This window comes from Mycobacterium lehmannii (assembly GCF_001499925.1).
In the GTDB taxonomy this organism is placed as follows: Bacteria; Actinomycetota; Actinomycetes; order Mycobacteriales; family Mycobacteriaceae; genus Mycobacterium; species Mycobacterium lehmannii.
On sequence record NZ_LQIR01000005.1, the window covers coordinates 56,037 to 110,543 of the forward strand.

53 protein-coding genes, 3 tRNA genes and 1 pseudogene (1 of these 57 cut by a window edge) are annotated in these 54,507 nt (G+C 67.1%); 29 read left to right on the forward strand and 28 right to left on the reverse strand.

Going from position 1 to position 54,507, the window contains the following annotated elements; all coding sequences use genetic code 11:
* A protein-coding gene (locus tag AU192_RS04845; protein ID WP_064394662.1) for a helix-turn-helix domain-containing protein crosses the window boundary here: on the reverse strand, nt 1-266 show its start. 460 nt of this gene lie to the left of the window's left edge; the window shows 266 of its 726 coding nt (coding positions 1-266); it begins with the start codon at nt 264-266; its stop codon lies beyond the left edge, outside the window.
* 308 nt (nt 267-574) lie between these two features.
* On the opposite strand from AU192_RS04845, the gene AU192_RS04850 reads away from it, so the two are divergent.
* Complete coding sequence (locus AU192_RS04850) at nt 575-865, forward strand: WhiB family transcriptional regulator (protein ID WP_064394663.1); 291 nt, start codon at nt 575-577, stop codon at nt 863-865.
* 181 nt (nt 866-1,046) lie between these two features.
* Here AU192_RS04850 and AU192_RS04855 read toward each other — a convergent pair whose 3' ends face one another.
* Nucleotides 1,047-2,615: an acyl-CoA carboxylase subunit beta gene (locus tag AU192_RS04855; protein ID WP_064394664.1), complete on the reverse strand. Its 1,569-nt coding sequence runs from the start codon at nt 2,613-2,615 to the stop codon at nt 1,047-1,049.
* Between the two features lie 96 nt (nt 2,616-2,711).
* On the opposite strand from AU192_RS04855, the gene AU192_RS04860 reads away from it, so the two are divergent.
* From AU192_RS04860 to AU192_RS04875, 4 genes are read left to right on the forward strand one after another with little or no spacing between them, the layout of a single operon-like run.
* Nucleotides 2,712-3,128: an EVE domain-containing protein gene (locus tag AU192_RS04860; RefSeq protein WP_064394665.1), complete on the forward strand. Its 417-nt coding sequence runs from the start codon at nt 2,712-2,714 to the stop codon at nt 3,126-3,128.
* Nucleotides 3,129-3,143: 15 nt separating this feature from the next.
* On the forward strand, nt 3,144-4,109 hold the full coding sequence (locus tag AU192_RS04865; RefSeq protein WP_064394666.1) for a pirin family protein: 966 nt from the start codon (nt 3,144-3,146) through the stop codon (nt 4,107-4,109).
* Between the two features lie 7 nt (nt 4,110-4,116).
* The gene (locus AU192_RS04870; RefSeq protein ID WP_064394667.1) at nt 4,117-4,449 is read left to right on the forward strand and encodes a GNAT family N-acetyltransferase; all 333 of its coding nucleotides are present in this window, start codon (nt 4,117-4,119) and stop codon (nt 4,447-4,449) included.
* A 27-nt stretch (nt 4,450-4,476) separates the two neighbouring features.
* Nucleotides 4,477-5,280, forward strand: a complete 804-nt coding sequence (locus tag AU192_RS04875; RefSeq protein WP_064394668.1) for an acyl-CoA thioesterase domain-containing protein — start codon at nt 4,477-4,479, stop codon at nt 5,278-5,280.
* A gap of 168 nt (nt 5,281-5,448) precedes the next feature.
* Here AU192_RS04875 and AU192_RS04880 read toward each other — a convergent pair whose 3' ends face one another.
* The 4 genes from AU192_RS04880 to AU192_RS04895 form a co-directional block, all read right to left on the reverse strand.
* On the reverse strand, nt 5,449-6,405 hold the full coding sequence (locus AU192_RS04880) for a coiled-coil domain-containing protein (RefSeq protein ID WP_064394669.1): 957 nt from the start codon (nt 6,403-6,405) through the stop codon (nt 5,449-5,451).
* A 128-nt stretch (nt 6,406-6,533) separates the two neighbouring features.
* Entirely contained in the window at nt 6,534-7,013 is a 480-nt protein-coding gene (locus AU192_RS04885) for a nitroreductase family deazaflavin-dependent oxidoreductase (RefSeq protein ID WP_064394670.1), read from the reverse strand.
* A 4-nt stretch (nt 7,014-7,017) separates the two neighbouring features.
* Nucleotides 7,018-7,518 carry a pyridoxamine 5'-phosphate oxidase family protein gene (locus AU192_RS04890; protein ID WP_064394671.1) on the reverse strand — a complete coding sequence of 167 codons (501 nt, stop codon included), beginning with the start codon at nt 7,516-7,518 and terminating at the stop codon, nt 7,018-7,020.
* Nucleotides 7,519-7,611: 93 nt separating this feature from the next.
* Entirely contained in the window at nt 7,612-8,790 is a 1,179-nt protein-coding gene (locus AU192_RS04895) for a DUF7373 family lipoprotein (protein ID WP_064394672.1), read from the reverse strand.
* Nucleotides 8,791-9,014: 224 nt separating this feature from the next.
* Between AU192_RS04895 and AU192_RS04900 the strand changes: the two genes are divergently transcribed.
* From AU192_RS04900 to istB, 5 genes and pseudogenes are all read left to right on the forward strand, one after another.
* A complete protein-coding gene (locus AU192_RS04900; protein WP_064424890.1) occupies nt 9,015-9,344 on the forward strand; it encodes a hypothetical protein in 330 nt (109 codons plus the stop codon).
* A gap of 12 nt (nt 9,345-9,356) precedes the next feature.
* Complete coding sequence (locus AU192_RS04905; protein ID WP_064394674.1) at nt 9,357-11,015, forward strand: alpha/beta hydrolase; 1,659 nt, start codon at nt 9,357-9,359, stop codon at nt 11,013-11,015.
* 2 nt (nt 11,016-11,017) lie between these two features.
* Nucleotides 11,018-11,584: an LppA family lipoprotein gene (locus AU192_RS04910; protein WP_082694158.1), complete on the forward strand. Its 567-nt coding sequence runs from the start codon at nt 11,018-11,020 to the stop codon at nt 11,582-11,584.
* Between the two features lie 90 nt (nt 11,585-11,674).
* Nucleotides 11,675-11,827: a hypothetical protein gene (locus AU192_RS25350; protein ID WP_423202669.1), complete on the forward strand. Its 153-nt coding sequence runs from the start codon at nt 11,675-11,677 to the stop codon at nt 11,825-11,827.
* Nucleotides 11,827-12,645, forward strand: a pseudogene (istB, locus tag AU192_RS04915) (IS21-like element helper ATPase IstB). Before AU192_RS25350 ends, istB begins: the two are co-directional and overlap by 1 nt.
* A gap of 155 nt (nt 12,646-12,800) precedes the next feature.
* Here the strand turns inward: istB and AU192_RS04920 are convergent.
* Complete coding sequence (locus tag AU192_RS04920) at nt 12,801-13,736, reverse strand: abortive infection family protein (RefSeq protein ID WP_064394675.1); 936 nt, start codon at nt 13,734-13,736, stop codon at nt 12,801-12,803.
* Nucleotides 13,737-13,936: 200 nt separating this feature from the next.
* Nucleotides 13,937-14,019: transfer RNA gene (locus AU192_RS04925), tRNA-Leu, on the reverse strand.
* A 249-nt stretch (nt 14,020-14,268) separates the two neighbouring features.
* Between AU192_RS04925 and AU192_RS04930 the strand changes: the two genes are divergently transcribed.
* The 7 genes from AU192_RS04930 to pknB all read left to right on the forward strand — a co-directional run bounded on the left by AU192_RS04930 (nt 14,269) and on the right by pknB (nt 24,055).
* Nucleotides 14,269-15,738 (forward strand): FhaA domain-containing protein, encoded by a 1,470-nt coding sequence (locus AU192_RS04930; RefSeq protein ID WP_064394709.1) that lies wholly within the window; start codon nt 14,269-14,271, stop codon nt 15,736-15,738.
* 127 nt (nt 15,739-15,865) lie between these two features.
* A complete protein-coding gene (locus AU192_RS04935; protein ID WP_064394676.1) occupies nt 15,866-16,333 on the forward strand; it encodes an FHA domain-containing protein FhaB/FipA in 468 nt (155 codons plus the stop codon).
* Entirely contained in the window at nt 16,330-17,910 is a 1,581-nt protein-coding gene (locus AU192_RS04940) for a PP2C family protein-serine/threonine phosphatase (RefSeq protein ID WP_064394677.1), read from the forward strand. Before AU192_RS04935 ends, AU192_RS04940 begins: the two co-directional genes overlap by 4 nt.
* Nucleotides 17,907-19,319, forward strand: a complete 1,413-nt coding sequence (locus AU192_RS04945; RefSeq protein WP_064394678.1) for an FtsW/RodA/SpoVE family cell cycle protein — start codon at nt 17,907-17,909, stop codon at nt 19,317-19,319. The genes AU192_RS04940 and AU192_RS04945 overlap by 4 nt, the downstream gene beginning before the upstream one ends.
* Nucleotides 19,316-20,791, forward strand: coding sequence for a D,D-transpeptidase PbpA (pbpA, locus tag AU192_RS04950; RefSeq protein ID WP_064394679.1), 1,476 nt, complete (start codon nt 19,316-19,318; stop codon nt 20,789-20,791). The genes AU192_RS04945 and pbpA overlap by 4 nt, the downstream gene beginning before the upstream one ends.
* A gap of 46 nt (nt 20,792-20,837) precedes the next feature.
* Nucleotides 20,838-22,181, forward strand: coding sequence for a protein kinase domain-containing protein (locus tag AU192_RS04955; RefSeq protein ID WP_064394680.1), 1,344 nt, complete (start codon nt 20,838-20,840; stop codon nt 22,179-22,181).
* Nucleotides 22,178-24,055, forward strand: coding sequence for a Stk1 family PASTA domain-containing Ser/Thr kinase (gene pknB / locus AU192_RS04960; protein ID WP_064394681.1), 1,878 nt, complete (start codon nt 22,178-22,180; stop codon nt 24,053-24,055). Before AU192_RS04955 ends, pknB begins: the two co-directional genes overlap by 4 nt.
* On the opposite strand, the gene AU192_RS04965 is transcribed toward pknB, so the two are convergent.
* Together AU192_RS04965 and AU192_RS04970 are read right to left on the reverse strand one after the other, a co-directional pair.
* Nucleotides 24,033-24,719, reverse strand: coding sequence for an aminodeoxychorismate/anthranilate synthase component II (locus tag AU192_RS04965; RefSeq protein ID WP_064394710.1), 687 nt, complete (start codon nt 24,717-24,719; stop codon nt 24,033-24,035). The two genes, pknB and AU192_RS04965, sit on opposite strands and share 23 nt — an antisense overlap.
* 76 nt (nt 24,720-24,795) lie before the next feature.
* Nucleotides 24,796-25,581 (reverse strand): DUF881 domain-containing protein, encoded by a 786-nt coding sequence (locus tag AU192_RS04970; RefSeq protein WP_082693595.1) that lies wholly within the window; start codon nt 25,579-25,581, stop codon nt 24,796-24,798.
* Between the two features lie 94 nt (nt 25,582-25,675).
* Here AU192_RS04970 and crgA point away from each other — a divergent pair, with 94 nt between their 5' ends.
* Together crgA and AU192_RS04980 are read left to right on the forward strand one after the other, a co-directional pair.
* Nucleotides 25,676-25,939, forward strand: a complete 264-nt coding sequence (gene crgA / locus AU192_RS04975) for a cell division protein CrgA (protein ID WP_064394683.1) — start codon at nt 25,676-25,678, stop codon at nt 25,937-25,939.
* Nucleotides 25,940-26,093: 154 nt separating this feature from the next.
* Entirely contained in the window at nt 26,094-26,519 is a 426-nt protein-coding gene (locus AU192_RS04980) for a PH domain-containing protein (protein ID WP_064394684.1), read from the forward strand.
* A gap of 96 nt (nt 26,520-26,615) precedes the next feature.
* On the opposite strand, the gene AU192_RS04985 is transcribed toward AU192_RS04980, so the two are convergent.
* A complete protein-coding gene (locus tag AU192_RS04985) occupies nt 26,616-27,143 on the reverse strand; it encodes a peptidylprolyl isomerase (RefSeq protein WP_064346142.1) in 528 nt (175 codons plus the stop codon).
* A gap of 106 nt (nt 27,144-27,249) precedes the next feature.
* On the opposite strand from AU192_RS04985, the gene cwsA reads away from it, so the two are divergent.
* On the forward strand, nt 27,250-27,690 hold the full coding sequence (gene cwsA / locus AU192_RS04990; protein ID WP_064394685.1) for a cell wall synthesis protein CwsA: 441 nt from the start codon (nt 27,250-27,252) through the stop codon (nt 27,688-27,690).
* A 28-nt stretch (nt 27,691-27,718) separates the two neighbouring features.
* Here cwsA and AU192_RS04995 read toward each other — a convergent pair.
* The 11 genes from AU192_RS04995 to dnaA form a co-directional block, all read right to left on the reverse strand.
* A tRNA-Ala gene (locus AU192_RS04995) sits at nt 27,719-27,791 on the reverse strand.
* On the reverse strand, nt 27,782-27,910 hold the full coding sequence (locus tag AU192_RS26095) for a hypothetical protein (protein WP_109395601.1): 129 nt from the start codon (nt 27,908-27,910) through the stop codon (nt 27,782-27,784). Before AU192_RS26095 ends, AU192_RS04995 begins: the two co-directional genes overlap by 10 nt.
* Nucleotides 27,911-27,926: 16 nt before the next feature.
* Nucleotides 27,927-28,000 (reverse strand) — tRNA-Ile (locus AU192_RS05000).
* Between the two features lie 117 nt (nt 28,001-28,117).
* Nucleotides 28,118-29,023, reverse strand: a complete 906-nt coding sequence (locus tag AU192_RS25635) for a DUF3566 domain-containing protein (protein WP_064394686.1) — start codon at nt 29,021-29,023, stop codon at nt 28,118-28,120.
* A 30-nt stretch (nt 29,024-29,053) separates the two neighbouring features.
* Nucleotides 29,054-31,561, reverse strand: a complete 2,508-nt coding sequence (gene gyrA, locus AU192_RS05010) for a DNA gyrase subunit A (protein WP_064394687.1) — start codon at nt 31,559-31,561, stop codon at nt 29,054-29,056.
* A gap of 45 nt (nt 31,562-31,606) precedes the next feature.
* The gene (gene gyrB / locus AU192_RS05015; RefSeq protein ID WP_064394688.1) at nt 31,607-33,643 is read right to left on the reverse strand and encodes a DNA topoisomerase (ATP-hydrolyzing) subunit B; all 2,037 of its coding nucleotides are present in this window, start codon (nt 33,641-33,643) and stop codon (nt 31,607-31,609) included.
* A gap of 233 nt (nt 33,644-33,876) precedes the next feature.
* A complete protein-coding gene (locus AU192_RS05020) occupies nt 33,877-34,431 on the reverse strand; it encodes a DUF721 family protein (protein WP_064394689.1) in 555 nt (184 codons plus the stop codon).
* Nucleotides 34,428-35,588 (reverse strand): DNA replication/repair protein RecF, encoded by a 1,161-nt coding sequence (recF, locus tag AU192_RS05025; RefSeq protein WP_064394690.1) that lies wholly within the window; start codon nt 35,586-35,588, stop codon nt 34,428-34,430. The genes AU192_RS05020 and recF overlap by 4 nt, the downstream gene beginning before the upstream one ends.
* A gap of 11 nt (nt 35,589-35,599) precedes the next feature.
* The gene (gnd, locus tag AU192_RS05030) at nt 35,600-36,529 is read right to left on the reverse strand and encodes a phosphogluconate dehydrogenase (NAD(+)-dependent, decarboxylating) (RefSeq protein WP_278183950.1); all 930 of its coding nucleotides are present in this window, start codon (nt 36,527-36,529) and stop codon (nt 35,600-35,602) included.
* A 5-nt stretch (nt 36,530-36,534) separates the two neighbouring features.
* Nucleotides 36,535-37,734: a DNA polymerase III subunit beta gene (gene dnaN / locus AU192_RS05035; RefSeq protein ID WP_064394692.1), complete on the reverse strand. Its 1,200-nt coding sequence runs from the start codon at nt 37,732-37,734 to the stop codon at nt 36,535-36,537.
* Nucleotides 37,735-38,285: 551 nt separating this feature from the next.
* A complete protein-coding gene (gene dnaA / locus AU192_RS05040; RefSeq protein WP_064394693.1) occupies nt 38,286-39,770 on the reverse strand; it encodes a chromosomal replication initiator protein DnaA in 1,485 nt (494 codons plus the stop codon).
* Between the two features lie 553 nt (nt 39,771-40,323).
* On the opposite strand from dnaA, the gene rpmH reads away from it, so the two are divergent.
* From rpmH to AU192_RS05080, 9 genes are all read left to right on the forward strand, one after another.
* Nucleotides 40,324-40,467 (forward strand): 50S ribosomal protein L34, encoded by a 144-nt coding sequence (gene rpmH / locus AU192_RS05045; RefSeq protein ID WP_064346175.1) that lies wholly within the window; start codon nt 40,324-40,326, stop codon nt 40,465-40,467.
* Nucleotides 40,468-40,500: 33 nt separating this feature from the next.
* On the forward strand, nt 40,501-40,860 hold the full coding sequence (gene rnpA / locus AU192_RS05050; RefSeq protein ID WP_064394711.1) for a ribonuclease P protein component: 360 nt from the start codon (nt 40,501-40,503) through the stop codon (nt 40,858-40,860).
* The gene (gene yidD, locus AU192_RS24970; RefSeq protein WP_082693593.1) at nt 40,857-41,219 is read left to right on the forward strand and encodes a membrane protein insertion efficiency factor YidD; all 363 of its coding nucleotides are present in this window, start codon (nt 40,857-40,859) and stop codon (nt 41,217-41,219) included. The genes rnpA and yidD overlap by 4 nt, the downstream gene beginning before the upstream one ends.
* A 43-nt stretch (nt 41,220-41,262) precedes the next feature.
* Nucleotides 41,263-42,318 carry a membrane protein insertase YidC gene (gene yidC, locus AU192_RS05055; protein ID WP_423202670.1) on the forward strand — a complete coding sequence of 352 codons (1,056 nt, stop codon included), beginning with the start codon at nt 41,263-41,265 and terminating at the stop codon, nt 42,316-42,318.
* Between the two features lie 34 nt (nt 42,319-42,352).
* Complete coding sequence (locus AU192_RS05060; RefSeq protein ID WP_064394695.1) at nt 42,353-42,898, forward strand: Jag family protein; 546 nt, start codon at nt 42,353-42,355, stop codon at nt 42,896-42,898.
* Between the two features lie 59 nt (nt 42,899-42,957).
* The gene (rsmG, locus tag AU192_RS05065) at nt 42,958-43,647 is read left to right on the forward strand and encodes a 16S rRNA (guanine(527)-N(7))-methyltransferase RsmG (protein WP_064394696.1); all 690 of its coding nucleotides are present in this window, start codon (nt 42,958-42,960) and stop codon (nt 43,645-43,647) included.
* Nucleotides 43,644-44,720, forward strand: a complete 1,077-nt coding sequence (locus AU192_RS05070) for a ParA family protein (RefSeq protein ID WP_242656903.1) — start codon at nt 43,644-43,646, stop codon at nt 44,718-44,720. Before rsmG ends, AU192_RS05070 begins: the two co-directional genes overlap by 4 nt.
* Nucleotides 44,721-44,778: 58 nt before the next feature.
* Nucleotides 44,779-45,762, forward strand: coding sequence for a ParB/RepB/Spo0J family partition protein (locus tag AU192_RS05075; RefSeq protein ID WP_064394697.1), 984 nt, complete (start codon nt 44,779-44,781; stop codon nt 45,760-45,762).
* A 207-nt stretch (nt 45,763-45,969) separates the two neighbouring features.
* Nucleotides 45,970-46,869: a hypothetical protein gene (locus tag AU192_RS05080; RefSeq protein ID WP_064394698.1), complete on the forward strand. Its 900-nt coding sequence runs from the start codon at nt 45,970-45,972 to the stop codon at nt 46,867-46,869.
* On the opposite strand, the gene AU192_RS05085 is transcribed toward AU192_RS05080, so the two are convergent.
* The 6 genes from AU192_RS05085 to murJ all read right to left on the reverse strand — a co-directional run bounded on the left by AU192_RS05085 (nt 46,764) and on the right by murJ (nt 54,370).
* Nucleotides 46,764-47,960: an N-acetylmuramoyl-L-alanine amidase gene (locus tag AU192_RS05085; RefSeq protein ID WP_064394699.1), complete on the reverse strand. Its 1,197-nt coding sequence runs from the start codon at nt 47,958-47,960 to the stop codon at nt 46,764-46,766. The genes AU192_RS05080 and AU192_RS05085 overlap by 106 nt on opposite strands.
* Nucleotides 47,961-48,114: 154 nt before the next feature.
* Nucleotides 48,115-48,450, reverse strand: a complete 336-nt coding sequence (trxA, locus tag AU192_RS05090) for a thioredoxin (protein WP_064394700.1) — start codon at nt 48,448-48,450, stop codon at nt 48,115-48,117.
* Between the two features lie 13 nt (nt 48,451-48,463).
* A complete protein-coding gene (trxB, locus tag AU192_RS05095) occupies nt 48,464-49,435 on the reverse strand; it encodes a thioredoxin-disulfide reductase (RefSeq protein WP_064394701.1) in 972 nt (323 codons plus the stop codon).
* 90 nt (nt 49,436-49,525) lie between these two features.
* Nucleotides 49,526-50,143, reverse strand: a complete 618-nt coding sequence (locus tag AU192_RS05100) for a hypothetical protein (RefSeq protein WP_064394702.1) — start codon at nt 50,141-50,143, stop codon at nt 49,526-49,528.
* A 57-nt stretch (nt 50,144-50,200) separates the two neighbouring features.
* A complete protein-coding gene (gene sigM, locus AU192_RS05105) occupies nt 50,201-50,773 on the reverse strand; it encodes an RNA polymerase sigma factor SigM (RefSeq protein WP_064394703.1) in 573 nt (190 codons plus the stop codon).
* Between the two features lie 87 nt (nt 50,774-50,860).
* Complete coding sequence (gene murJ / locus AU192_RS05110; protein WP_064394704.1) at nt 50,861-54,370, reverse strand: murein biosynthesis integral membrane protein MurJ; 3,510 nt, start codon at nt 54,368-54,370, stop codon at nt 50,861-50,863.
* Between the last annotated feature and the right edge of the window lie 137 nt (nt 54,371-54,507).

The following is a 54,507-nucleotide window of genomic DNA, read 5'->3' on the forward strand; positions in this document are numbered from 1 at the left end:
CCGGCCGGCTCTCCCCGCCGGAGCCCGGCGATCGTGCCGGGTGGCCACTGCAGCACCTCTTCCAGCTTTGCTCGGGTCCGCTCCCGCGGCCAGCTTCTCCCCTTCTCGAACGCGATCAGGGCGCCGGCGTTGATGATGCCCTCCGCTGCGAGGCTGCGCTGACTGATGTTGAGCTCACGACGTCGAGCCGCGGCGGCCGCACCCGCTCGCACCATCCCCGCATCGAGCGCCTCGGTCGATCCGTCGGTCGACTCCGGATTGGTCATGGCGCGGCGGGTCCTCGAGGGCGGGGGTGAGAAGTCGCCGTAATCGTATCCGTCGTTATGTTGCGCGCTACGGCTTGAGGGGGCGTGGCGGCCACCAAATGTGTCGACGCTCCAGTTCAGTCAGATCTGTATCGGCCGGTGCTACGGCTTTTGGCGGCCCTGAAGCCGGTAGATCTACTCTTCAAGGCGTATTTCGACGCGTCCGCCATACGGGCGTCCGTAGTAAACCGTTGCATCGCTACGGTTTATGCGCTACGTTTTCGCCATCGCGACCGACGGGCCGCACACAGTGCAGAGGAGCATCACGAATGAACACGACTGAATGGGATGAGACGCCCGTCGGTGCTTGCACCCGGGACCCGGAGCGGTGGACGACATCGGCTGACGAGCAGGCGAAGGCCATCTGTCGCGCGTGCCCTCGCCGTTGGCTCTGCGCACGGGAGGCCTGCGAGCTTCCGCGGGCCGAGGGTCTGTGGGCGGGTATCTTCGTGCCCGAGGCCGGGCGTGGGCGCACGTTTGCTCTGCGGCAGCTGCGATCGCTGGCGGAACAGCACGGCCACCCCGTGCGCGACCGTCGGCTCTACGCGGAATCGGCCTGATCACCGGTCGGCTCGCCGCCGATCGGGGGGTCGGCGGCGGGCCTCGACCATCGCCCGGAATATCTCTGTGGACCGGCTGGTTGATGGATGCGACGGTGCCGGGCATGCCCCGGGCCCCAACAGAATCGTCGCTTCGAGCGACCAATCGCCGAGAGGCGCAGGCGGCACCGTCCTTTTTCTTCTACCAGGTGTCGACGAAGCGTCGGCCCTGACGACGCGGCGCGTGCGCCGTGGCCGCAGTCAACGCGTTGATCACCACGTCACGGGTTTCCGCCGGGTCGATCACGTCGTCGATCTCGAAGAGCGCAGCGGCGTTGAGCGCCTTGGCGTTTTCCTGTGCGGCCGCCGTCGCCTGTCTGACTCGTTCCTCGCGCTCGTCCTCGTCGGCGATCGCTTCCAGTTCCTTGCGCATACCCAGCCGGACCGCGCCCTCCAGGCCCATCGGTCCCAGGTGCGCCCCCGGCCACGCCACCGTCAACGCCGGCTCGTGCAGGCTGCCGCCGGTCATCGCCTGCGCGCCCAGTCCGTACCCGCGCCGCAGAATCACCGCGAGCAGCGGCACCTCGAGTGCCGCACCGGCCACCAGCATCCGCGACGCGCGGCGCACCAGCGCCTCCGACTCGGCCGCCGGGCCCACCATGTAGCCCGGGCAGTCGACCAGTGAGAGCACGGGCAGCCCGAACGCGTCACACAGCTGCAGGAAGCGGGCCGCCTTGTCGGCGGCGGCGGCCGTGATCGCACCCGCCATCACCATCGTGTTGTTCGCGATGATCCCGACCGCGCGGCCGTCGATGCGGGCCAGCGCCGTCACCATCTCCGGCGCGAACTTCGTCCGCAGGAACGTCACCGTGCCCTCGTCGGCAAGTGTCTCGACGATCGGCGCGACCTGATAGGCGCGGCGGGCCCGCTCGGGAACGATTGTGCGCAAACGTGTCTGGTCGGCGACCGGTCCGGGCTCGGTCGGTCCTTGAAAGTAGCCGAGCAGCCGCTTCGTCACCGCGACCGCCTCCGCTTCGTCGGCCACGACGACGTCGACCACACCGTTGGGTGACTGCACGCTGATCGGGCCCACCTCATCGGGTGGCACGTCACCGAGCCCGCCGCCGGCGATCATCGCGGGTCCGCCCATGCCGATCGACGTGTTCTCCGTTGCCACGATCAGATCCGCGCACCCGGCGATGACGGCGTTGCCCGCGAAGCAGCGGCCATGGACGACGGCGATGCGCGGCACCACACCCGACAACGCCGCCCACAGTTTGAACGCGCGCGCATCGAGCGACGACACCGCCGGATAGTCGGTGTCGCCCGGCCGCCCGCCGCCGCCCTCGGCGAAGAACACCGTCGGCAGCCGCAGCCGCTCGATCAGCTCGAACAGCCGGTCCTTCTTGCGGTGGCCCAGCGCGCCCTGCGTACCGGCCAGCACCGTGTAGTCGTAGGACAGCACCGCACACGCGCTGCGCTCGGCGCCGAACAGGTCGGCGTTGATCCGTGCCGTCCCGGCGACCAGACCGTCGGCGGGGGTGCGTGCGATCAGGTCGTCGAGGTCGCGGCGGTGGCGCTGCGCCGCGATCGCGAACCGGCCGTACTCGACGAACGAGCCCGCGTCGACGAGGTCGGCGATGTTCTCCCGAGCGGTCCTGGCGTTCGCCTCGTGTCGCCTGGTCACGGCATCGGGGCGGGCCGCGTCCTCGGTGAGTTCGCGGCGTCGCAATAGTTCGGCGTGGTCGTCGCGCACCGACTCGTCACTCACGGCGTCCGATGCTAATCACGCGACGTCGACTCGAGTTATCCACAGGCACTTCGCGCAACGCCGAGAACTGTCGGCCGACGCGCTTAGCGTGCGGATATGACGAACTGGATCAACACAGTGAGCCGTGACCACGTCGAACTCGGCGTACGCGGCCGCTTCACGCAAGCGAATCACGGCAAGCCGACGATGCTGCGCAGGATGGCCCGCGGCGATTGGATCGTCTTCTACTCCCCGCGCACCGTCTACCCCGACGGCCCACCGCTGCAGGCGTTCACCGCGATCGGACAGATCGTCGACGACGAGCCCTACCTCGACGCGTCAACCGACACCGAGCGGTGGCGACGCAACGTCGATTTCCTCGACTGCGCGGAAACGCCCATCCGCCCGCTGATCGAGCACTTGGACTTCATCGAGGACAAGTCGCGGTGGGGATACAAGTTCCGCTTCGGGGTGTTCAAGATCGGTGACGCTGACTTCGAGGTGATCCGTTCGGCGATGACGGGTGCGGGTTAGACCTACTGTGGGTTGATGAGCAACACCGACCCGGCACCGCCCGAAGTCACCTGTGCGGCAGTCCCGTTCGCGGGTGTGCTGCATCCGCGGGAGGTCCCGCTGGGTGGTCCGCGGGCGATCCGGGTGCGGCGCACGCTGCCGCAGCGGGAGCGATCGCTGATCGGTGCGTGGTGCTTTGCCGACCACTACGGCCCGCACGACGTGCGTGGCGGTGCCGGTATGGATGTGCCGCCCCATCCGCACACCGGGCTGCAGACCGTCAGTTGGTTGTTTCGCGGCGAGGTCGAGCACCGCGACAGCGGCGGCGTTCACGCGCTGGTGCGCCCCGGCGAGCTCAACCTGATGACGGCCGGAGCGGGCATCTGCCACTCGGAGGTGTCGACGAGTGCCACCTCGGTCCTGCACGGCGTGCAGTTGTGGGTGGCTCTTCCCGACGAGGCGCGCGACACCGCGCGCGGCTTCGAACACTTCGTCCCCGTGCCGCGCGCAGTCGGGGACGCGACGCTGCGGGTGTTCATCGGCGAACTCGAAGGCCTGCGCTCCCCCGTCGACACGTTCACCCCTCTGCTCGGCGCGCAGGTCGACCTCGACCCCGGGGCGGAGGTGACGCTGGAGGTCGATTCGGCTTTCGAGCACGGGGTGCTGCTCGACCAAGGCGACGTAGTGGTCAACGGCACTGCGCTCGAGGTCGCCGACCTGGCGTTCCAGGCGGCCGGTGCCGAGAGGTTGCACCTGGCCAACCGCGGCGGCGAGCCCGCCCGATTGGTGCTGCTCGGCGGGCCGCCCTTTCCCGAAGAACTGGTCATGTGGTGGAACTTCGTCGGCCGCAGCCATGACGACATCGCGACCTATCGCGAACAGTGGGAGGACGGCGACGACCGGTTCGGCGCGGTGCAGGGTTACCGCGGCGGGGTATCCCGGTTGCCCGCTCCCCCGCTGCCCAACGTCACCTTGCGTCCGCGACCCAACCCGGGGGTATAGAGAGACCATGACGACCGACAAAACCGGCGCACCCACCGAGGTCACCGCCGAAGCCGACCGCTACACCATCTCCGTCGACGGAAAGGGCGTCGGAATCGCCGAGTTCGCCGACCGCGGCGGTCAGCGAGTCTTCACCCATACCGAGGTGGACAGCGATTTCGAGGGTCGCGGCCTGGCGACCATCCTGATCGGCGAGGCGCTGCAGAAGACCCGCGATGAGGGGCTGCGCATCGTGCCGGTCTGCAAGATGGTGGCGTCCTACGTCGAGAAGCACGATGAGTTCGCCGACGCCGTCGATCCGGTGTCCGACGACGTCGAGCAGTGGCTGGAGAATCGTTAGTTCGACTAAACCGCTATCGTCTTCGCGATGGTGGCCGCGTTCTTCACCCCCGACGGTGACGCCTTCGTGCCCGCGCCGATGGCGCGGGGTCCGTGGGGACAGACGATCAGCGGCAACTACGCCGGCGGTCTGCTCGGTCACGTGCTCGAACGCGACGCCGGCGACCCGGACTTCCAGCCGGCCCGGCTGACCGTCGACCTGTTCCGCCCAGCCGCGCTGGCGGCGGTTCGGGTCGAGACCTCCGTCGTCCGCCGAGGCCGCCGCCTGAAACTGGTCGACGCGCTGATGACGCAGGGCGACACGACCGTCGCGCGCGCGACCGCGCTGTTCCTCCGCCGCGGAGAACAACCCGCCGACGAGATCTGGACGTCGCCGGTCACCATGCCTGCGCCGCCTCCGACGCCCGATCCCATTCCCCGCGAACTGTCGACGTTGGTGTGGACCTACGGCAGGGACGAGCGCGAACCCGGACCCGGCGAGGGCTTGGCGAACTGGCAGCACTCGGGTCCGAAACACCTGTGGGTCCGCGACTTTCGGCCGCTGGTCGCGGGCGTGGACCTGACGCCGTTCACCCGCGCCGCAATGGCCGGCGACATGGTCAGCTCGTTGACACACTTCGGGCCGAGCGGCCTGCAGTGGATCAACGCCGATTACACACTGACGCTGTCGCGGCTGCCGAAGGGGCCCTATCTCGGGCTGGCCGCACTGACCCACTTCAGCGACGCCGGAGTGGCGACCGGCACCGCGACCCTCGTCGACGAGTACGGGCCCATCGGTAGCGGCGTGGCCAATGCGCTGGCGAACCCCGGCTTCACGCCGCCCCGTATGTAGCGCGGCGATCCGCGCCTCGCACTAATTTCCGCGTCGACTTCTGCGGCAGGGTCGCGATCGTCGACAATTCACAGCCCGGTCGCAGAATTCGGCAACACCACCGAAAACCCTTGCGACAAGAAACACCCCGCGGTTTCCCGCGGGGTGTTTCCGGTGCCATCCAAAAGGTCAGCTGATGCCGACAACCTCCTGCGCGATATCGGCCAGGCGCGTCTGCGCTGCCGACACCAGCCGCTGGCGGTTCTTGTGCATCTCCTCGTAGGCGATGATCGTGCGGATGTCGGACGGATCGTCGAGATCCTTCACCGCGGCCACCGCGTCGCTGAGGTTGAGATCCTCGTACCCGGCGATCGGCAGCTCGTCGGCGTCGACGACACCGCTCTCGGCGCGCGCCTTGTGCAGCGCATCGGCCGCGTCGTCGGCACCCTCACGGCGGACGACCTTCTCCGCGCTGCGCAGGGCACCGTCACGCGACGCCCCGAGCGCCTTGAGGGTGATCTCGCTGGCGCGCTGGGCACGCTCGCGCAGATCATCGACGGCCGGTCCGGCCGAACGCAGCAGCTCCGCGAGCCGCTCAACCGACTGTGCCGACCACTGCCCCGGCAGGTTCACCAGTTTCACCGCGGTACCCGCAGCAGCCTGCAGCGGGGTGCGCTGCAGCGCGGCCGGGCCACCGAGGGCATCCTCGGCCAGCACCGTGGTCAGCCAGTTCACCGTCGCCGAGTGCGCGGTGATCAGGCGGTCGGCGAGATCCTGCACGGCCGGCTCCTTGGCTGCGACCGCGAGCGCCTTGACGTAGCGGGCACGGTCGAGCAGCTGATCCTCGAGCGCCAGGTCGCCGAGCAGCGCCTCATCGAACGGCTGTGCCTGCTCAGTGAGCGCCTTCACCGCGGCGGCGGCGCGGCCCAGGAACGGGCCGATGGTGTCAGGGAAGCCACCCAGATCGCGAATCGCCTTCTCGATCGCCTCGGCACGGATGCGGCCGTTCTCGGCGTTTTGAGTCAGCTCGCGGCGGACAGCCTCGGTACGGGCCTGCGCGATCCGGGTCTCGGCGACCTGGATCTCGGTGTGCGTCAGGTCAAGAATCGTGCGCAACTGCGCGATCAGTGTGTTCTTGGTAGTCATAGATTTTTCGCCCCTTAAGCGTTGACGGTTTCGGTCGGCGCTGGGGTGCACCTGTCCTGTTGGCTACCCGGCGTGTGGGGGGAGTCGAACGCTGCAGGGGTGTGAGATGGGTCGCAGTCGGCGTGTCGTCAGCGCGGCTGCAGGATGACCACCGGAATTTCGCGGTCGGCCCACGATTGATAGGTATCGAAGTCCGCGTAGGCCTCGACCAGCTTCGGCCACAACCGCGCCTTTTGATCGGGCGTGGCCGTGACGGCGCGCACCGCCCGGCGGTCCGAGCCGATCTCGATGTGGGCCTCGGGGTTGGCCACCAGGTTGCGGTACCACTGCGGATCGGTGTCGCGGCCGCCCTGGGACGCCACGACGATCACGTCCTCGCCGTCGTTGATGTACACCAGCGGGGACACCAGCCGTCTGCCCGATTTACGCCCGATGTGCTCGAGCAGCAGCGTCGGTACCGGCTTCTTGAAACCCGCGCCCACCCGCCACGTCGCGCCGATCTTGCCGCCCGAGCGGCGATACACCCATACGTGGGCCTTGCCCGCGTACTTCATGATCTTCGTGACGACAGGCGAGTTCAGCTGCTTGGGCTTGTTGTTCGGGTCCATGGAATCAACCTAGGTACTGCGCCGTGCTGCCACCCAGCGGCATCTCGGGCATACCGAGCTTGCGGTGGTCCCAGCTGCGGGTGCGCAGCGGCACCACCCGCACGCAGATGCGGTTCTTCATCATCTGGTCGACGAACGGGCGCATGTCGTCGGAATAGGGTCCCGTGTAGCGCTCCCACACGCTGATACCCACGCGCAGAATGGTTTCCGGGTCGTCGACGATCTCGGCCCTGCCGTCGATGGACACGCCGCGCAGCGTGTCGTAGGTGTGGCCGTCCTCGACCATCACGGTGACCGTCGGGTTGCGTCGCAGGTTGACGGCCTTCTGCGACTTGGCCTTCGTCTCGAACCAGATCTCACCGTCGAGCACGGCGTACCACATCGCGACCAGGTGCGGCCGCCCGTCAGGAAGCACGGTCGCCATCGTGGCGGTGCGGCTGCGTTCGATGAATTCGGCGACCTCGTCGTCGGACATGACGATCTTCGCGCGTTCGTTCTTGCCCACGGCCCGATCTTGTCAGGTCGCGGCGGCGACGACCGTCACCGGGATGGAGTTCAGCCGACGAACTCGCGGCGCTGGTGCTTGGCGGTGTACCGGCTAGCTCATCAGCATGATGTACTGCGCGGCCGTCATCTGTTGTGCCGCAAGCAGAGTCGGGGCACTGGTCTCGATGGTGTACTCGTCGGCGGTGGCCAGACAGTAGAAACTGCCCTCGTTCGTGCGCAGGCAGCGGCTGCCGGGCATGTCCGGCACCGGGTTGGCCGGCTTGGCCGTCGCCGACACCTCCTCAGCGAACTCCTCGACCACGTCTGCGGCGCCCGCGACGTCCTCGGCCTCGTAGACGGTCGTGCCCGCCATCGCGACCAGATTCACGCCGGTGTCGGAGAAGAGCTTGGCCGACCGCACGGGATCGGACTGGAAGTGCAGCGCACCCCGCCGTTCGTAGGTCCCGCCCTTGGTGAACGTCGGGTCGCGGCCGTCGAGCGGAAGCGCGCGGGCCAACAGGCCGGTGGGATCGATCGCGATGTCGACCAACTCGCTCGGGTCGGTGGCGCGGAACTTGTCGATCTCCGGCCCCTGCAGGTCCAGGGTCTCGGTCACCAGCCGGGTGGCGGCGTCGATGCCGGCGGTCGCCTGGGCAAGCTGCATCAACACATAGGACCCGTGCGCGGTGAACGACCGCACCGCACCGAATTTCCCGATGTTGCGGTCGGTCCCGGTGTGACTGCTGGCGCGCGCCTCGGGGTGGCCGGGAATCTCGAGCTTCGGCGTCGGCCCGTCGGTGCCCTGCGGCTGCGATACCGCGTCGGCCATGTCGTCGGCCGCGGCCTGGGCAGCGCGATCGTCGCCGAAGCGCAGCACCGCGTTGAGCAGTATCTGCTTGTTCTTCTCGGTCCGCGTCGTGGCGAAGCCGGTGACGAAGTCGTGCCGGGCGGCCGCTGCGGCGACGTTCATCGGGCCGATCATGGCCAGCGCCTCGGCGCGGGGCAGCACCATTGCGCCCAAGCCGAACCATTCCGTCAGCGCCTCGTCGACCTCCCACGGCCCGACGACGTTGTTGGCCAGTCGCTGGCCCTCGAGCACCACGCCGAGCATCGGATCGCCTGCGACGCCGAGCGGATCCCGCGGTGCCGTTGGGTACCGGCCCGGGTCCAACCGGTCGAAATCCAACACGGGCCCACCGGTCGCCCTCACCGCGGATCCCTCGACGGTCGATGTGCACGCCGTGGCGAGCAGCGCGACGACAGAGATGAGCGCAAGGATCGCGTTCCGCATGCCTGGAAAAGTTACCTGCGCCGGGTCGGCCAGAGATTCAGGCGTGCCGATGCCGAGGCGGGACGTCATACAAATGAGACGAGCCAAAGAAATCCTCATCGGCCATCAACCCCCTTCCGGTCGACGTCGTGCGCCATGGATCTGCACCGATTTGCTCGCACATAGCGCGCTCGCGGGCGCGGTAATCTGAGTTAGCTGGTTCGTTCGACGCGTGAGGAGTGTCTGTGTCGAATACGGTCCGGGTCGCTCCCGAAGATCTGATGGTGTCCGCGTCCACGGTGGATGCTCACGCTGATGGCATGTGGCTGACGCACGGCACTGCAACGAGTCGTATCGAGGGCGCGCAGAAGGGCGTGCCCCCTGCGGCGAATGTGGCGCTCAGTGCAGCCGTCGCCAAGTGGCAGGCGGATTCGACCGCCCTTTTTGGCCGCCTCGTCGACCACGGTCATGCGTTACGTGCCGGCGCGGCGGTCTACGAACAGACAGATGGGCAGAACGCGGAGAACCTCAAGGCGGCAGGCGATCAGATGACCGCCCTTGACCTCGGGCTCTGACGGTCAGCTGTCGTGACGGTTTCGATCGCCGACGTTGATCGCTGGGACGCGGGAGATGTCCGCGAGGTGTTCAACGCTGCGCGCAGTCGGGCCGAGGCCACCTTCGAGGCGCGTGATGGCATCGCCACGCTGCCCGCCTTCGGGACGTGGGGCGGTGACGCCGCCGAAGCGGCGAAGAACGCAAACGAAGAACTGCGCAAGGATCTCGATATCCACGGCAACGAAGCGTTAGCGGTCGCGCGGGCGGCCGACCAAGCCGCAGGTGGCATCGAGTCGGTGAAGCACCGGTTGGTCAACCTGCGCGCTGAAGCCTCGCGGCTCGGCATGGAGATCGATCCCCTGACGAACACAGTCGTGCCGGGGCCGAACGCCGGCGATAACCCGATGGAGGTCTTGCTCAAGACCGAGCAACTCCAAGCGGAGCTCACGGCGATCCTGGCCGATGCCCGTCAAGTCGACGACGAACTGGCCCGTGCGATCAGTATGGCCACCGGCGCCGAGCCGATTCCCCACGAGGCCGGGCCACCGGTGGGGCCGGCCGGCCTCACACCGACCCAAGTCACCAGTGACGCCAACGAGCGGCGCCTCAACGCTGAACGAGTGAGCGCCCGAGCCCACGTCGGTCAATTGCAGAGCCGCTACGACCAGTTGGCTGCTCAGGCCTACACGACCGGTGACCACAGCCCGGCCACCATGAGCGAGCTGGAAAATCTCGGCAAGGAGCTGACCGACGCCAAGAGGTACCTCGGTGACCTGGACGCCGTGCATGACGCGCTCGGCAAGGCGCCCGAAACCTATCTGACGATGTTTGACCCGCGAACGGGCACGGGCAAGCCGGTGCTGGCCGCCGTCGCGGTCGGTAATCCGGACACGGCCAAGAACGTGTCGGTGTCGGTGCCCGGCGTCGGCACCACAACCGGCAGCCTGCCCGACATGGTCACCGAGGCAGGCAATCTGCGCGACACAGCCCAGCGCCAGCTCGACCGAGTGGGGACGTCTGGTTCGGTCACGGCAATCGCATGGCTGGGGTACGACGCACCGCCCAACCCCCTCAACACCAAGAGCCCGGCCGACCTCTGGACCACAATGACGGACAACCAAGCCCATGCGGGTGCGGCCGGATTGTCCTCGTATCTGCAAGAGGTCCGGGCCAACAATCCGGATGCACACGTGACGCTGCTCAGCCACTCATACGGCTCGCTGACATCGTCTCTGGCCCTGCAGGACCTACACGCGCAAGGATTGCACCCCGTGGACGATGTCGTCTTTTACGGCTCGCCCGGGCTGGGACTTACCAATCCCGATCAACTAGGCCTCGGCGCCGACAACGCCTATGTGATGCGAGCGCCAGATGATCCGATCACCACGTTTGTCGCTCCGACGGCTCCGCTCCATGGGTGGGGTGCCGACCCCTACGCCGGCATCTTCCCTGAGCTGTCGTCACAGGCGGGCTTCGATGCCAGCGGCGTCTTCCGTGAAGGGGTGCAGAGCCACGCCGACTATCCCCGGGCGGACGATGACGGCGACCTGCGGATGTCCGGCTACAACCTCGCGGCGGTTGTGGCCGGACTACCGGACAGCCAGCTAGTGTTCGCGCCACTACCGCCCGCGGTCCCTCTGATTCCACCGGGCGGCCAGGTACCGCTGCCGCGAGCGACACCGGGAGGCTGAACGTGGCGACACGCGTCGTGCGAATCATCGCGCTGACCCTTATCGGATTACTCATCACGGTGGGCTGCGTCGAGCAGTCGAAGGCCGGCCAGGAGGACGGTGGTATGAGCACGTCACCCACGAGCGATCCAGAAGCCGCGCTTCGTTCCAAGCCACCGTTTGAAGCGGCCCAAGAGCAGTACCGAAGGGCGATGCACGACATGGCCGACCGTGTCGCCGCGCTCGTGCCCGGCCTGACGTGGCAAATCAAGGAAGACAGCTGGCGTGGCTGCGGTGGCGCCTACGCCAGCACGTCCGCCGTTCAGGTGTATGTCTACATCGTGTTCGCCGGGCCGGTGCCGGATGACAAGTGGGCGCCCGCGCTGGCGATCATCAAGGATGGGGCCGCGCGCCTCGGCGCATCCGACATGACCACCCTCGTTGACAATCCGGGCGATCGCGACGTCATGTTCGGGAGCACCGACGGCATTGAGATCGAGTTCGGCACCAAGGCCAACACGATCCTGTCCGCGAAATCAGACTGCCGGCTTCGCCAAGCCGACCTTGCGGCCCCGACGCCCGTCGCGTGATCTGCCCTCGAATCGCCGAACCAATTTCGGTGAGGTCGGCAGGCTTACACCCAAGTCGGTGGGTCGCCGCTTTGCATCACACCGTTGGGGTTGGTCTCTGATCCGGCGCATGTGGCGGCTGCGGCGGTGTTGCGTGAGCAGTACCGCACCCGGCCCACGGCCGGCCGCCACCTCGAGGTCGATGTTGAGGTGGACGACCTGAGCGCCTATGACACGGTCTTCGGGACCGGGGAGGTGGCCTGATGCCCACCACCAAACGCACGGCGCCGGCTCCTGGTGAGGCGGACAAGCTGATCGCCCACCAGGCCCGGCTGTTGAAGGCGCCGCGGATCGCGGCGCACTACCAGCGGCTCGCCGAGCAGGGCCGGGCCGCGAACTGGTCGTTGGAGGACTACCTCGGGGCGGTGTTGGCCGTGGAGTCCAATGCCCGCGCTGAATCTGGTGCCCGCCAACGCGTCCGATATGCAGGATTCCCGGCAATCAAGACGATCACCGATTTCGACTTCACCGCTCAACCAGCAGTCGACCGCGCTCAGATCGCGGGCTTAGAGGCCGGGGGCTGGCTGGCTGAAGCCCGCAACATCGTGCTGCTCGGGCCTCCAGGCACCGGCAAGACCCATCTGGCGACCGCGCTGGCGATCGCTGCCGCCCACGCCGGGCACCGGGTCGCATTGCCCGGCCACTGGCTGGATCACCCGGCTGGCAGAAGCGCATCGCACCAACCGCCTCGATGCCGAACTGCGCAAGATATCCCGCTACGGGCTGATCGTCATCGACGAAGTCGGATACATCCCGTTCGACACCGAAGCGGCCAACCTGTTCTTCCAACTGGTCTCCACCCGCTACGAGAAATCCTCGATCGTCCTGACCTCTAACCTGCCGTTCTCCAGGTGGGGGCAGGTTTTCGGAGAAGCCACGAATCGCCTCAGCCATGATCGACCGGATCGTGCACCACGCCGACGTCATCGCTCTCAAAGGCGCCAGCTACCGCATCAAACACACCGCGAATCGACACACTGCCCTCCGTCGAAGCCGACCGTGAGGCAGACTCAACCCCGTAAACCTGCTCACTTTTCAACCGCAGCAGGCTGCTCAGGATTCAACCGGAGCTGACATTTGCCTGCGGTCAAACTCCCGGCTTCCTGGTTGCTCGCCTATCAGAAGAATGTGCGGGGGTGTGGTTCTCCAGCCCGCTCGCCCTCATCGATCCGCCCTATCACCTTGGCGTTAGTCTTCCCGAGGCGACTCGCGCTTGCCACGTGTCCAGTACAAACTCTGCGACAGTCACTGTTGCGTTCAGCGCCAATCGCGCGTGCCTCGTCAGCGCCACGCTGCGTTTCGACTGCCCGTGGCCTATTCCTAGCTCGTTGCGCAACTCGGCCAACGACTGAATTGTAGTGACCAAAGTCCGCAAGATCTGCTGCGCAGACTCGCTACCCTTCGCGCTCTCAGGAACCGAATCCGCTTTCAGCTCAAGCAGATCGGCAACGTGCCGGTAGAGCTGAGGGATGTCTTCCCGCTGCCCGTACGCCACGCCTGAGCGATCAAGAATGATCCTGAAGAGGCTCTCTACCAAATTCTTCGACGACGAAATCGCCGCGGCCGGATCCGAGGCCAGGCTGTCACGAATGCGGACAAGATGCTCTTCGAGCACCTCCGGATCGGTCAGAAGCTCACGTTCACGGAGCCGAAGTTCAGGGGTTGTGCCATGAAACGACTCCCGGCGACGCCATCCGTAGACGGCATGGCCACTGATCCAGTCAGCCGGGTAGAGCTCGTAGCCGTCCCGCGCCAGTGCTTCGTTGAATGACTTGAGGAGTTCGGCAGCTTCCTCTTCATCAGGTCTGACGACCGGGTGCAGCGTCTCCGCGAGGAATCGCAGGACGAGTTCATCATCGCCGTATTGCAACCCGAAGCGGCTGTCGGTGAATATCCAGTCGTCCGGCCAGTCTTGAGGGTTGTTGACGCGATGCTGCCAAATGTCACCGGCGGCGGACTTATATCTCGAATCCGTGCTTGGCATCGAATCCAAGTCATAGATTCGCGCCAAGAAGTCCGGTTCTTCCAACCTTCCCTCCCACAACACCTTCGACAGGCTGATGGTGTCGAAGACCTTGCGGCGCGTGACATGGGTGATGAGCTTCTTCGCCACGCCCCTACAACCCCTTTGAAGCCTCGGCCCGACCCTGGTCGATCAGGCGCGCTTCACCGATTATGGGGATCTGCGCGACAACACCCCGGATTTGATAGGAAGTCGCACCCCGGCCGCGCACACCCACCAAACGCAAAGGTCACGAACCATTTCTGGTTCGTGACCTCATGCGTCGCAGTTCGTAGAACCGCTCTTGCTTGTGGGCGAAGGGGGACTTGAACCCCCACGTCCCGAAGGACACTGGCACCTGAAGCCAGCGCGTCTGCCATTCCGCCACTCGCCCCAACGACCGGGGGAGCCTATCACGCACAACACCCGGCTCCCCAACCGTACCGGCTGGCCCCCTGGTACGTTCGGTCGATCGTGATCGAGGGCGCTGAACTGCGGTGATTCGATTCTCAGAGTTCTGTTGGTCCCGCTGTCCAGCGCTCGGCCGATACCATGCACATGAACAATGTGGCCAGGCGACACGCTGGCTCCCGTCGCGGTGAGCAGGGCCGACGGACGACAACCGAGTGAGGCGGGCGGTGACATGGGTCTAGTCGACCGCTTCGAGCGCAAGCTCGAGTCAACGGTCGGCGATGCCTTCGCCCGGGTGTTCGGCGGTTCGATCGTCCCGCAGGAGGTCGAGGCGATGCTTCGGCGGGAGGCCGACACCGGCGGACGCGAAGTGCTCGGCGGTCAGGTTTTGGCACCAAACGACTACGTCATTACCCTCAGTGTGCCTGACTATCAGAAGGTGAGCGCCGACCCAGACCTCACGTCAGCGACTTTTGCCAAGCACTTGGAGGGATACATCCGTGAGCAGGGGTGGCAAACGTATGGTGATGTGGTCGTCAGGTTCGAACAATCACCCACCCTGCACACCGGACAGTTTCGCGCGCGTGGAGCGGTCAATCCCGACACGACCACTGGCGAACCCGCACCACCACACCATGTACGTGCGTCCAGCGCAGAATCAGGAGTACCACCGATGAGCGACAACCCGACCTACCGCGGCGGCCAGGGGCCGGGGAGGCCCGCCGACGAGTACTACGACCGTCCGCAAGACCGTCCGCAAGACCGTCCCCAAGACGATCGCTACGGCCGCCCGGACGACCGTGGCCCCTATCCCCCGCCCGAGCAGGGCGGCTACCCGCCGCAGGGCGATCCCTACGCCCCGCGCCAGGGCGGCTACCCCGACCAGGGCGGCTACCCCGACCAGGGCGGCTACCCGGACCAAGGTGGCTACCCCGACCAGGGCGGCTACCCCGACCAGGGCTACCCGCCGCCGTCATACGAGCAGCGCCCGCCCGCCGGTTACGGCCCGCCGCCGCAGGGCGGCTACCCGGACCAGGGTTACCGCCAGGCCCCGGGTGGCTACGGTCCCCCGCAGGGCGGCCAGCCCGGCTACGGCGCACCCGGGCCCGACTACGACTACGGGCGTCCCCCGGCTCCCGGCCGCCACGAGGAGGGCGGCTACGGCCGTCCCGCCTATCCGGATCAGGGCGGCTACCCGGACCAGGGTGGCTATCCCGACCACGGCGGCTACGGCGGACAGCCGTACGGGCGGCAGGACCAGGGCTACGGCGCTCCGCCGGACTACGGCCGCTACGGCGACGCCCCCGCAGGCGGCTACGCCGAACCGGGCTACTCCGAGCCCGCAGGCGGCGGCTACGACTACGGTCAGCCGGCCGGCTACGGCGGCTACGGCCAGGCCGACTACGGCACGGGTGCCGCGACCGTCACGCTGCAGCTCGACGACGGCAGTGGTCGCACCTATCAGCTGCGCGAGGGCACCAACGTGATCGGCCGTGGCCAGGACGCACAGTTCCGGCTGCCCGACACCGGAGTGTCCCGGCGGCATCTGGAGATCCGTTGGGACGGTCAGGTCGCGCTGTTGTCCGACCTGAACTCCACCAACGGGACCACCGTCAACAACGCGCCCGTCCAGGAGTGGCAGCTCGCGGACGGCGACGTGATCCGGCTGGGCCACTCCGAGATCATCGTCCGCGTGCACTGAGCGCCCGCCGGGGCGGAGAAGCTGTCGCTTCCCCCTCATGTCGGTAACCGTCCAAGTATCGTGACGGTGCCGAGGCTGGCTGCGGTGCCGAGGCGGCTGAACGGGATGGAGACGGAGAGGACGTCAGATGCAGGGGTTGGTACTGCAACTGACGCGCGTCGGATTCCTGTTGCTGCTATGGCTGTTCATCTGGTCGGTGCTGCGAATCCTGCGGACGGATCTCTACGCCCCCACCGGCGCCGTCATGGTGCGGCGCGGGCTGCCGCTGCGCGCCTCGCTGCTACCCAACCGTGCCCGCCGTAACGTGGCCCGTCATCTGGTTGTCATCGAGGGTGCGCTGGCCGGCACCCGCATCACTCTCGGCAGTCAGCCGGTCCTGATCGGGCGGGCCGACGACTCGACGTTGGTCCTGACCGACGACTACGCCTCGACGCGCCACGCGAGGCTGTCGCCTCGAGGTTCGGAATGGTACGTCGAGGACCTAGGATCGACCAACGGCACATACCTCGACAGGGCGAAGGTGACGACGGCGGTACGCGTTCCGATAGGCACGCCGGTTCGGATCGGCAAGACGGTAATCGAGCTGCGCCCGTGACCCTGGTGCTTCGATATGCCGCGCGCAGCGACCGCGGCCTGGTTCGGGCGAACAACGAGGATTCGGTGTACGCCGGCGCCCGCCTGCTGGCGCTGGCCGACGGTATGGGTGGGCACGCCGCCGGCGAAGTGGCCTCTCAGCTGGTGATCGCCGCCCTGGCCCACCTCGACGATGACGAACCCGGCGGCGACCTGCTGAGCAAGCTCGACGCCGCGGTGCGCGAGGGCAACTCCGCGATCGCCGCGCACGTGGAGGCCGACCCCGAACTCGAGGGCATGGGCACCACGTTGACCGCAATCCTGTTCGCGGGCAACCGGCTTGGCTTGGTGCACATCGGTGACTCGCGCGGCTACATGCTGCGCGACGGGGAGCTCACCCAGATCACCAAAGACGACACGTTCGTCCAGACGCTCGTCGACGAGGGCCGCATCACCGCCGAGGAGGCGCACAGCCATCCGCAGCGGTCGTTGATCATGCGCGCGCTGACCGGCCACGAGGTCGAGCCCACGCTCATCATGCGGGAGGCGCGCGCAGGCGACCGCTATCTGCTGTGCTCCGACGGCCTGTCTGACCCGGTCAGCCACGAGACCATCCTCGAAGCACTGCAGATCTCCGATGTCGCCGAAAGTGCCGACCGGCTCATCGAATTGGCGCTGCGCGGCGGCGGTCCCGACAACGTCACCGTCGTGGTGGCCGATGTCATCGACAACAACGCCTACGACTACGGGCAGACCCAGCCGATCATCGCCGGTGCGGTATCGGGTGATGATGACCAACCACCACCCAACACCGCGGCCGGTCGCGCGTCGGCGTTCAACCCGCGACGCAACGAAGCCAAGCGCGCGCTACCGGAACCGGAGGAACCGCCGCGACCGCCCAAGTCGCGGCGGCGAATGTTCATCGCCGCCGCCCTCGTGGTACTGGTCGTTCTGGCCGGACTGGCCGTCGGTCGCGAGATCATCCGCAGCAACTTCTACGTCACCGCCCATGACGACGTCGTCTCGATCATGCGAGGTGTGCCCGGATCGATCCTCGGCTATCCGCTGCAGGAGCCGTACCGAAAGGGCTGCCTGACCGAACGCAACGGGCTGACCCTCATCAGTCCCGGCCAGGAACCGCGCGACTGTCAGCCATTTCGGGTCAGCGACCTCAAACCGTCCGAACAGCGGCAGGTCATCTCCGGTCTGCCGACCGGGTCGGAGGATCAGGCGATCACCCAGATCAACCAGTTGGCGCGCGATTCTCTGCTGCCGATCTGCACGCCGCCGCCACCACCGGCGCCGCGCACGACTGCGCCGCACAGTCCGGGGCCGCCGAATTCACCTGGCCTGCCGAACAATCCGCCCCCTCGTGGTGAGGATGGCACGCCGGCACCCGAGACCCCCCGAACGGTGACGCCGCCGCCTCCGACACCGAAACCGCCGCCTGCGCCGGAGTCTCCGCGGGCCGAACCGGGCACACCGCCGCCGCCCGAATCTCCGGAGTCGCCGACTCCCAAACCGCCGCCACCCCCGACCGTCACCGCGCTGCCGCCTCCGCCACCCGAGCCGGGAGTCAACTGCCGGGAAGTCTCATGACGACCCAACCGCAGTCCGCCGTCTCCGTCGCGCCTCCACTTCCCAACCGGCGCAACGCCGAACTGCTCCTGCTGGGTTTCGCCACCGTCATCACCACCCTTGCGCTCCTGCTCGTCGAGGCGAACCAGGAACAGGGACTGCATTGGGATCTCGCGCGCTACACCGTCGCGTACATGGCGCTCTTCAGCGGTGCACACCTTGCGATACGACGCTTCGCCCCGTACGCCGATCCGCTCTTGCTGCCGGTCGTCGCGCTGCTGAACGGCTTGGGGCTGGTGATGATTCACCGCCTCGACCTTGCCGCGGGCGAACTGTACCAGGACGGCCTCGGCGGCACGGCGAACCAGCAGATGCTGTGGACCCTGCTCGGCGTCGTCGGGTTCTCGCTCATCGTGATCTTTCTTCGTGACCACCGCCTGCTGGCCCGCTACGGCTACGTGTGCGGGCTCAGCGGCCTGGTCCTGCTGGCCATCCCCGCCGTGCTGCCGCGCGCGTTGTCCGAACAGAACGGCGCCAAGATCTGGATCAGGTTGCCGGGCTTCTCGATTCAGCCCGCCGAGTTCTCCAAGATTCTGTTGCTGATCTTCTTCGCCGCGGTCCTGGTTTCCAAGCGCAGTGTGTTCACCAGCGCCGGAAAACACGTCCTCGGCATGGATCTGCCCCGGCCCCGTGACCTCGCGCCACTGCTGGCCGCGTGGATCGCCTCGGTCGGCGTGATGATTTTCGAGAAGGACCTCGGCACTTCGCTGCTGCTGTACGCGTCGTTTCTGGTGCTGGTCTACGCGGCGACCGACCGGCTCAGCTGGGTCGTCATCGGGCTGGCCTTGTTCGCCGCGGGAAGCGTTGTGGCATATCACCTTTTCGACCACGTGCAGGTGCGGGTGCAGACGTGGCTCGACCCGTTCGCCGATCCCGACGGCGCGGGCTACCAGATGGTGCAGTCGTTGTTCAGCTTCGCCACCGGGGGCATCTTCGGCACCGGCCTCGGCAACGGTCAGCCCGGCACGGTTCCCGCCGCGTCGACCGACTTCATCATCGCCGCGGTCGGTGAGGAACTCGGTCTGGTCGGGCTGGCCGCGGTGCTCATGCTCTACACCATCGTGATCATCCGCGGTCTGCGCACCGCGATCGCCGTGCGGGACAGCTTCGGAAAGCTTCTCGCCGCGGGCCTGGCCTCGACGCTCGCGCTGCAGCTGTTCATCGTCGTCGGCGGTGTCACCAAACTCATTCCGCTGACCGGCCTGACCACGCCGTGGCTGTCCTACGGCGGCTCGTCGCTGCTGGCCAACTACGTGCTGCTGGCAATCCTGGTGCGCATCTCGCACGCCGCGCGGCGCCCGATCATCGCCGGACCACAGACACCCACCCCGATCGCGGCGGCCAGCACCGAGGTGATCGAAAAAGTATGAACACCTCGCTGCGCCGCATCGCCGTCACGGTCATGGCCTTGATCGTGCTGTTGTTGGGCAATGCCACGCTGACGCAGGTCTTGACGGCCGACGGGTTGCGCTCGGATCCGCGCAACCAGCGGGTGCTGCTCGACGAGTACTCCCGGCAGCGCGGGCAGATCTCCGCGGGCGGCCAGCTGCTGGCGTATTCGGTGTCCACCAACGGCCGGTTCCGCTTCCTGCGGGTGTATCCCAATCCGCTGGCCTACGCCCCGGTCACCGGCTTCTACTCGCTGCAGTACTCGAGCAGCGGGCTGGAACGCGCCGAGGACTCCATCCTCAACGGCTCTGACGAGCGCCTGTTCGGCCGCAGACTCGCCGACTTCTTCACCGGCCGCGATCCGCGCGGCGGAAACGTCGACACCACGATCAAGCCGCAGGTGCAGCAGGCGGCCTGGGACGCGATGGAAGAGGGCTGCGACGGTCCGTGCAAGGGTTCGGTGGTGGCCATCGAGCCGTCGACCGGCAAGATCCTGGCGATGGTGTCGTCGCCGTCCTACGACCCGAATCTGCTGGCCACCCACGACATGGCCGCCCAGACCGAGGCGTGGCAGCGCCTGCGTGACGACGCCGAATCGCCGCTGCTGAACCGGGCGATCTCCGAGACCTACCCGCCGGGGTCGACGTTCAAGGTGATCACCACCGCGGCGGCGCTGCAGCGCGGTGCGACGGTGAACACGCAGCTCACCGCGGAACCGCGAATTCCGTTGCCGGACAGCACCGCAACGCTGGAGAACTTCGGCGGCTCGGCCTGCGGCGGCGGGCCCACCACGTCGCTGCGGGAGGCGTTCGCCCGGTCCTGCAACACCGCGTTCGTCGAACTGGGGATCGACACCGGCGCTGACGCGCTGCGTTCGACGGCGCGCGGGTTCGGGCTCGACGCACCGGCGCCGACGATCCCGCTGCAGGTGGTCGAGTCCCGCGTCGGTCCCATCCCCGACGCCGCCGCCCTGGGCATGTCGAGCATCGGGCAGAAGGACGTCGCGCTCACACCCCTGCAGAACGCCCAGATCGCCGCGGCCGTCGCCAACAAAGGAGTGGCGATGAAGCCGTACCTGGTCGATAACCTGAAGGGACCGGACCTCGCGAACATCGCCACGACGGCGCCGCAGGAGCAGCGCCGGGCGGTGTCGGAGCAGGTCGCCGATACACTTACGGACTTGATGGTCGCCGCCGAGCAGGTGACTCAGCAGAAGGGAGCCATCGCCGGCGTGCAGATCGCATCCAAGACCGGCACAGCGGAGCACGGTACCGATCCACGCAACACCCCTCCGCATGCCTGGTACATCGCCTTCGCCCCGGCCCAGGCCCCCAAGGTGGCGGTCGCGGTTCTGGTCGAGAACGGCGGTAACCGGCTGTCGGCGACCGGCGGCGCGCTGGCCGCTCCGATCGGCCGGGCCACGATCGCCGCGGCCCTGCGGGAGGGCTCATGACAGCCCGGCAGCAGGCCGTCTGCGCGGCATGTGACCAGGGGGCCGTATGACGGCTCGCGTAGGAGTGACACTGTCGGGGCGCTACCGGTTGAAGCGGTTGATTGCCACCGGCGGCATGGGACAGGTCTGGGAGGCCGTGGACTCGCGGCTGGGCCGCAGCGTCGCGGTGAAGGTGCTCAAGGCCGAGTACTCCACCGACCCCGAGTTCGTCGAACGGTTCCGCGCCGAGGCCCGCACCGTCGCCATGCTCAACCATCCCGGCATCGCCAGCGTGTACGACTACGGCGAGACCGATATGGACGGCGAGGGGCGCACCGCCTACCTGGTGATGGAGCTCGTCAACGGTGAACCGCTGAACTCGGTGCTCAAACGGACCGGCAGGTTGTCGCTGCGCCATGCGCTCGACATGCTCGAGCAGACGGGCCGGGCCCTGCAGGTCGCCCACACCGCGGGTTTGGTGCACCGCGACGTGAAGCCGGGCAACATCTTGATCACGCCGACGGGCCAGGTCAAGCTCACCGACTTCGGCATCGCCAAGGCCGTCGACGCCGCACCCGTCACGCAGACCGGCATGGTGATGGGCACCGCCCAGTACATCGCCCCCGAGCAGGCGCTGGGCCACGATGCCACCGCGGCCAGCGATGTCTACGCGCTGGGAGTCGTTGGCTACGAATCGGTTTCGGGTAAGCGGCCGTTCACCGGTGACGGTGCGCTGACGGTGGCGATGAAGCACATCAAGGAGACGCCGCCCCCGCTTCCCGCCGACCTGCCGCCCAACGTGCGTGAGCTGATCGAGATCACGCTCGTCAAGAACCCCGGCATGCGCTACCGCTCCGGTGGTGCGTTCGCCGACGCGGTGGCGGCGGTGCGCTCCGGACGGCGCCCACCGCGGCCGAACGCCGCGCCCTCCATCGGACGGGCCGCGCCCACCGCCGTGCCGTCGGCCACGCAGGCCCGCGCCGCCGCCGATATGACCGGGCGCGCCCCGGCCACCGCCGCCCGCCAGCGCTCGGCGACGGGCAGCCATCGGCCTCCCCCGCCGCGGCGGACGTTCTCCTCCGGCCAGCGCGCGCTGTTGTGGGCCGCGGGCGTGTTGGGAGCGTTGGCGATCATCATCGCGATCCTGATCGTGCTCAACGCCCAGGACCGCCAGGACCGGCAAACCCCGCCGCCGACGATCACCAACACGATCACCGAGACCACCCCCTTCGCGGCACCGGAGGCGCTTCCGGACCGGACCGTCCGCGAAAGCGATGGCGGTGGTGATGGACAATCAGGGGTAACCACACCGCAGGCGATGGCGTCACCGGCAATGCCGCTGGTATCGCCGTCAGCCCCGGCACAGGAGCCCTACCAGCGGTATTCGGCTCCAGAACAGACATTGCAATGACGACCCCGCAACACCTGTCCGACCGCTATGAGCTCGGCGAGATCCTCGGCTTCGGCGGCATGTCCGAGGTCCACCTCGCGCGCGACGTACGGCTGCACCGCGACGTCGCGATCAAGGTGCTGCGCGCCGACCTCGCCCGCGACCCGAGCTTCTATCTGAGGTTCCGTCGCGAGGCCCAGAACGCCGCGGCGCTCAACCACCCGGCCATCGTCGCGGTCTACGACACCGGCGAGGCCGAGACCCCTCAAGGCCCGCTGCCCTACATCGTCATGGAGTACGTCGACGGCGTGACGCTGCGCGACATCGTCCACAACGACGGCCCGATGGAGGCGCGGCGAGCGATCGAGGTGATCGCCGACGCCTGCCAGGCGCTGAACTTCAGCCATCAGCACGGCATCATCCACCGCGACGTCAAACCGGCCAACATCATGATCAGCAAGACCGGTGCGGTGAAGGTGATGGACTTCGGCATCGCCCGGGCACTGGCCGACGCCAACAGCGTCACCCAGACCGCAGCGGTGATCGGCACCGCGCAGTACCTCTCGCCCGAACAGGCCCGCGGCGAAAAGGTCGACGCCCGCTCCGACGTCTACTCGCTGGGCTGCGTGCTCTACGAAATCCTCACCGGGGAGCCACCTTTCATCGGTGACTCGCCCGTGGCGGTGGCCTACCAGCACGTCCGTGAGGATCCGGTACCGCCGTCGCAGCGCAATCCCGCGATCGGCCCCGAACTGGACGCGGTGGTGCTCAAGTCGTTGGCCAAAAACCCCGACAACCGGTATCAGACCGCGGCCGAGATGCGTGCCGATCTGGTCCGGGTGCATAGCGGCGAACAACCGGAAGCGCCCAAGGTGTTCACCGACGCCGAACGCAGCTCGCTGCTGTCGGCGCCGACGGGCCACGAGCGCACCGAGCCGATCGACCCGATGCCACCGGTGCCGGCCCCCGACGACTCCGACCGCGACCGTCGCGGCTCGGTCGCCCGGTGGCTGGCAGCGGTCGCGGTGCTGGCCGTCCTCACGGTCGTGGTCACCGTCGCGATCAACATGTTCGGCGGAACCACCCGCAGCGTCGAAGTGCCCGACGTCAGCGGTCAGCCGTCGGCGGACGCGATCGCCGAGCTGCAGAACCGCGGCTTCAAGACCAGGACCCAACAACGCCCGGACTCCACGGTGCCTCCCGACCACGTGATCGGCACCGACCCCAGCGCCGACTCGTCGGTCGAAGCGGGCGAGGAGATCACCATCAACGTCTCCACCGGCCCGGAGCAGCGCGAGGTCCCCGACGTCAAGAATCTGTCCTACACCCAGGCGACGGAGCGGCTGAAAGAGGCCGGCTTCGAGAAGTTCAAGTCGTCATCGTCGCCGTCGACACCCGAGCTGAAGGACAAGGTGCTGGGCACCAATCCCCCGGCCAACCAGACGTCCGCGATCACCAACGAGATCACGATCATCGTCGGTTCCGGTCCGCAGAGCCGTCCCGTGCCGAACGTCGAAAACCAGCCAGAGGCGCCGGCGCGCCAGATCCTGACCGCCGCCGGGTTCACCAACGTGGTGTCCGTCCAGGTCGACAGCCCCGAACCGTGCGGACAGGTCATCGGCACCCTGCCTGCGGCCGGCCAAGACACGGCGGTCGACGCGCCCATCCAGCTGCAGCTCTCGGCGTGCAACCAGTTCCTGATGCCCGACCTGCGGGGCATGTTCTGGACGGACGCGGAGCCACGGCTACGAGCGCTGGGCTGGACGGGCTTCCTGGACAAGGGCGCCGACGTGCAAAACAGCGGTCAGCGCACCAACGCGGTGGTGACTCAGAATCCGGCGCCGGGCAGCGGCGTCAACTTCGGGGACACGATCACGCTGAGCTTCGCGTCGTAGCCGCTTCGCGGCCGGCGGCGATGGCGCTGGTGACTTCGTCTTCCAGCTGCCGAACCAGGGACTCGGCAGGCGCGGCGCCGCAGTAGCCCAGCCAGTTCGCCAACATCCGGTGACCGCCCTCGGTCAGGATCGACTCGGGGTGGAATTGCACGCCGTGGATCGGAAGCCCGGCATGGCGCACAGCCATGATGACGCCGCCTTCCGTGCGTGCGATGACCTCGAGTTCGTCGGGCACCGTGTCGGGCAGAATCGTCAGTGAGTGGTACCTGGTGGCGGTGAACGGATTCGGAAGCCCTTGCATCACACCGGAATTCGTGTGGTGGACGACGCTGGTTTTACCGTGCAGCAGTTCGGGTGCACGGTCCACGGTGCCGCCGAACGCGACGCCGATCGCCTGATGCCCGAGGCAGACGCCCAGCAGCGGGGTACCGGCCGTGGCGCACGCCTTGACGAGCGGGATCGAGGCGCCCGCCCGCTCAGGCGTGCCTGGGCCGGGGGACAGCAGCACTCCGTCGAAATCAGCGGCGGCCTTGGCGATATCGGCATCGGTGGCCAGTCGGTCGTCGTCGTTGCGCCACACCTGAGCCTGCACTCCGAGCTGACCGAGGTATTGCACCAGGTTGAACACGAAGCTGTCGTAGTTGTCGACGACCAAGACCTGCATCAGCACAGGTTACTGGTTACGCGTTCGGCCTATCGGATCGCGCAGGTGCGACGTGCCACACCGGCGCAGGCTCCGCTCAATATCCGATCGGGCCCGCGGGCTTGGCGAACTGCATCCGCAGCGGTTCCTTGTGGCCGACCAGTTCGACCGACGCCCGCGGATCTTCCGAGTAACCCAGGCCGAACCGCACCACGTACTGGCGGTAGAGCGTGACCAGGGGAGCAGCGGCCAACGCCGCCTGCATCGCGGGCGCGTCGCCGATCGCGGTGATGACGTAGGGCGGACTGTACGTGCGCCCGTTGAGCAGCAGGGTGTTGCCGACGCATCTGGGCGCCGACGTGCCGATGATGCGCTGGTCCTGCATCTGAATGCCCTCGGCCCCCGCACTCCACAACGCGTTCAGCACAGCGTCGATGTCCTGCTGGTGCACCACGAGGTCGTCGGGGGTGGCGTCGCGGGGGAAGCGGCCCTCGGCGTCGCGTTGCGCGTCGTTGAGCGTGACGACCAGGCCTGGGCCACGCAGCGGTTCCAGGCCCGCCTCGGCGGCCAACCGCGCCGAGCGTGCGGTGATCGCGGTCAGTGCCGCATCCGCCCCCGGGCTGCCCCCATGGTGGCTGTCGACGGTCGACACCAGCGCATCGCGTTCTGCGCTGAGCCGGTCCACGGACTGCTGGGTCTCGCGGACCAGGTCGACCAGACGCGGAGCGTCGCTGCGGCGGATCTCGTCGCCGCCGGAGACACCGTGGGTGGCGGCGAGCAGCAGGCCGGCGAGCAGACACACCACCGGCACCCCGTACCGCCACGACGTCGACCGCCGACCGACCGCCTTCGGTGTCGGCTTCCGACGATGCGACCGCTGCAACTGGCTTCCCTGACTCTGGTGTGCCGGACCTACGTTAGGCTCGTAGGTACATCGTCGCACTCAAGTAGTTCGCAAGTAGTCCCGAAGGTCACCCATGCCCAAGTCCAAGGTCCGCAAGAAGAACGACTTCGCCGCCAACCCGGTGAGCCGTACGCCCGTCAAGGTCAAAGCCGGGCCGTCGAGCACCTGGTTCGTCGTGCTGTTCGTCAGCCTGATGCTGATCGGTTTGGTCTGGCTGCTGGTCTTCCAGCTGGCATCGTCGGCCATCCCGTTCCTCGCCGAGCTGGGCCCGTGGAACTACGCGATCGCCTTTGCCTTCATGATTACCGGGCTGTTGCTCACCATGCGGTGGCGCTGAGATTCTTCCCCCTCGAATGAATTCAACCTCGTCGCCTGGCGTTACCCTGCCAGCAACCGTCCGGTAATCGGATCACACTGATGTGATTCATCCCCATTGGGGATAGCACTTGTGGATAACCGCATACATCCCGGTGGAAGGGTGTGGAGAACGCGTGCAGCAAACTCAGTGGAGCCCACCCGTCGGTGGCATCGCCGCATGCGCCGTAGGCGGAATTATCTTGGCTACCGTCGCTGTGAGCCTGATCACAGACCCGCCGGGGCGTCTTCTCGGGGGCGTTGCCGGGGTGGGTTTGCTCGTGTTTGCAATCTTCTCGTGGCGCGCGCGACCCAAGCTGGCAATCAAAAATGACGTCCTCGTCAGCCGCGGGTGGTTCGGCACCAAGGTTTTGCCACACGCCGAGATCAAACTGATCCGGATCACCGAGTTCCGCCGGTTGGCCCGCAAAGTCCGGCTACTCGAGATCGACACCCACAGCGGGGACCTGATCGTGTTCACCCGTTGGGATCTGGGCACGGACCCGCTGCACGTGCTCGACGCGCTGACCCAGGCCGGCTACGCCGCCCCCGCTCCTGACTAGCAGACGTACAGGCGCGCGAGACTACGGTTTCTGACACGTACGGCGCGAAATCCGTCAGAAACCGTCGTCTCGGCGACGCGTAGGCCGGTGTTTAGATCAGGCGATCGTGATCGAATCGACGACCACCGGGTCGGTCGGACGGTCGCTGCGGTCGGTCGCGGTGGTCGCGATGGCGTCGACGACCTTCTGCGATTCCGGGTCGACGACCTCGCCGAAGATCGTGTGCTTGCGATTGAGGTGCGGGGTCTTGGTCACCGTGATGAAGAACTGCGAGCCGTTGGTGCCGGGTCCTGCGTTGGCCATGGCCAGCAGGTAGGGCCGGTCGAACTGCAACTCGGGGTGGAACTCGTCTTCGAACTTGTAGCCCGGCCCGCCGCGACCCGTACCGGTGGGGTCGCCGCCCTGGATCATGAAGCCGTCGATGATGCGATGGAAGACCACGCCGTCGTAGAAGGGTCCGGACGTGCCGCCCGATGCGTTCTCACCGCTGTAGTCCTTGGTTCCCTGCGCAAGGCCGACGAAGTTGGCCACGGTCTTGGGCGCATGGTTACCGAAGAGTGCGATCTTGATGTCGCCGCGGTTGGTGTGCAGTGTCGCGGTCGCTGTCTGAATGGGGCTCGTCACGGGATGTCAGTGTGCCACGCCGCCTTCGGCGCCCTTCCGGCACCGTTGGGTTCCGGTAAATGGCAGGCTGTTGTGGTCGCACCCCGGCCGCGAGAAAGGCACGCCCATGAGCACCAGGACCGAGATCCGGTTGACCCCCGGCCAGCGGTTGAGCCGCGGCCTGAAGTACACGGCGGTCGGGCCGGTCGATGTCACACGCGGGGCTCTGGGTCTCGGGGTCAACGGTGCACAGTCCTCGGCGGCGTGGGTGGGGGACCGGTATCGCCGGGGCCGCATCAAGGCTCAGCTGAGCGAGGACCTGGCCGCCGCGCAGCAGGCGATCGCGCAGGAGCTCGTCGCGGCGCAGGAAGCCGTTTCCCAGGTGTTGCAAGGAGCGGCCCCGGCGCGTGCGGCGAAGACCAGGCAGCGCAGGCGCCGGCTGGTGTTGGCGGCCGCCGGCGTCATCGCGGTCGCCGGGGGAGCGGTGGCGTTCTCGATCGTGCGCCGGTCGACGCAGCCGGAGCCCTCGCCGCTGCCGCCGAGTGTGGAAGTGACGCCGAAACCCTGAAGCGATCAGGGCCGGGCGGGAATCGAAGTGGAGCCTAGGAGAATCGAACTCCTGACATCTACCTTGCAAAGGTAGCGCTCTACCAACTGAGCTAAGGCCCCTGGTCTGCTGGCGGCGCATCGGGCGCCGCGTGCCACACCTCGATGCCGTGGCGCGAGCGCCAGACCGCGACGGAGACTGCCGCGACGATCGCCGTGGCGATCAGCAGCACCCGCCTCATGGTGTGAACCTTTCCGTGGGGCTAGGAGGACTCGAACCTCCGACCTCTTCGTTATCAGCGAAGCGCTCTAACCGCCTGAGCTATAGCCCCGTACCGCCTGCATGGCCGAGCGACGAGATTACCGCAATCGTGGGCTCGCGCCCAAACCGCGGTGTGCGCCTCAGTCCCGTCGGCGGGCCGACAATCAGTCCCGTCGGCGGGCCGACATCAATCCCGGTCGGCGAGCGTGACTTCCACGCCGCCGACCAGGTCCGTGGTCAGGTTGTAGATGAACGCGCCGATGGTCGCCATCGCGGTCAGCAGCACGATGTTGACCAACCCGATCAGCGTGGCACCGCCGAAGATGGTTCCGCTGGACACCAGCTCACCGCCGGAACCACCGCCCGCGCTGGTGAGCAGGTCGCCGACGTTGGTGTTCAGCTTGCTCCACACGCCCATCCCGCCGAGCACGAGGTAGAGGAACGCGACAGCGATCATCCACACGAAGAACAGCGCGACCGACAGCACCGCCGACACCTTCAGCGTGCTCCACGGGTCGATCCGGCGGATCTGCATGCTGGCCCGCACCGGGCCCTTGTGCCGCGCGCCGACCTGGACGCGGGCGGCGGACGGGGGCCGGCCTCCCGGTTCCTGGTGCGGGCGGTCGGCGGGTTTACGCTGCTGCGCCGGGCGCGGCATCGGCCCGGACAGGTCCGGTAGCTCGCTCGCGTATGCCTCAGGCCGTGGTGACGGTGACTCGGGCCGCTCGCTGCGCGCCGGCACCTCTTCAGTCGGTGTCGAACCGCCCACCATGAAGCGGCTCGGTCGGCCACCGACATTGGGGGAGTGGTTCGGATTGCCGCGCTGGTCCTCGGCTGTCCGCTCGGGTGGATGCCCGTCGTCGCCCTGGCCGCCCTCGCGCGGGCCCGGCCCAGGAGCCCGCCGCGGTGGCTCCGGAGGCCGCTGACCCGGCTGCGCGGTCCGCGCCGCGGGGCCGCGCTGCCATGGCGGCACCTCGGCGCGGTCGGGAACCTCGGACCGCGTGCCGAGGGCGTCCTGGTTGGTCGCGGAGCCGTTGGCGCCGCCTGGACTGTCGCCCCCGCGGGGGCGTCCCGGCTCGTTCGGTGAACTCACCTACGGCTCCTCACTGGTCCCGTCCCCGGATCAGGCACCGGGGTCGGTGTTGACCTCGTCGGTGCTGTCGCCTTCCTCCGCGTTGCGCGCGATGGCTATCAGTGTCGTGCCCTCACCCAGGTTCATCAACCGAACGCCCTTGGTTTGCCGCCCGGCCTTGCGAACCTGGCGAGCCGCCGTCCGGATGACGCCCCCACCGGAGGTGATGGCGTACAACTCTGTGTCGTCATCGACGATCAACGCACCCACAAGATTGCCACGGCGCTTGTCGAATTGGATCGTCAGTACCCCTTTACCGCCCCGGCCCTGCACCGGGTACTCCTCGATCGCGGTGCGCTTGGCGTACCCGCCGGAGGTGGCGACCAGCAGATATGTATCGGGCCGCACCACGTTCAGCGACAGCAGCTCGTCGTCGGTGTTGAACCGCATGCCCTGCACACCGGAGGTCGCCCGACCCATCGGCCGCAGCGCCTCGTCGGTTGCCGAGAACCGGATGGACTGACCCTTGGCCGACACCAGCAGCAGGTCGTCGTCGGCCGAGCACAGCACCGCACCCACCAGTTCGTCGCCGTCGCGCAGGTTGATCGCGACGATGCCGCCGGAGCGGTTGGAGTCGAAGTCCACCAGCCGCGACTTCTTCACCAGACCGTTGCGGGTGGCCAACACCAGGTACGGCGCATCCTCGTAGGTCTTGAGCTGGATGACCTGCGCAATCCGCTCTTCGGGCTGGAACGCCAGCAGGTTCGCCACATGCTGGCCCCGAGCGGTGCGCGACGCCTCGGGCAGTTCGTATGCCTTGGCGCGATAGACCCGGCCCTGAGTGGTGAAGAACAGGATCCAGTCGTGCGTCGAGCAGACAAAGAAGTGGTTGACGATGTCATCCTGCTTGAGCCCGGCGCCCTGCACGCCCTTGCCGCCGCGCTTCTGGCTGCGGTACAGGTCGGTCTTGGTGCGCTTGGCGTAGCCGGTCTCGGTGATCGTGACGACGACGTCCTCGCGGGCGATCAGATCCTCGTCGGCGACCTCACCGTCGGCGGCCACGATCCTGGTGCGCCGGTCGTCGCCGTACTTGTCGACGATCTCTTTGAGCTCGTCGCGCACGATCGCGCGCTGCCGCTCGGGCTTGGCCAGGATGTCCTCGAGGTCGGCGATCTCGGCCTCGATCTTGGCCAGGTCGTCGACGATGCGCTGCCGTTCCAGTGCGGCCAGGCGACGCAGCTGCATGTCCAGGATCGCCTGGGCCTGGATGTCGTCGATGTCGAGCAGCTCGATCAGGCCTTGGCGCGCCACGTCGACGGTCTCCGACGCCCGGATCAACGCGATCACCTCATCGAGCGCGTCGAGCGCCTTGACCAGCCCGCGCAGGATGTGGGCCCGCTCATTGGCCTTGCGCAACCGGTAGCGGGTGCGCCGCACGATCACGTCGAGTTGGTGATTCACGTAATGGCGGATCAGCTGGTCGAGGCGCAACGTCCGCGGAACGCCGTCGACGATGGACAGCATGTTGGCCCCGAAGCTGGTCTGCAGCTGGGTGTGCTTGTAGAGGTTGTTGAGCACCACCTTGGCGACCGCATCGCGTTTGATCTCGATGACGATGCGCAGCCCGACGCGGTCGCTGGACTGGTCCTCGATGTTGGAGATCCCGGCAAGCTTGCCGTCGCGGACCTGCTCGGCGACCGAGGTGATGAAGTTGTCGTGATTGACCTGATACGGCAGCTCGGTGATGACGATGCCGGTGCGGCCGCGGCTGTCCTCCTCGATCTCGACGACGCCGCGCATGCGCACCGACCCACGGCCGCTGGTGTACATGTCGCTGATGCCCTGGGACCCCACGATCAGGCCCGAGGTGGGGAAGTCCGGGCCTTTGACACGTTCGGTGACGGCGGCCAGCGTGGCTTCCTCGTCGGCGTCGAAGTTCTCCAGACACCAGTACACCGCGTCGGCCAGCTCACGCAGGTTATGCGGCGGAATGTTGGTGGCCATACCGACGGCGATACCGCCCGAGCCGTTGGCCAACAGGTTGGGGAACCGGCTCGGCAGTACCGTGGGCTCCTGCACCCGCCCGTCGTAGTTCGGGATGAAATCGACTGTCTCCTCGTCGATTTCGCGCAGCATCTCCATGGCCAGGGGAGTGAGCCGTGCTTCGGTGTAGCGCATGGCGGCCGGCGGGTCGTTGCCCGGCGAGCCGAAGTTGCCCTGCCCGTCGACCAGCGGGTAACGCAACGACCATGGCTGGGCCATCCGGACCAGCGTGTCGTAGATCGACGCGTCACCGTGCGGGTGGTAGTTACCCATCGTTTCGGCAACGGAGCGTGCGGATTTCGCGTGGCTGCGGTCGGGACGGAAGCCGGAGTCGAACATCGCGTAGAGCACCCGCCGGTGCACGGGCTTGAGACCGTCGCGCACCTCGGGCAGCGCGCGGCCGACGATCACGCTCATCGCGTAGTCGATGTAGCTGCGCTGCATCTCCTGCTGGATGTCGACCGGTTCGATGCGGTCGCCTGCTTCGTCGCCGGGCGGCAACGTCGTGTCAGTCATCAGTCAGCCTTAGTATCGGTTGAATTTGCGCCGGTCACGTCACCGCTAAACATCAAGGAAGCGAACGTCTTTGGCATTTCGGGTGATGAAACTGCGGCGAGCCTCGACGTCCTCGCCCATCAGGATCGAGAACAGCTCGTCGGCGGCCGCGGCGTCGTCGAGCGTCACCTGCCGCAGCACCCGCACCGACGGGTCCATCGTCGTCTCCCACAGCTCCTTGGCGTCCATCTCGCCAAGCCCCTTGTAGCGCTGGATGCCGTCGTCGGGGTTGATCTTCTTGCCCGCCTTGCGGCCCTCCTCGAGCAACCCGTCGCGCTCGCGGTCGGAGTAGGCAAATTCCGGCTCGCTACGCTGCCACTTGAGCTTGTACAGCGGCGGTTGGGCGAGGAACACGTGGCCGTTCTCGATGAGCGGCTTCATGAATCGGAACAACAGCGTCAGCAGCAGCGTCGAGATGTGCTGGCCGTCGACGTCGGCGTCGGCCATCAGAACAATTTTGTGATAGCGCAGTTTCGAGATGTCGAACTCGTCGTGGATGCCGGTGCCCAGCGCGGTGATGATCGCCTGAACCTCGGTGTTTTTGAGCACCCGGTCGATACGGGCCTTCTCGACGTTGATGATCTTGCCGCGCAGCGGCAGGATCGCCTGAAACATCGAGTCGCGGCCGCTCTTGGCCGAGCCGCCCGCCGAATCACCCTCCACCACATACAGTTCGGACTTGCGCGGGTCGGTGGAGCGGCAGTCGGCGAGCTTGCCGGGCAGCCCGCCGATGTCGGTGGCGCTCTTGCGGCGCACCAGCTCCCGTGCCTTACGCGCGGCGATCCGGGCCTGCGCCGACGAAACCGCCTTGTTGACAACGGTCTTGGCCTCGGCGGGGTTGGCGTCGAACCAGTGCGTCAACTCCTCGTTGCAGATCTTCTGCACAAACGACTTGACCTCGGTGTTGCCCAGTTTCGTCTTGGTCTGGCCCTCGAACTGCGGTTCGGCGACCTTCACCGAGATCACCGCGGCCAGCCCCTCACGGATGTCGTCGCCGGTGAGGTTCGGGTCCTTGTCCTTGAGGAGCTTCTTGTCCTTGGCGTACTTGTTGACCACCGACGTCAAAGCGGCCCGAAACCCTTCCTCGTGGGTGCCGCCCTCGTGGGTGTTGATGGTGTTGGCGAAGGTGTGTACCGACTCGGAGTAGCCCGCGTTCCACTGCATCGCGATCTCGACCTCGTGGCCGGGACCCTTCCCGTCGAAGTCGATGATGCTCTGCTGGATCGGGGTCTTGGTCCGGTTGATGTGCTTGACGAAGTCCACCAGGCCGCCGGGGTAGTGGAAGACACGGTGCTTGACCTTGTGCGGTTTCGAGTTCTCGGCGGCCTTCTCGTCGGCGGTCTTGGGCGCTTCGGCGGTGTCGCTGACCACCTCGTCGACGACCTCTTCGGCAGTCACCCGCTCGTCGGTCAACTCGATGGTGAGGCCCTTGTTGAGGAACGCCTGCTCCTGCAGCCGGCGAGCGACGGTTTCGAAGTCGTATTCGGTGGTCTCGAAGATGTCGGGGTCGGCCCAGAACCGCACCGTCGTTCCGGTCTCTTTGGTCTTGCCGCCCTGCTTGAGTTCGCCGGGCACGGAGCGGTCGTAGTACTGGAACCACTCGGAGCCGTCGCGCAGGATCGTGACCTCGACCCGACTGGACAGCGCGTTGACCACCGAGACGCCGACGCCGTGCAGACCGCCAGACACCGCATAACCGCTGTTCTCGCCGCCGAACTTGCCTCCGGCGTGCAGTTGGGTCATGACCACGTCGACTGTCGGGATACCCGCCTGCTTGTGCTTCTCGACGGGGATGCCGCGCCCGTCATCGGTCACGCTGACGCTGCCGTCGGCGAGGATCTTCACGTCCACCCTGGTGGCGTAGCCGGCCATCGCCTCGTCGATGGCGTTGTCGACGACCTCCCAGATCAGGTGATGCAGACCCCGCTCGCCGGTGGACCCGATGTACATGCCCGGACGTTTGCGGACGGCTTCGAGACCCTCGAGAATGGTGATTGCATCGGCGCCGTACTCCTTGGGAGCACTCTTCTTCTGGGCAGCCACGTTGGACGGGTCTCCTTGGTCTCTTGCCGGGGAAGGCTGGCGAGGCGGTCGACCACCGCCTGCGGATCTGCTTCCATCCTACCGGCAGAGCTTGACAGCACCGACTCTGAGGCGGCGTTTCTGCACACCTATTTGGGCCGCCTGTGGAATTTCTCGATCTCGGGTGCCTGAAGACGCTTGAGAACTAGGATTGCGGCGTTCTCGCGCCATTCAGGCAACGGCGGTTCCCGCCGCTATCCATAGGTGTCGCGCGGTCCTCTGCCGGCGATGTGATAGCGGCCCTTTCGCCACGACGGCGCGACCGGGCCGACAATTTTGAGTGACTTCACGACGCCGTCGCCCACCGCGTCCGCGATCTTGGCCAGCACCTGCGCCTGCACCATCCGCAGTTGCGTCGCCCACGCGGTGGACTCCGCGGAGATGGTCAGCACACCGTCGTTGAGTGAGGTCGGCGTCGCGTGCGCGGCGATGCCCTCACCGACAACGCCGGGCCAGCGACCGAACACCGCACCCTCGGCGACGCGGCCGGACCATCCGCGGTTGCGGGCCAGGTCACTGGCCGCAGGTCCGAACGGCTGGGGATCGCGTGAGTCCGGGCCGGGACCCGACCACCGCCGACGGCTGTTACCGGCGATCCTTCGAGGTGCCGCACCGCGCCCGCGCCCGACCTCCTTACCTTGGCTGCGCGCCGCACCGCGCGCCTCCTCGAGCGTGCGCCGGACCAGATCCATACCGCGCAGGTTGGCCAGGTGCTCGGGCGGCTTCACTTCATCCTCGGGCGACGTCATGGCTCCACCACCGAGATTCGTCCGGAATCGTCGTCGCGCATCGTGACTCCAATCCTGCGCGCATCCCAGTCGGCCGGGACATCCTCTGAGACCGCCGCGGTGACCAGGACCTGCTCGGCCGAGCCCGCGACGGCGGCCAATGCCTGCCTGCGCGCCTTGTCCAGTTCGGCGAACACATCGTCGAGCAATAACACCGGATCGCTCCCTTCGGCGCGTAGTAGTTCGTAGGCGGCCAGCCTCAGCGACAACGCCATCGACCATGATTCGCCATGGCTGGCAAAGCCTTTGGCGATCTGATCGCCCAACCGCAGTTCGAGATCGTCGCGGTGGGGCCCCACCAGGCATACGCCGCGTTCCAATTCGGCGTCGCGCCGACGCGCCAACGCATCGAGTAGGGCGGCCTCGAACATCTCCGCGTCAGCGGTGCCCGCCGCCGCCTCTGCTTCCACCACGTCCACCCCGCTGCGGTAGCGAATTCCCGCCGGCCGCGACGACGGCGCCAGCAGTTGATATGCCTTCTCCACCTCCGATGCCAGTTGGTTGACCAGATCTACCCGCGCCGCGATGAGCTTTGCGCCCTTCTCGGCGAGGTGGCCGTCCCACACCTCGAGGGTGTCGAAAACGCCTCGGTCGCCGCGGAATCGAGCACCGGATGCCGTCTTCAGCAGCGCGGTCCGCTGGCGCAGCACCTTGTCGTAGTCCGCGCGGATCGCGGCGACCTGCGGGCGCCGGGTGGTGGCGAGTTCGTCGAGATAGCGGCGCCGCTCACCGGGGTCTCCGCGCACCAGCGCCAAGTCCTCCGGTGCGAACAGCACGGCCCGCAGCACGCCGAGAATCTCGCGGGCGGAGCGAACGGCGGAGCGGTTGATACGTGCCTTGTTGGCACGCCCGGCCGTGATCTCCAGGTCCACCGACAGTTCCCGGCCTTCGTTGACGACGATGGTCGACACCACCGCGCGTTCGGCGCCGGTCCGGATCAGGGGGCCGTCGGTGGCGACCCGGTGTGATCCGAGCGTCGACGAATACCACAGCGCCTCAATGATATTCGTCTTCCCGAAGCCGTTAGGGCCGACGAACACAGTTCGGCCTGGTTCGAGATCCAGTTCGAGACGCGGCCACGATCGAAAGTCGGTCAACGCCAGGCGGCGGACGTACACGACGCGACCGCCTACCCCGACTCGCTGACCCGCTTGACCGCGTGCCCACCGAACTGGTTGCGCAGAGCAGAGACCGCCTTCATCGCTGGCGAGTCCTCCTGCCGCGAGGCGAACCGTGCGAACAGCGAAGCCGCGATCACCGGCATCGGCACCCGGTGGCTGATCGCTTCCTCGACGGTCCACCGGCCCTCACCGGAATCCTCGGTGTAGCCGCTGATCTCACCGAATTCCGGGTCTTCCTTCAGCGCCTTGGCCAGCAGCTGCTGCAGCCAGGACCGTACGACGGTGCCGTTGCTCCATGCCTGGATGACGGCCTGGGTGTCGGTGATCAGTTCTTCGGCCGCCAACAGCTCATAACCCTCGGCGTAGGCCATCATCAAGCCGTACTCGATGCCGTTGTGCACCATCTTCGCGTAGTGGCCCGCACCGACCGGCCCAGCGTGCACGAACCCGTCTTCGCGCGGTCCCGGGGGTCGCAGCGTGTCGAAGATCGGCATCGCGCGTTCGACGTCGGCGTCGCTGCCGCCGACCATCAACCCGTAACCTTCCGTCAGACCCCACACGCCGCCGGAAACGCCGGCATCGATGAAGGTTATTCCCTTCTTGCCCAACAGTTTTGCGTGCGGTCCGTCCTCGGTGTAGCGGGAGTTGCCACCGTCGATGACCAGGTCACCTTCACTGAGCTCCTCGGCCAGGGCGGTGATGGTGTCGTGGGTGATCGGTCCCGAGGGCACCATGACCCACACCACCCGCGGGGCGTCGAGGGCCTCGGCCAGGGCCGCGAGCGTGGGCACGTCGGTCACTTCCGGTCTCGGGTCGTAACCGACGACCTCATGGCCTCCTTCGCGCAGGCGCTCGCGCATATTGAAGCCCATTTTGCCGAGACCGACCAGGCCGAGTTGCATGTGTGCGCCCCTTCTCCGGCGTTTTCTGGCGTCCAGCCCGGTCAGCCAGGTAGGCGCACCGGCATCAGCAGGTAGACGTAGTCGGTCTGTTGGGCGGGGAACGGTCCCGTCGCATCGACATCTGCGTCGTCGTCATTGGCCGGACGCAACACCGCGGGACGGCTGGGCGTCGTGAAACCGAAGGTGACCCGCTCGGAATGCAGCGAGCTCAGGCCGTCGGTCAGATACGTGGGGTTGAACGCGATGGTCAGCGGGTCGCCGGAGAAGCTGACCGGAAGATCCTCCTCCGCGCGGCCCACGTCGTCGGCGCCGGCCGACAGGTGCAGCGAGTCCTCGGAGAATTCCATCCGCACCTGGGCGCCGCGGTCAGCCACCAGCGCCACACGCTTGATGGCCTCGGTGAGTTCACCGACACCGATCGTGGCCATCGCGGTGTGCTCGGTGGGCAGCAGCTGCCGGAATTTCGGGAACTCCGCATCGAGCAGACGCGTGGTGCTGCGCTTGCCCCCGCTGCTGATACCGAGCAACCCCTCCTTGCCGACTGCCGATCCGGCGCCCAGCGACAGATGCACGTCGCCGCCGTCGGAGCCGGCTTTGGCCGCTTCCGAAAGTGTCTTGGCGGGCACCAGCACGGCGGCTTCCAGGTCAGGCCCGGCCGTCGACCACGTCAACTCGCGGACCGCCAGCCGGAACCGGTCGGTGGCGGCCAAAACGACCTTCTCCCCAGCGATTTCGACGCGGATGCCGGTCAGCATCGGCAGAGTGTCATCGCGGCCGGCCGCGACGGCTACCTGGCCGATCGCTTCGGAGAACAGTTCGGCGGATACGACGCCGGTCTCGTCGGGCAGGGCGGGCAGCGTGGGGTAGTCCTCAACGGCCATCGTCGGCAGCGAGAAGCGCGAACTACCGCACGTCAGCGCCACCCGTGTCCCGTCGACGCTGACGTCGATCGGTTTGGCGGGTAACGCCCGGGTGATGTCGGACAACAGTCGACCGGAAACCAAAACGCTGCCGGGTGAAGCGATCTCGGCGGGCACCCGCACCTCGGCGGAAACCTCGTAGTCGAATCCGGAGATTGTCAATCCGTCCTCGGAGCCGGTCAGCAGGACGCCGGCGAGCACTGGCACCGTGGGCCTGGTGGGCAGATTGCGGGCCACCCATGCCACGGCTTCGGCGAAGTCTTCACGTACCAGACGGAACTTCAGATCGGTGACACCAACCGTTGTCGTCGCCACGTCCATAGGGTCCCTTCGATCACAATCACGACAAGCCTCGAACAGCGGTTTCCCGGTGTCTCACCACGCGTCTCAACGATGCGTCCCCGACGACGGTAACGGCTGTGCTGAATCACCGTAGAGCTTTCCGCCCCAACTTGAAAGCTAATCGATCGGGGTGACATCGAGGCCCTCCGGCCGGTGGGACCGTCGATGGTTCCGTGCTTCCCCAAGCGCCTTCTTCGAAGGAGATTCTTGAGAGATATACAAGCAACAGTATTAGGGCCTGTGGAGACTGGGGATGAATACATGTCAACGCTGCGTACGGGCGTAGGCGGCTGTGAGGTAACTGTGGATGACCGCGGTGCCGGGCGGGACAGACTGTGGAGACGCTGGAGGGTGTGTAGCAATCGGCTGGTGGTTCGGCGGTTGATCCCAGGTTCTCCACACCGGTGTGCACAACGCCGCGCTGTGACTGGTGATGCCGGCGGTACAGAAGATTTTTGACGAAATTTCTGTCGAAACGGCCGCAGCCGGACGCGAACGAGCGCGACGGGTGGGAGGGGGAGCGATGTGAGTCAGCGCTTGGAGCGTTGACGGATGCGCGTCGTGAGTTCTTTGACGTGATCGAAGACCTCACGCCGCTCGGCCATCTCGCCGCGGATCTTCTTCTCCGCGTACATCACGGTGGTGTGGTCACGGCCGAACGCTTGCCCGATCTTGGGCAGGGACAGGTCGGTCAGCTCGCGGCACAGATACATGGCGATCTGCCGGGATTGCGCGAGCGCGCGGGTCTTACCGGGGCCGCGTAACTCCTCGACGGTTGTCTCGAAGTACTCGGCGGTGGCGGCCATGATCGTCGCGGTGCTGATCTGCATGGTGCTGGCATCCGAGATCAGATCGCGCAGCACGATCTCGGCCAGCGACTTGTCGATCGCGGTCTTGTTCAACGACGCGAATGCGGTGACCCGGATCAGGGCGCCTTCGAGTTCGCGGATGTTGCGCTCGATGCTGCTGGCGATGAGCTCGAGGACGTCATCGGGCACGTCGAGACGGTCCATCTGGGCCTTCTTGCGCAGGATTGCGATGCGCGTCTCCAGCTCCGGGGGTTGGACGTCGGTGATCAGTCCCCACTCGAACCGGGTGCGCAACCGGTCCTCGAGGGTGGCCAACTGCTTGGGGGGCCGGTCCGACGAGATCACGATCTGCTTGTTGGCGTTGTGCAGCGTGTTGAAGGTATGGAAGAACTCCTCCTGGATACCTTCCTTGCCCTCGATGAACTGGATGTCGTCGACCAACAACACGTCGATGTCGCGGTAGCTGCGCTTGAACGAGGCCTTGCGGTCGTCTCGCAGCGAGTTGATGAAGTCGTTGGTGAATTCCTCGGTCGACACGTACTTGACGCGCATCCCCGGAAACAGCCGCTGGGCGTAGTTGCCCGCCGCGTGCAGCAGGTGGGTCTTGCCCAGCCCGGACTCACCCCAGATGAACAACGGGTTGTACGCGCGCGCGGGTGCCTCGGCGATCGCGAGCGTCGCCGCGTGAGCAAACCGATTCGAGGCGCCGATGACGAACGTGTCGAAGGTGTAGCGCCGGTTGAGGTTGACCGCCGTCGGGTCGTCGGTCAGCGTGTTCGGCGGCCGGCTGGTGAAGTAGGTTGGCCAACTTTCCTCGGCGCTCGCCCTGGCTTCGAAATCCTCGTCGACTTCGTCGGGTTCACCGACGGCCGAGAGTCCGCCGAGCGGGCCGTCGGTGTCGTCGGGTCCGGGGTCGGCGATACGCACACCGAGTTCGACGCGCTGTCCGAGCTGACGGCTCAGCGCGGTGATGATCGGCTCCCGCAGATGACGTTCGATCTCGTTCTGCACAAATGGGGTGGGCACCGACAGCAGGGCAAAGCCCTCGGTGATCACAAGGGGTTTGACCAGCTTCAACCAGGCTCTTTGCTGAGGAGTGAGGCCCGGGCCCGCCATGTCGCCACCCGCACCTGCGGGGCTGCCGTTGAGTTCGGCGACCACCGTGTTCCATACGGCCACGAATGGGGGGTCGGGGTCAGCTGTCAACGACGACTACCCCCTTGCGGCCGGCCCAGAGACGACCAAAGGAACGATGACGATCTGTCCACAAAGTTATCCACAGGCTGTGGAGACTGGACAGTCGTCGTCGTTCTGTTTTCTACCGGCGGGGAGGCCGCGGGTCGGGCCACATCACAGATGTGAGGCATCCTGTGGGCTCACGACTGGTCGGGCATCCTCGCTTCGTTGTCCGTCGCCGTTTCGTTATCGAAGCGGCATTGGCAGAAGCTAACAGTTTTCTTCGCGGGTGCCAACCGTTCTGCAACATTGCATGGACGGATATTTTCCGCTGTTGGTCGGCGGTGACGCGTGTTGCAAATGTGGCTGTCCACACTGACATTCGGCCAGGTTTGACCCAGCGAAAACTCCTCAGTACCCTCGAACAGTCGCCCGTACGAGGTGATACGGCTGCGACCCGGGCATCGACCGGGGACCGCGCCGGCTAGCAAGATGGACGAGCTTACCAACGGCAACTGCGTCCAAACCGATTCGTACGTCGTCGGTGGGGGCTGCGGGTGCCAGACGCAACAAGGAGACAGCCGTGGCCAAGGGCAAGCGGACCTTCCAGCCGAACAACCGGCGCCGGGCGCGCGTGCATGGCTTCCGGCTGCGGATGCGCACCCGGGCAGGCCGTGCGATCGTCACGAACCGCCGGAGCAAGGGTCGGCGCAAGCTGACTGCGTGACTCCCACGTGACTTCGAGCGGGAGTTGACGCTGGTGCTTCCGGCGCGGTACCGCATGACGCGGTCAACGGAGTTCGGGAACACGGTCAGCCGAGGGGTGCGCGCTGTGCAGCCCGATCTCGTCGTGCACGCCCTGCGGTCCGATGAGCGCTCAGAGCCCGGACCCCGGATCGGTCTGGTCGTCTCCAAAGCGGTCGGCACGGCGGTGCAACGCCATCGCGTCTCGCGGCGGCTGCGCCACGTCGCGCGATCCCTCGTCGATGAGCTGGACCCCGCCGATCGCGTCGTGATCCGCGCCCTGCCCAGCAGCCGGCATGCGATATCGGCGCGGCTCGAACAAGAACTGCGCACAGCCCTTCGCCGAGTCAGACCCAAGTCCGAGGCCGCCCTGTGAGGTCGGCGCGGACGGCACGCGCCGTCATCTTCGTGATTCAGCTGTACCGGCACACCATCTCGCCGTTGCGGCTGCCGACGTGTCGATTCACCCCGACCTGTAGCCAGTACGCCGTCGACGCATTGACCGAGTACGGGCTGGTGCGCGGCGGTTGGCTCGCGACGGTACGGCTGTTGAAATGCGGGCCGTGGCATAGGGGAGGATGGGACCCGATCCCAGAGCGCCCGGCAGCCGGGGGACACGGCGACCAAGACGTGGCGGGCGCTCCCGCGAACGAGTCTTCAGAGGATCGGAACACCACTGCCGACGTCAGTGGTAGCCATCCAGCATTGCGAGCAGGAAGCGAGACGCGTGTTTAACTGGTTCAGCCTCGACATCATCTACTACCCGGTGTCGGCGATCATGTGGGTCTGGTACAAGCTGTTCGCCTTCCTGCTGGGTCCATCGAACTTTTTCGCGTGGGCGCTTTCGGTGATGTTCCTGGTGTTCACCCTGCGCGCGATTCTCTACAAGCCGTTCGTGAAGCAGATCCGGACGACGCGCCAAATGCAGGAGCTGCAGCCGCAGATCAAGGCGCTGCAGAAGAAGTACGGCAAAGACCGTCAGCGTATGGCGCTGGAAATGCAGAAACTGCAGAAGGAACACGGGTTCAACCCGATCCTCGGCTGTCTGCCGATGCTCGCTCAGATTCCGGTGTTCATCGGGCTGTTCCACGTGCTGCGGTCGTTCAACCGCACCGGCGGCTACGGGATCGGGGCCCAGCACCTGGATCCGGTGACGAACCGGTCGCTGCCCAACTATGTGTTCAGCGCCACCGACGTCGGGCACTTCCTGGACGCCCATCTGTTCGGCGCGCCGATCGGTGGGTGGATGATCCAGACGACCGGCCTGGACGCGTTCAAGGAGTTCAACCGGGCATCGGTGATCGCCGTCGGTGTGCCGATCATGATCCTGGCCGGCGTCGCGACGTACTTCAACAGCCGGGCCTCGGTGGCGCGGCAGAGCCCCGAGGCGGCAGCCAATCCGCAGACCGCATTGATGAACAAGCTGGCGCTGTATGTGTTCCCGTTCGGCGTTGTCGCCGGTGGGCCGTTCCTGCCGCTGGCCATCATCATGTACTGGCTCGCGAACAACATCTGGACCTTCGGTCAGCAGCACTATGTGTTCGGCAAGATCGAGAAGGAAGAAGAGGCGCAGAAGCTCGAGGCGCAGGAACGGCAGGCGAAGAACGCACCACCGCCGGGAGCCAAGCCGAAACGCACCCGTAAGAGTCAGGCGGGGAAGACCCCCGGGGTTTCCGAGCCGGTGTCGAGCGACGAGTCCGAAAGTAGCGAGGCCGCGTCGGAGAACGGCGCGGCGGACAAGAAGCCGACGAGCAGCAGCCCGGGCAAGGCAGCCAGCGGCGCAGCGAACCGTACGCCGCGACCCGGCGCGCGGCCCAAGAAACGTAAACGGTGACCGGACGATCCCGGTGGAATGAGGAGAGAAGGACATGACTGACGCCGAGACGACCGAGCGCGACGAACTCGTCGATGAGGACGGCAATGCCTCCGCGCCGGTAGCCGAGGACGATCTGGAGGAGAAGTTGGTCGCCGAGGGCGAGATCGCGGGCGACTATCTCGAGGAGTTGTTGGACCTGCTCGACTTCGACGGCGACATCGATCTCGACGTCGAGGGGGACCGCGCGGTCGTGAGCATCGACGGCGGCGCCGACCTGAACAAGTTGGTGGGTCGCAAGGGCGAAGTGCTCGACGCGTTGCAGGAACTCACGCGGCTGGCCGTGCACCAGAAGACGGGGGAGCGCAGCCGTCTGATGCTCGACATTGCGCGCTGGCGGCGCCGGCGCCGCGACGAGTTGGCCGCGCTCGGCGACAAGGTGGCGCGCCGCGTGCTCGAGACCGGCGAACGTGAAGAGCTGGCCCCGATGACGCCATTCGAGCGCAAGATTGTGCACGACGCGGTGGCGGCCGTCGACGGCGTCCACAGCGAGAGCGAGGGCGTCGAGCCGTCGCGGCGCGTGGTCGTCCTCGCCGACTGACCCAGAGTTACAACCGTGTAGTTCATTGGCGCCGTCGGTCCGACGCGACGATCCGGAGGATGTTTCACGTGAAACATGGGGAGGTGTCGGCGCCGCCGGACGCGGCCGCCTCCTTGTTCGAGGAGCGCCTCGACCGAATCCAGCGCTACGCCGCGACGCTTGCGGGTGCGGGCGTCGAACGCGGGCTGATCGGTCCGCGCGAAGTCGAGCGAATCTGGGAGCGCCACATCCTCAACAGTGTGGCGCTGTCCGAACTCGTCGAGCCGGATCAGAGAGTCGCCGACATTGGTAGTGGCGCGGGTCTTCCCGGGATACCGTTGGCGTTGGCCCGACCCGACCTACACGTGACCCTCATCGAACCACTCCTGCGCCGCAGCGAGTTTTTGCGCGAGATGGTCGACGAACTCGGAATCGACGTGACCGTCGTTCGCGGACGGGCCGAGGAGCCGGGGGTGAGGAAGCAGTTGGGGGAGACGGATGTAGTGGTGTCCAGGGCGGTGGCCTCCCTGGACAAGCTGACTCGATGGAGCATGCCGCTCCTTCGCGTCGACGGCCACATGCTCGCCCTCAAGGGTGAGCGTGCCGAAGAGGAGATCCGCGACCATCGGCGTGTGATGGCGTCGCTCGGCGCGGCCGATGTAAGGGTGATGAGGTGTGGCGCGAACTACTTGGATCCACCCGCGACCGTCGTCGTGGCACGGCGGGAGAAGGCGGTAACGCACCGGCCAACGGGCAGGAGACGAGGATGATGGCGTCGCGGAACGGGGTGCAAGCACGCGCGGAATCCGTGGGTCAGCCCGCGAATGTTTCACGTGAAACCGATGCCGTCGCAGTCGGCCTGGCGACGGGAACGGCCGATGTTTCACGTGAAACCTCGCCGCGCACCACTGAGACCCAAAAGGAGAAGTGGCCGGAGAAGGCGGAGCAGGACCGATGGGAGGATCCCGTCGGTCTCGACACTCCGATCGGCGCCGAGGCCGAGCGTGCGGTGCGGCTGCTCCACGCCGCGTCGAAGGGCAGCCTTCCGCGGCCCGATCGGCAGCGCGTGTTCACGATCGCCAATCAGAAGGGCGGGGTCGGCAAGACGACCACGGCCGTCAACATCGCGGCGGCGCTCGCCCTGCAGGGACTGCAGACGCTCGTCATCGACCTCGACCCGCAGGGCAACGCGAGCACGGCACTGGGCATCGAGCACCGGCCGGGCACGCCGTCGTCGTACGAAGTGTTGATTGGAGAGATCCCGCTGCGCGACGCCCTGCAGCGCAGCCCCCACAACGAGCGGCTCTACTGTGTGCCCGCGACCATCGACCTGGCCGGCGCCGAGATCGAGTTGGTGAGCATGGTGGCCCGCGAGGGCCGCCTGCGCACGGCGCTGGCGTCGCTCACGGAGTTCAACTTCGACTACGTGTTCATCGACTGTCCGCCGTCGCTCGGCCTGCTGACCATCAACGCGTTCGTCGCGGCGCCCGAGGTGCTGATCCCGATCCAGTGCGAGTACTACGCACTGGAAGGTGTCGGCCAGCTGATGCGGACCATCGAAATGGTCAAGGCACACCTCAATCCGCAACTCGACGTGACCACGGTGATCCTGACGATGTACGACGGCCGAACCAAGCTCGCCGACCAGGTGGCCTCCGATGTGCGGGCCCACTTCGGCGACAAGGTTCTACGCACCGTCATCCCGCGCAGCGTCAAAGTGTCCGAGGCGCCCGGTTACGGGATGACGATCCTCGGCTACGACCCGGGCTCGCGCGGAGCGATGAGTTATCTGGACGCGAGCCGGGAGATCGCCGATCGCGGTCAGAATCGAAACAACCGATGAGCGTTTGCGGAGGAAGGCAGAACGTACCGATGAGCGCTTACGCGAAGAGGAGCAGACGATGAGCCAACCCACACGCAAGCGCAGCGGTCTCGGCCGCGGCCTGGCTTCGCTCATCCCCACCGGCCCAGCCGACGGCGACCAGTCCGGGCTCGGCCCGCGGATGGGTGACGCGGCCGCCGATGTCGTGATCGGCGGGCCGTCCAACGGCGTGGTGAACGAGGTCGGCGCGGTGTACCGCGAGATCGATCCCGCATCGATCGAGCCGAACCCGCGGCAGCCGCGCCAGGTCTTTGACGAGGAGGCGCTGGCCGAGCTCGTCCACTCGATCCGCGAGTTCGGTCTCATGCAGCCGATCGTCGTGCGCGCGCTTCCGCAGCCCGAACCGGGAGGCGCCCGCTTCCAACTCGTGATGGGGGAGCGGCGCTGGCGCGCCGCCCAAGAGGCCGGCCTCGGGACCATCCCGGCGATCGTCCGCGAGACCACCGACGACAGCATGCTGCGCGACGCGTTGTTGGAGAACATCCACCGCGTGCAGCTGAACCCGTTGGAGGAGGCGGCCGCCTATCAGCAGCTCCTCGACGAGTTCGAGGTCACCCACGATGAACTTGCGTCGCGGATCGGGCGCTCGCGTCCGGTGATCACGAACATGATCCGGTTGCTGCGCCTGCCCATCGCCGTACAGCGCCGGGTCGCCGCCGGGGTGCTCTCCGCCGGACATGCGCGCGCGCTCCTGTCGCTGGAAGGCGGACCGGAGAAGCAAGAGGAGCTCGCCGCGCGGATCGTCGCCGAGGGGCTGTCCGTGCGAGCGACCGAGGAAGCCGTCACGCTGGCCAACAGTGCGGGTCCGGCCGCACCGGCGGCGCCGAAGCGCAAGCCGATCAACATGCCGGGCCTCCAGGACGTTGCCGAGCGGCTGTCGACGGCGTTCGATACCCGCGTCACGGTCAGCCTCGGCAAACGCAAAGGCAAGATCGTGGTCGAATTCGGGTCGGTCGATGATCTGCAGCGCATAGTCGAACTGATGAGCGCATCCGAACGGTGACCTACCACACCGGGTAATTACGTCACTGTGACACAACCCGGGTCTCATCGGCGTGACCGCCGCCCTTCGAAGGAAACCACCTGTGACACAACGCGTTTCGCCGCTCCGCGCGAGAGGCACCCGAATCGGAGCGTCGAGGTGTCCGCACCCTTCTATTCTGGAGTGGCAGCTGTGTACCTCTGCACCGCGTAGGACTCGGGGACTTTAGTGTCGGCACGCATCACGCCTCTACGGCTCGAAGCGTTCGAGCAGTTGCCCAAGCATGCCCGCCGCTGCGTGTACTGGGAGGTCGATCCTTCGACCCTCGGGCGGGATGCGACCGGCGCCGCGGTTCCCGGCGTCGACGATCACCTGTCGGATCCCGAATTCGAGAAAGAGGCATGGCTGTCGATGGTCATGCTCGAATGGGGATCGTGCGGTCAGGTCGCGGTGCAGTGCGCCGACGGCGAGACCGACGACGGGCCCGTCCCGCTGCGCGGAGACGAGGCGTGCCTGGGATACGCGTTCTACGCGCCGCCCGGGGCCGTCCCGCGCGCACACCGGTTCCCGACCGCGCCCGTCAGCGCCGACGCCGTCCTACTCACGTCGCTGGGTATCGAATCCGGTGAGGACGCCGAGGGTTTGTCGCGGGCGCTGATCTCGGCGGTGGTGGGTGACCTGGTTCGGCGCGGCGCCCGTGCGCTCGAAGCGTTCGCGCACACCACCGAAGTCCGCGAGCTCGCCGAACCGGGGGCGGTGACGCCGTCGCTGCGCCCGGTCGTCGAAGTCCTCGGCGACTGCTCGGTCGAACAGTGCGTGCTCGACGCGGACCTACTTCTGGACGCGGGCTTCGTCGTTGTCGCCCAGCACCGGTACTTCCCGCGACTGCGCCTCGAGTTGGAGCAGGGGCTGGGCTGGAAGGCCGATGTCGAAGCGGCGTTGGAGCGCCTGTTCGAGTTCGCGCAGATACGCCAGCCGGTTGGGGCGGGCGCGAGTTCGGTGTCCTTGACCGCGATCGGCGGTCAGGACGGGCTGACGCGTCCGGCCTGTTCGACCGAGAGCTCGTGGGCGAGCAGTTCGGCGAACGTGAAAGTGCCTGTGGGACGGTCATTTTTGCCGAGCAGGTAGAGCCGCTTGACGGCGGCGAGCATGCCCTCGGCGATGGCGTCGCGGGCCTGCGAGGACACCAGCATGGCCCGGTCGTGCGGGTTGGTGATGTAGCCGACGTCGACCTGCACCGTGGGCATCCGGGTCAGACGCAACAGGTCCCACGTCCGCCCATGGGTGCGGCAATCGCGTAATCCGGTGCGTGCCACGACTTCTCGTTGGATGAAGTCGGCGAGATTGCGGCCGATGGTCGACACCGAGCCGTGTGAGTTCCCGAAGTGGAACGAGGCGACGCCGTTGGCTCCGGGGCTGGGCTGGGTGGCGCAGCGCAGGCTGATCATGAGGTCGGCGCCGACGGCGTTCGCGGTCGCGGCGCGTTCGGCGTCCGAGGGGGCACGGTTGGCCGGCCGCGACAGGAAGGTCTCCATACCGATCGCGGTCATCCGGCCCTCGAGCCGACTCGCCAAGTCCCATAGGATGTCTGACTCGCTGATCGGCCCGCTCGGGCCCTGCATGATCTGACCGTGGTCGTCGCCGCCGCGGCCCGGGTCGATGATGATGCGTTTACCCGAGAGCCGGGGACCGGAGCGGCGGACGAGCTCCTCCTCGCGGATCGCGTGCGGAGAGCCGCCGGTGACGCGTGATCCCAGAAAGTACAAGGAGCGCAACGTCTCCGGGCCGCAGATCCCGTCGGGGTACAGGCCGTACTCGCGCTGATACGACATCAATGCGTTGTGCGTGCTCAGACCGAAATGTCCGTCGACGAGGCCGGTGTAGAAGCCGAGGTCTTGGAGTCGGGCCTGCAGTGTGGCGACGTCGTCGCCGAACATCGGGGCGCCGAACTGGTGGCTGAGCGTGCGCGCGCCGAGCCGGTACGACGCCTCTTTGAGCGCACGGTACGTCGCTTCGCCGACGATCCCGTCGACCAGCAGACCTCGATGCTGCTGGAAGGCCCGCACGGCATGGTCGAGTTCGGCGTCGAACAAGTCCAGCGCGATATGCCTGCCGGTGGTGATTTCCTCGTCGGAGTTGTCGAGCATGCCCAGCGCCGTCAGTGCAGCCCTGATCTCGGTGACCGCGGACCCGCGGTCACCGCGACGCAGACTGGACATATGCGGCCTTTCAGTCACGGTTGTCAGCTGCGCGAGGGCGCCGACCAAGTTGACGGGCTAGGCACGATTGTCGCAGACACTTCGCCGATTCAAGAAAACCCCAGGCGGGTGTCCGTGCCCCGGATTGTGGCGTCGGACGGCGGCTAGAGCACGTCTAGAGCACGTCAGAGAGCTCGCGCAGCAGCGCTGCCTTGCCTTTTGCGCCGACGATCCGCTTCACCGGGGAGCCGTCTTTGAACACGATGAGCGTCGGGATCGACACCACCTGGAAATCGCGGGCCGTGACGGGGTTGGCGTCGACGTCGAGTTTGGCGACGGTCAGCGCGCCCGCCTTTTCGGTGGCGATCTCCTCGAGCACCGGGGCGATCATCTTGCAGGGACCGCACCAGGTCGCCCAGAAGTCCACCAGCACCGGTGTGCTGCTGGACAACACGTCCTGGGAGAACGAGTCGTCGGTCACCGCTACCGTGGATCCGGTGCTCTCAGTCATCGGGGTACTCCTATCAGACGGGTGTTTCGATGGTTTCATCGCTTGGGCCAGAACCGATTTCGGCGAGCCAGCGTTCGGCGTCGATGGACGCCGAGCAGCCGGTGCCCGCAGCGGTGATGGCCTGGCGGTAGGTGCGGTCGACGAGATCGCCTGCGGCGAAGACACCTTCGATCGATGTGCTGGTCGACCCCTGCTGCGTCAGGACGTAACCGTCCTCGTCGAGGTCGACCTGGCCGCGGATCAGATCCGAACGCGGGTCGTGGCCGATCGCGACGAACACACCGGTGACGGCCAGCTTCGACTCCTCGCCGGTCACCTTGTTGCGCAACCGGACTCCGCTGACCTTGGGGCTGCCTTCGATCTCGAGGACGTCGGTGTTGGTCAGGAACGTGATCTTCTCGTTTGCGCGGGCGCGGTCCAGCATGATCCGCGAGGCGCGGAACTCGTCGCGGCGGTGCACCAGGGTGACGCTGCGCGCGAACTTGGTCAGGAAGATCGCCTCCTCCATCGCCGAGTCGCCGCCGCCGACGACGATGATGTCCTCTTCGCGGAAGAAGAACCCGTCACAGGTCGCGCAGGTGCTCACGCCCATGCCCATCAGGGCCTCCTCGCCAGGCACGCCGAGGTGCCGCGCCGCAGCGCCCATCGCGAGGATGATCGCCCGCGCCCGGTAGGTGTCGTCGCCCACGGTGACGGTCTTGACCGGACCTTCGAGCGAGACAGCGTCGACATCCTCCATGCGCAGGTCCGCGCCGAAGCGCAACGCCTGTTCGCGCATCTCGTCCATCAATTCGGGACCCGTGATGCCGTTGCGAAAGCCGGGATAGTTCTCCACCTCGGTGGTGGTCATCAACGCACCGCCGAACTGGACGCCTTCGAACACCAGGGGCTTCAACTGCGCACGCGCTGCGTAGATCGCTGCGGTGTAGCCGGCCGGACCGGATCCGATGATGATCAGATCGTGAACCGTGGATGTGGTGGTCATGAGCGCCTTTCTGCCACTTTCGCGGCACCGGTATAACACCAGCGTAGGCGGTGGTGTTCCCGGAGTTTCCGAACAACCTCGGGGGACAGACTACGGTCGTGCGACCACGGTTTCGGCCAGCAGCCCACCGTGAGCCGCATGGCACGCAGCATCCACGGCCACGGCAAGGATGTCGGCATCCGTGCCCGCGGGCAGAAGCAGCACGACAGCCGGGCGCCCAGTCAGCTCAACCGGAAGCGCCCCGAGGACGGGCGTGGTCGCTGGGTGCCCCAGTCCCTCGAGGCAGGCGGTGCGGCGGCGCGGATCGGACAGCGGCCCGTAATCGGGCAGTGCCGAGAGCAGGCCGGTGAGCTGGGGACCGGTTAGCGGGAAGGCGGGCGGCCGGCGCGGCACGGTGATGCGCTCGGCGGTGGGCCCGGGCTGGGAGAACCGTGGTGCGGGATCGCGCACCAGCGTCGACGTGCCGATGATGACCCCGGCGGTCACGGCGGCCAGGCCGGCGACCAGCCCGAGAACGTGGATTCGGCGCAGCCGCGGCCGTGCGACGGCGTGACGGGGTGCACCGGCGGCCCGTAACGCGGCACCAATGCGTGCGGCGACGTCCGCGGGCACGTCCGGCGCGGAGTCCTCGTCGTGCGCCAACTCGGCCAGGCCGCGGCGCACCCGCTCAACCGCCGGATCCGAGTCGTCGTCCGTTCCGGTCTGCATCGCTAGCCAGTCTCCACCACGACACGTAAGACGCGGCGGATGTGCCCGCGGTTCCGCTCAGTCGGTGCGAGCGGCGGTTTCCGCGTCGAAGTACTCGAGTGCCTCGGCCAGCTTGGCCCGGGCGCGGGAGCATCGGCTCTTGACGGTGCCTTCGGGCACGCCGAGGATGCGGGCGGTCTCGGCGACCGAGTAGCCCTGCATGTCGACGGCCACCACCGCGGCGCGCTGTTCGACGGGCAACCGCATCAGCGCCCGCTCGACGACGATCGCGGTGTCCACGCGCGAGGCCGGGTCACCGATGTGGCCCTGATCGTCGGACAGCGTTTCAGCGACGCGGGTTTTGTTGCGCCGCAACCGGTCCAGACACGAGTTCACCACGATGCGGTACAGCCAGCTGCTCACCGCCGAGTCGTAGCGGAAGGCGGGCGCCCGCCGGTGCGCCTTGAGCATCGCGTCCTGCAGCGCGTCGGCGGCGTCGTCGGCATTGCGGCTGATGATGCGCGCGATCCGGTACAGCTGCCGGTGGTGGCGGTAGAACAACTCCTCGAACGCGTAGCGGTCACCGGCGACGTGCGCGGCGAGCAACTCCGCGTCGCTGCGTTCCCCGGCCGTCCCCCCGAAGCTCCCCACAGCCGAACACTAAACGGCTACGCGGGTGTCTCCCGACACATCTTTGGCGGGCTGTGGATGAATCCCGGCAAGACGCCGACCGTGCGGTCAGGACGTCGACCTGACCGTGACCTCGGCGATGTCCGACCGGCTCTCGCCGTTGACCTGGCCTAGCGTCGACACCCAGACCAGCAGGTTGGAGGTGGGCGAGGCGTTCTCGACCTTGATGGTGTTGGAGCCCGGTTTGAGCTGGGTGGCCGGGGTCAGCACGGTGGTGTCGGCAAGTGACGACGGTGTCGGGGACTGCGCGGAGCGGATCTCGACGGCCGTGCCGGTGCTGTTGAGGTCGATGTCGACCTCGCCGACCGTGGTCGACTGCGGCAGCTGCAGCATCAGCCCGACGCCGTTCTTGAAGTTCGGGAACGGCACCGGGTCGGTGTAGGTGTCGATCGGCCACACCGTGGACTTGTCACCGTCGATCGCCTTCGGCGCATCGGACGGCGCATCGGCCTCACCCTCGGGTGAAAAGACCGACACCGCAGTCGGTTTGACGACATTGCCGCTGCCGGTGCTGCCTTCGGCCGACTCTGTGGTGGTCGGGTCGTTTAGGCCGAGCCGGTCGCCGCCCAGGCCGTCGCCGACATCGCCGAAGATCCGGCTCAGCACCGTCGCCAGCACCACGAGCGCGACCACGACGATGGCGCCGCCGACGCCGAGCCCGATCATCAGGGCCTTGCGACGCCGCGCCTCGGTCTCCGGGTCGGTAGCGCCGGCAACACCCGGGGCCACCGAGCGGTCGGCTTCATCGACCGGGGAGATCAGCTCGGTGCGATCGGCGATCGCCGTCGCCTGCTGGAGCAGATTCAGCAGGGTCGGCGCGCTTCGGATGCCGCCGCCTTCCTGCACGGCCCGCGCTGCCGCGGCCGAGATCTGGAACGGGATCTGGCGATCGACTGCGCGCGGTTCGATCGGTTGTCCGGCCGAGTCGAGGTCGGCGGGGGCCAACCCGCTGCGCACGCCGTGCTCAGGCAGTGGCCACCGATTGATCAGCAGCGCGTACAGCGCCGCCCCGATCCCGCGGATGTCGTCCTCGGGTGTCGCGTCGGGCAGCGTCGCCGGGAAGGCCAGCGCGACGTCACCCTCGATGCTGACCCGGACCCGCCCCGGGTGATCGAGCGAGAGCGCGACTCCCGCACGGTGCGCGGCCTCGGCGGCCGCCGCCAGCGACTGCATCGCCCTGGCGCCACCGATCGGGGACGGCGACGTGTCGGCGACCTCGGTCAACGAGCCGCCCCGGATCCACTCCGACACGACCAGCCCACCGGATCCGGTGTTGACCACGTCGAGCACCCTGGCGATGCCGGGCATGTCGATGCTGCTCAGCTTGCGGGTGCGCGCCAGAATCTCGCGCAGCGCCTCGTCGGACAGGGTGTTGTCCGGGTCGACGAAGGTGAGCGCCACCTGGCGGTCCAGCGCTGTGTCGAGTGCCTGCCAGAACTGCAGCGTGGGCGGGCCGCCGTGGAACACCAGCAGGCGGTAGCGGCCGCCGCCGACCATTGCGCCCGGGATGAGGTGGACGTCCTCGTCGGAGGTGGCGGCCTCGATGGCCGGTTCGCGCGGCGGGTCGAACGCGAGGGGTTCGCGGGTGGGATCACCACCGTAGTCCGAGGGCGGCCGGCCCGAGACCGGTAGCCGGGTCGTGCCGTTCTCGGCGGCGAACTCGGTGGTCTGACCGGGATCGGGCACGTCGGGCCGCAGGTCGTCGGCGACGACGTCGGACTGACCGGTCGGAATCTTGCTGGTCGCGGAATCGGGTGCGGGCGCGGAGCCGCCTGCGGGTTCGTCGCTCACCGCTGGTCCTTTCCGCGTCCGGTCCCCGGCAACGGGGTCAGGTGGTCCGCGTCGGACGGCCGGCGGGCTGTGCCGACGCCCCGGTGCGGACGAATTCCTCTGTTCAGGGTACGGGAGAGGGGTGCGCGTCCGTGGCCGGTCGGCGGCCCCGACAGCTACCCCGCCGCCCCCGGAGCCGGGCCGGGCACCAGCGCCGAGTCGTCGCCGGACCGCCTCGAGGGCCGCCTGGGCATCCGGCACGCGCGCACCGAGGAGGACGCCGACGATGACCGGCACCATGACCACGCCGAGCACGACCAGTCGCAGCAGTGAGCCGGCACCGCCCCAGTTCCGCGTCAGCGACTCCAGGCCGAACAGCTTGTCGGCGACCTGGCCGGCCATCGCGGCGAGCAGCGAGGCGGCGATCGTGACCAGCACCGAGCGCACGACTTGCAGGTTGATGAGCCGGCCGCCCGGCGGGTCGAGATTGGCGCGCAGCAGAAAGTAACCGACCACCGCGCCCGCGACGAAGCCCAGCCCGTTGGCAGCTCCGAGGTAGCCGGCGACCAGATCGGGGTCGTCGGTGAGGTAGGGCGCAATCAGCGAGGCGATGATCTTGACGGTTGTGATCACGACGATCAGCAGGATCGGCGTCCACGGTTGTTGTCGCGCATAGAACACCCGAAGTTGAAGCAGCACAAGCGCATAGGGCACCAGTGTGAACGCTGACAGCGTGATCGCCATACCCAGGTAGTTCGCGTCGACCTCACCGAAATTGCCGTAGGCGAACAGCGCGCTGCCGATCGCGGGTCCGCCGACCGTCATCAGCGCGACGATGGGGATGAGCGTCACCATCGTCAGCCGGGTGGCCAGCGAGAGGTCGGCGAGCACCGCGCGTTGATCGTTTGAGGCGGCGTTGCGACTCAACCGTGGCATCACGACGGTCAGTACCGTCACCCCGATCATGCCGAACGGCAACTGCAGCACCAGCCACGTGTAGTTGTAGATCGCTGGCCCGGAAGCCGCGGCGCCGCTGGCGATTCGGTTGCCGACGATCAACCCGACCTGGCTGATCAACACGTACAGCACCATCGCCGAGGCCATTGCGCCGAACTGCTTCATCCGCTCATCGATGCCCCACAGCGGGCGAAGGCTGATGCGTTCGCGGCGGATCGCGGCCAACAGCACCAGGACCTGCGTCACCGTTCCGAGCGTCATCCCGATACCGAGCACGAGGAGCTTCGCGTTGCCCATCCGCACCGGGTCGACCGAGAGTTCGCCGGGGACAACGAGATACAAACCCAGCGTCACGATCGCGACGATGTTGTTGCATACCGGTGCCCAGGCGGGTGGCCCGAACACGTTGCGGGTATTCAGGATTGCCATGAACACCGACGACAACCCGTAGAACAGCACCTGCGGCAGCAGCAGGTAGGCGAACGCGGTGGTGAGGTCGCGGTTGACTTCGGGGTCGCTGCCGAGCATGAGGTCGACGAGCATCGGCGCCGAGGCCACCGACAGCGCGGTGATGATCAGCAGCAGCGTCGTCGTCAGCGTGACCAGGCGGCGGATGAACGCCGTGCCGTTGTCGGGATCGTCGCGCTCGGCGCGCGCCAGCACCGGCACGAAGATCGCGGTGAACGTCGCCTCGAGTACAAGCGCCGCGATCAAGTTGGGCAGCTGGTAGGCCACCGAGAACGCGCTGGTGAGTGCGGCGCCGAGGATCGTCGCCAGCAGCACGATGCGGGCGAACCCCGTGAGCCGGCTGACCAGCGTCGCAACCGCCATGCCCCACGAACGCGACACCACCGCCGCGTCGGAGAGTTCTTCGCGGCCGGCGCGACGGCGGGGGGCGGGTCCGCGACCCCGGGCTCAGCCGGATAGCGACCACCTCTGCGGGCGACATCGTCGACCAGATCCTGGGG

Coding starts and splice junctions, on each gene's coding strand:
- AU192_RS04850 (WP_064394663.1), top strand. CDS start 575: ATGAACACGACTGAATGGGATGAGACGCCCGTCGGTGCTTGCACCCGG.
- AU192_RS04860 (WP_064394665.1), top strand. CDS start 2,712: ATGACGAACTGGATCAACACAGTGAGCCGTGACCACGTCGAACTCGGC.
- AU192_RS04865 (WP_064394666.1), top strand. CDS start 3,144: ATGAGCAACACCGACCCGGCACCGCCCGAAGTCACCTGTGCGGCAGTC.
- AU192_RS04870 (WP_064394667.1), top strand. CDS start 4,117: ATGACGACCGACAAAACCGGCGCACCCACCGAGGTCACCGCCGAAGCC.
- AU192_RS04875 (WP_064394668.1), top strand. CDS start 4,477: ATGGTGGCCGCGTTCTTCACCCCCGACGGTGACGCCTTCGTGCCCGCG.
- AU192_RS04880 (WP_064394669.1), bottom strand. CDS start 6,405: ATGACTACCAAGAACACACTGATCGCGCAGTTGCGCACGATTCTTGAC.
- AU192_RS04885 (WP_064394670.1), bottom strand. CDS start 7,013: ATGGACCCGAACAACAAGCCCAAGCAGCTGAACTCGCCTGTCGTCACG.
- AU192_RS04895 (WP_064394672.1), bottom strand. CDS start 8,790: ATGCGGAACGCGATCCTTGCGCTCATCTCTGTCGTCGCGCTGCTCGCC.
- AU192_RS04930 (WP_064394709.1), top strand. CDS start 14,269: ATGGGTCTAGTCGACCGCTTCGAGCGCAAGCTCGAGTCAACGGTCGGC.
- AU192_RS04935 (WP_064394676.1), top strand. CDS start 15,866: ATGCAGGGGTTGGTACTGCAACTGACGCGCGTCGGATTCCTGTTGCTG.
- AU192_RS04945 (WP_064394678.1), top strand. CDS start 17,907: ATGACGACCCAACCGCAGTCCGCCGTCTCCGTCGCGCCTCCACTTCCC.
- pbpA (WP_064394679.1), top strand. CDS start 19,316: ATGAACACCTCGCTGCGCCGCATCGCCGTCACGGTCATGGCCTTGATC.
- AU192_RS04955 (WP_064394680.1), top strand. CDS start 20,838: ATGACGGCTCGCGTAGGAGTGACACTGTCGGGGCGCTACCGGTTGAAG.
- pknB (WP_064394681.1), top strand. CDS start 22,178: ATGACGACCCCGCAACACCTGTCCGACCGCTATGAGCTCGGCGAGATC.
- AU192_RS04965 (WP_064394710.1), bottom strand. CDS start 24,719: ATGCAGGTCTTGGTCGTCGACAACTACGACAGCTTCGTGTTCAACCTG.
- crgA (WP_064394683.1), top strand. CDS start 25,676: ATGCCCAAGTCCAAGGTCCGCAAGAAGAACGACTTCGCCGCCAACCCG.
- cwsA (WP_064394685.1), top strand. CDS start 27,250: ATGAGCACCAGGACCGAGATCCGGTTGACCCCCGGCCAGCGGTTGAGC.
- AU192_RS26095 (WP_109395601.1), bottom strand. CDS start 27,910: ATGAGGCGGGTGCTGCTGATCGCCACGGCGATCGTCGCGGCAGTCTCC.
- gyrA (WP_064394687.1), bottom strand. CDS start 31,561: ATGACTGACACGACGTTGCCGCCCGGCGACGAAGCAGGCGACCGCATC.
- AU192_RS05020 (WP_064394689.1), bottom strand. CDS start 34,431: ATGACGTCGCCCGAGGATGAAGTGAAGCCGCCCGAGCACCTGGCCAAC.
- dnaN (WP_064394692.1), bottom strand. CDS start 37,734: ATGGACGTGGCGACGACAACGGTTGGTGTCACCGATCTGAAGTTCCGT.
- yidC (WP_423202670.1), top strand. CDS start 41,263: ATGTGGGTCTGGTACAAGCTGTTCGCCTTCCTGCTGGGTCCATCGAAC.
- AU192_RS05060 (WP_064394695.1), top strand. CDS start 42,353: ATGACTGACGCCGAGACGACCGAGCGCGACGAACTCGTCGATGAGGAC.
- rsmG (WP_064394696.1), top strand. CDS start 42,958: ATGTTTCACGTGAAACATGGGGAGGTGTCGGCGCCGCCGGACGCGGCC.
- AU192_RS05070 (WP_242656903.1), top strand. CDS start 43,644: ATGATGGCGTCGCGGAACGGGGTGCAAGCACGCGCGGAATCCGTGGGT.
- AU192_RS05075 (WP_064394697.1), top strand. CDS start 44,779: ATGAGCCAACCCACACGCAAGCGCAGCGGTCTCGGCCGCGGCCTGGCT.
- AU192_RS05085 (WP_064394699.1), bottom strand. CDS start 47,960: ATGTCCAGTCTGCGTCGCGGTGACCGCGGGTCCGCGGTCACCGAGATC.
- trxA (WP_064394700.1), bottom strand. CDS start 48,450: ATGACTGAGAGCACCGGATCCACGGTAGCGGTGACCGACGACTCGTTC.
- trxB (WP_064394701.1), bottom strand. CDS start 49,435: ATGACCACCACATCCACGGTTCACGATCTGATCATCATCGGATCCGGT.
- AU192_RS05100 (WP_064394702.1), bottom strand. CDS start 50,143: ATGCAGACCGGAACGGACGACGACTCGGATCCGGCGGTTGAGCGGGTG.
- murJ (WP_064394704.1), bottom strand. CDS start 54,370: ATGGCGGTTGCGACGCTGGTCAGCCGGCTCACGGGGTTCGCCCGCATC.